This window comes from Paenibacillus sp. 2TAB23, assembly GCF_052115165.1.
Taxonomy (GTDB): Bacteria; Bacillota; Bacilli; order Paenibacillales; family Paenibacillaceae; genus Pristimantibacillus.
Map to the genome: position 1 here is coordinate 230685 of NZ_JBFRGD010000006.1, position 57671 is coordinate 288355.

A 57671-nucleotide genomic window follows, 5' to 3' on the forward strand; every position below is an offset into this window, starting at 1 on the left:
TTCACGGAACGGAATACATCACCTACCTGGCCGGTGATGATGACGCGGACATCCAGCGGGTCGAGCTTTAGTTGATTGACAATCATATTACGATTGATAAAAAAATCCCGTTCCTCCGCTTGCAGAAGTTTCAACGTCTTATGGTCCAACCCTGCCGATTCATTCGTCAGCAGATTGCCTTGTCCGGAAAGCAGCGTGGCTTTCCAATTCCCCTCCACGCCTGCGGCAGCATAGAAGTTGCGTATTAAGCTGTTGCTAACCCGGATTTCAAGGAGACCGATCCGTTCCGTAATTTGCGTATTGTAAATGTACTGGTAGTAAATCAGATCCGGATCCGAATCGTTTGGATTGGCTCGCAGCCATATCCCCTGCCCGGCTTTCAAAGACGTAACGGTAGCTTCTGTATGCGGATCCATCATAGACCAATCCCGAAACAGATTGGTAATGGGCAGCACCTGATCCTTCATCTTATAGATGACGATAGACTCGATCTCGGGATTGGCGAACATAGATTGGGTGTACAAAGGGAGAATATATCGAGTCAGCGCGTAGACGCTGTCCGCGTCGGAATCATATACGCCATCCAGATAATCGGTCAGGTAAGGATTATATTGCAGCACCCGGTGAACCGATTGAATCCGGGCGAAGTCCGTTTTCATATTGGCGTACGCCTGCTCTAGTATCTTCTGCCTGCTCTCTACAAATTGTTGGGTCAAGTTGCCATAGATTTGCGTGTAATAGTGATAACCAAAAGCGATAACTGGGATAAAGATCATAATTACGTAACCAAGCACGATCTTGCGCATGATGCTCACGGCAGCATTTCCCTCCAATAAGGAATCCATATATCGTAAACTTATCACGTACAAAAGAATTCCGCTAGAGTCGCATTGCCTCCAGAACGATCGATCGCAAATGGATGGTTAGCTTCCTCCATAGGCCGCTCTTCCGTCCGCGGCGAAGGAAAAGTCGCGGTCAGGCCCCCTATAATCGGACCAATTGATATACACAGAATAGGACTCCTCCTCGACACTAAATAACGGGATGAATCTAGCCAGAATCCCCTCTTCGTCTTCGAGTAAAACCTCCAGCTTCTCCTCATGTGTAATTTCAACGATTCTCTCTTCCAGATTCCACTCTGTTATCCCTTTCAAAGGCTTGTCGTCTCCAATTCTAGCGAGCAGCACGTTGCCGTACATGACAGCGGCTAATGCTTCCGAGCCCGGCAATGGAACCAACCTCAAGGAAGCCTCAATTTCAATGTCTATCCGGTCCCCTTTGCGGAATAGGCGTTCAACCCCGACGTAGCCGTCTTCCTTTTGGAGTTGGATAGACTCATGATTGAATTTAACGTTCTTGACGGATTTTTCCCGGAACAAAATCCGAAGCTCAACTGGCTCTTCGACTTCGAAATACAAGCTGGACATCAGACTGTCAGGATAACACGTCTGCTGATCAATGACGATCCCCCCATCCTTCCATGCTGCCGTCGAGGAAATAAAGGCGTTAAGAAGCACGGTATTCCCGTTCCTGAACCAGATGTTTTTTTGCAGCTCGCTCATCGCTTCGACCCCCGACGCGGTACAGCACCAGAAGGAATCATAGGGTTCGCTGAATTTTTTCGCCGCTTGCCTTCCAAGAGGCTGATGATACTGGGAAAGACCAGTTCTAGCGCTGGCGCTGTTCAATATCGCGTTGTACTTGAGGGATTCCAGATGGTCCAAATACTCGGCTTCTGAAGACCATTCCAGCAAGCACTCTACAATCCTTTCCGTATTATGCGCGCAGCAGCTTTCGCTTTCGCCGCCGGTCAGCGCATCGGATAATTGGCCGTATCCGCCCCAATGCTCCGCCTTTTCCGATACTCCGCCCCGGATGAAGGCCGTCGCCTTGGAGCTGTTGTTTCCATTGGCGAGTGTTCTCCCTTTCAAGAAATCGTAGAAATGGAGAGCTGCCTTTTTATAGGATTCCTCTCGTCCTATCTTGTAGCGATGCATGGCTGCGATAATCATCGGAAGATGCGTGTTGGCATGCAGGTCTTCCAATACATCTAACCCGCTCGCAAGCGCCCCAATCCAGTAATCCCTGTCGAATTTGCGGGCCAACTCTAGAATGGGGACTTCGCCGGTTAACTCGTATAATGTGTAAAGCGCGTCTCCCAAGCCGCCAAACTCGTTTACAGGATTTACTTTCGTGCAGCGAAGAATCCCATCGATTTTCCAATAGGAGAGATTGTCGAATCTTCCTCGAATGTAATGAGCCAGATTTACGGCAAGGTCCAGTGCTTTGGCATTATGCAAATACGTATAACAATCGATTAAGCCCTGCATGATTTTGTGCAAGGTATAGTAGGGAGCCCACACGTTGCGGTTCTCCTCGAACTCCAAAACGCCGAGCTTTTCCTCTTCAAAGGCGCTCAAGAAACCGTTTGGCTGCGCGCATGCCTGCATGACATCAACCATTTCGTTGGCCTTAGTCTTCAACGATTCGTCGCCATCGCCATATGCGAATTTGGCGCATGCGGACAGAAAATGCCCGACGAAATGTCCTCTCAAGCCGCAATCGGGGGCCTCCCAGCCGCTCAGGGGCTCCGCGTCGGACGGAATCCCCGCATTAATCTTGAACGTGTGCATCAGTCGCTGAAGATCAAAATCGCGAATGTATGTTTTGACCCGTTCCCTGCGAGAGGCAAAGACGTCGTCGGTTAACCTGACTTCATCCAGTTGAAACGAGGTAAACATAAAAGGCATCCTCCATTCGGACAAGCAAAATTTGGCGACATCGAGAAACATGAGTTACCGCGGGAGCGGATCGTACTGAAACGCTTCACGAGCCCCTCGTCCTCCGCGGTATAGCGTACAAAGTCCGGCGGGAACGATCAGCGCTCCTGCCGGACTTTGTCTTATTTTTTAAACAAATCCTTCTTCTTCTGATACGTTTGGTTTGCCCAATCCACCAAGCGATCCAAACCGATCTTCTCCGCATTCTTCACCATGGTCTCATAGTTAGCCACGGTCTCTTCTTCCGATTTCGCCAAGTAAATTTTGACCTTCTCGTTTTTGATCATCTCGTCGATCTTCGTTTTGATCGTTTTCTCTTCCGAATCCGGCTGCAATTGAATCAAACCGAGCTCCGGTTTGTATACCGTAAACGCTTTTTTCTCCATCAAGGCTTTCGTCTTCTGAGCCCCCGGCACGTAGCTCAGCATTCCTTCCGTAACGCCGTCGTTGTACAGGTACCACCATTTGATTCCGTTGGTGTTGACGAAGTCAGCATCGGACGGATCATATTTCAAATTCGGATAACCTTCGTCGTTCCAAGTCCAATGCTCGCCTTCGACGCCAAACATTGTTAATTTCTTTCCTTCGTCGCTCTCGAGATACTGAAGGAATTTGATCGAAGCCTCGGGATCCTTGTTATTCTTCGTGATGAACGTACCTGCGAAGCCCAGTCCCGAGCTGACCGCTTTCGTATTTTTCGAAATTGCGCTAGGCAGCATCTGGAAAGTATACGAACCGCCCGCGTTTTTAACCTTGATATTGTCCATGTCCGCTATGCTTACCGTATGGCTATGCGCAAACGCCTTTCCGCTGGTCGCATACTGGTCGTCGATCTGATCGTTCGTATAGGCAAAGTTCTCCGCCAGAATGTCCCCTTCGCGGTAAAGACGGTTCATGAATTTAAAAAATTCCAGCATTTCCGGCTGCCTTATCGCATAGTCCACTTTTCCGTCCCGCTCGTACCAGCCGTCCAGAAGACCTTCGACGCCGAACTGCTGCAGGAAGTATTGCTCGATCCAATCCTTATCCATAATCAGCGGAACCATGTCCGGGTATTTTTGTTTGACCATGTCCAAAACCTTTACAAAGTTATCAATGGTGTCAATCGGCGGATTTCCGAGTTCTTTCAGAATATCCTCGCGCACCGCGATGCCCGGGTTGCCGTCGCTTCCGAGCGAATACTTGTTCTGCGCCATTTCCTCCTGGGTCGCGAAGGAGTTGCGCACCGTGTAGAAATTGCCGTCGTCCATCGTGTGTATCGCAATTCTTGTCGGGTCGATCTTAAAGTCCGGCGCGTATTTCTCGATCAATTCATTCCATGGATAAGCAAGCTTCGAATCGGACATCCGGTCGATGTTGGCATTCGTAAAGACAAGATCCGGGAGGTCTCCGGAAGCGATCATCAGCGGAAGCTGCTTATCGTCGGTTGCGACCGTCACGTTCAGCTTGATTCCTGTTTTCTCCGTAATCTTCTCGGCAACCGACCCCTTCCATTCCTTCACCGGATACCAGGAGGCATCGATAAACAAGGATAACTCCTTCACCTCGTTGCTTTTTGTGGGCGAATCAGAGGTTGTCCCGGACGAATTTGTAACGACTGCGTTTTCCTTTTGACCGTCATTGTTATTGCCGCATGCGGACATCAGCGCTATCGTCATAATAAGGACCAACGATAGGAGCAGAGCCTTCTTCCCTTTGTTTCTGTTCAATTTAACCCCTCCAACTAGTGATGTTTATATTAAAGCAAACGCTTTAATATCTTGCCAACAAAATCAGCCTTTCACGGAACCCAGCATAATGCCTTGAATGAAAAATCTCTGGAGGAACGGATAGACACATACGATAGGCGCGATAGAGATGACCATGGCGGCTACCTGAAGCGAATAGCTGGTGACACCCGCTGAGGCGCTGTTCGCAACTGCTATTGCGTCCATCGGCGCGTTGCTCTTGTTGATTACCTCCATCATCCGGAAGGCGAGCGTCCGCAGACCTTCCGACTGTACGAAGTAAGCGGAATCCAGCCAAGAGTTCCATTGACCAACCCCCAAGAATAGCGACATGGTTGCAATCAGCGGCATCGAGACGGGAAGAATGATCCGGTAGAAAATAACGAGCTCGTTAGCCCCATCCATGTACGCCGACTCCTTTAATTCGCTCGGAATGTCTTGAAAGAACGAAATGGCTATCAGCAGAAAAAACGTGCTCAGCATGGAGGGAATTACATAAACCCCGAACGTGTTCAGCAGTCCGACAGAGCGCAGTACGACGTAATACGGTATCAGACCGCCGGAAAAGTACATCGCAAATATAATGACCGTGAAATAACTTTTACGAAACAGCAGATCGCGGTGCGATAATCCGTACGCGACCAAACAGGTAAAAAGGACGCCTAAGACTGTTCCTGCAAGCGTTCTCATAATCGTGACCAAAAAAGCGCGGTACCAGTGGGGATCATCCAAAAACCTCGCGTAGTTCTCAAAGGAGAAAGTCCTTGGCCATAGATAAACGCCTCCGAGAAGCGAATCAGTTCCTTTATTAAAGGAAAGTATCAGCACGTAATAGAACGGATAAAGCATCGATAACGCTAGAATGGCCAGTATCGCATAAATCAAGGAATCCATGATACGGTCTTTATATTTCTGGCTGAGCTGCATGCCCGCTCCCCTTTCCTAAAATAGACTTGACCCCGAAGTGCGTTTGGCGATGAAGTTGCTGGAGAAGATCAGGACGACGGAAATGACGGACTGGATTAAATCAATCGCTGCCGCGTAGGAAAATCTTCCATCTCTTAATCCAACCTTAAACGCGTAGGTTTGTACGATTTCCGAAGTAGGATTGTTGATGCTGTTACCGAACAGGAATGCCTGCTCGAAGTTGGAGCCGACCAGCCCTCCACCCAGAATGCTTCCGATTGTCAGAATGAGTACGACGACGATCGTGCCTTTCATTCCGGGAAACGTAATATGCCGAATTCGAGCCAAGCGGCCCGCTCCGTCGATCTGCGCGGCTTCGTACTGCGACGGGTTAATGCCCGCGATCGCGGCCAGAAAGATAATCGTCCACCAGCCCATTTCCTTCCAAACAGCACTGCCCGTCGCTAGTCCCCAGAAATAGTTGGGGTTCGTGAGCAAATCAAGCGGTTTGTCGATCAAGCCTAGCGCTAGAAGCGCCTTATTGACCATTCCGACATCGGTCGACAGGAAGGCGAAAGCGATACCTGCGACAACGACCCATGAGATGAAATGAGGCAAATAGCTGATCGTTTGGACAAAACGCTTAAATCGCAAATGTTTTACTTCGCTTAATAGAATAGCCAGCAATATGGGAGCTGGGAATGCAAAAAAAACCTTTAGAAGACTTAAAACCAGCGTATTGCGAACGATCGTTCCGAACTGGTAGTCGCTAACGAACTCCTTGAAATGCTTCAACCCCACCCAATCGCTCGTAAAAATCCCCTTGATCCCGGTAGAGATGGAATACTGCTTGAAAGCCATTAGAATGCCAAACATCGGCGTATAGGCAAAGATCAACAAAAAAATCATGCCGAGCCCGACAAACAGGTGCAGCGTTTTTTGTTTTTTGAACCGCTTCCAAAACTGCGCTCGCTGTTCTGTTTTCTCATTAAATCTGTTTACCCGAGTATCTACCTCCATAGCTGCTCCTCCTTTGTTTCCAGTGTACCCTCTTAGACAAAGCCGTCGAAAGCCAACATTCTTAAGAAAGCGTTGTCAATTTTGAAGATCGCTCATAAAAAGCCGAACTGGTAACCATCCTGAACGGAAAAATATAGTCAATAAAAGCTATAGTCCGACTCCAGGCCACCCATTTTCTGCTCTTCTCACACAATAAAAAGGAAGCACGTTTATGAAAACATGCCTCCGATTATTGATTGAAACTTTTTTATTTCCTAAGTAATAATGCCCATAACAAATGATTACTGGATATCAAGTATTACTTTTTTGCATCAATCAAACGAAGCAGCATAATTGTCGCTTCAGCCCGAGTGGCAGGATCCGTTGGAGCGAAACGATTACCGTTTTTGCCCTTAATGATACCCAAATCAGCGGCGGCCGCGATGGACGGAAGCGCCCATGGCTTAATATGTTGTTTATCGGCAAATGAGACCTTTGCATTCGGATTAAGCTCGCCGTCGTAAAGCCTCATGATCAGGACAGCCATTTCAGACCTGCTAATCAAGTGGTTCGGACGGAAGCTACCATCCGCGTAACCTTTAATAAGGTCAGCTTGCTCCGCTTCCGCGATATAAGACCTTGCCCAAACAGGAATTTTATCTACATCACTGAAGTTTAGCGACATACCGCCTTTCATTTCGAAATCAAACGCCCTCGCGGTCATAACAACGAACTCCGCGCGCGTAATCTTCAAATCCGGACGGAAAGTTCCATCACCGTATCCGCTTATAAATCCCATATTGACAGCGCGTTCTATCCCTTCTTTGGCCCAATGACCGGCAATATCCTTGAATGTTCCGGAATTTCCCGCTGCTTGCACTGCGATGTCTACTTTCGTTCTCGGCTCGACAACAGTATCAGTAAGGTCGCTTTTCACCAGCTTCACGCGCGTTAATTCTACTGTCGACTTTTCCGTATTATTGCTAATTACTTCGAACGTGATTGCTGCGAGCTCGACTTTTCCCGATAGGCCGACGACCTTGCCAACCTTCGTATGCGCGAACACGACAAGACCATCCTCAGGGGCAACCGGAACGGAGAATCCTTGAAGCAGGCTTGCACTTTTTTTGTACAATAGTTTGTTTTTATCGTATTTCAAATTGATTTCGAAGCCATATACATCGGTAAGATCCGATCCCGTCACCGTCACCACAACTTGATTTCCCTTCACGGACGCATGAGTGGAGACTAATAAGCTAAAGGAGGCGTCCTTAGCCATTGCGTACGCCGGCAGCACGTGAAGTGCTAGCCAAGCAGCTAGAAGCAACATTCCGATTCGATATCTCAAACGAATTCCCTTCCTTTCGCGATTTAAGATTTGATCAAGCTAATATTTGCGATTCGAAACGTCTCTCTCTCTCTCTCTCTCTTGCAGTAACCTCCGATTAGATTCGGATTCATTCAGGCGTAATGATAACGCCCCTATGACGGTCCCTGCAAGGTAGAACCTACCTCCATTAAGCGAGTTGCCGCCAAATCCTTCAATTAGAGGGCCAGTTGTATGTGCCATATCGTACATTTCCTTGTCAAATATGAAGCCCAAAACAAAGAAATGGCGGCTCAGAGTTAACTTCAGCTAAGGCCACCATTTCTTTATTTTTACATGTAATTAATTCAAAATTTTACGAGCCAGAATCGAGATATCAACGATGTCAATCATACCGTCACCATTCAAATCCAATCCTCTGTACGCATTCCAATTTGAATCTTGATCATTTTTACCATAAGCTGAAGCAACAATCGCAAGGTCACCAACACTTACTCTATTGTCGTTATTGTAATCTCCTTCGATTGCTTTAATCCTTGAATCATTAAAGCTTTGCAGAGCCGCGTGCAGATGCATGATCGCCTCTTCAATTTCAGCCTGACTTACTCCCTGAGTCGATGCCACCACTTGAGCGGTATCGATCGCTGCTTGCAGGACTGCTTTCGAGCCTGTTGGATACTGGCCAGGATATACGCCTTCGATTGCTGCATCATGCGCGCTTTGCGCTTCCGAAATCAGAAGCAGCAAGTCCGACTTATCCAGCTTATTAATTTGGACTGCGTGAGTTGCACCAGCCCAATCTGACTCTTGGCCCGCGCCATTTGCAACCGTTAACTGAGTGACGCGAATGGAAGCGATCTGCGAATGATCCGTTGCAACAGCTTTAAACTTAAGCTTAATCAATCCATTCGACATATTCGTATTTCCAATATTAGTCGCGATCGTTCTAAGCTTGCCGTCCGTATTTACTTCGCCAACTAGTTTGAAATCTTGCTGGAGCGATTCCATTGCTACAAATTCCAGCTTATCCGCATCATAATTAATCGTCATATCTAACGCTTTGACATCTGTTCCAGAATGCGCCAAGCTGAATTCAACATCAAAGTTTTTGCCGCCTTCAATTGTCCCCGGCCCGGTCAGCAACGCTCCTTCTTGACCGCTGATTGAGATCAGCGCGCTGCCGCTCAAACTGGAGCCGCTGGCTTTCGCCGTTACTTTCACGACGCCGTTCTTTTTGGCCGACAGCAATCCCGTCTCACTGATGACCGCCACATTTGTCTCCGAACCGTCTTCTGCGGTTACCGACCATATGACAGGCACTCCAGCTAACATTTGCAGCGTACCGTCTTTCGTCTTAATGGAGGTCGCTCCGGCCTCGCCGGAGACCATCAGCTTCGTCTCGTTAACAAGTGTAACTACGCCCCATTGCGAACCGTTAGCATAGGACTGTCCGGTCACATCGTGCCACATGATAATGTCCTGACGGCCACCAGCAGCTTTCGCGTCATTGATCTGCAAATCAAATCCGATTACATGATTATCCGCAGGAACACCAGCTTTAAAGGGGATCTTCGTTTCAATGTAATAACCGCCATCCACGACTTTGGCAAAAGACTCAAAACCCGCACTGACACTGCCTGGATTAAAGCTTTTCTCATTAAGATAGTTAGTACGGTATTGTCCCATACCTGTGCCGTAGGAGGCTTGTTTACTGTTGGTCTCATCCACAAAGATCTCGACCGAGTCCTTCTCATGAGCGTCGCTGCTGCTGCTGTTCAGCACAGGGTCTTTTACACGCACAAGAACATACAGGTTAGTATCGTCCCATAGCACTTTAGCGGAACCGTCCGTCGGACCGTTCACCATTGTCAGGTGCTTAAGGATCGGCAGCGTGGCGGTCGTATTCCAAAGTGGGTCGAGCTCGGAGCCGCCGAGAACAGGCGTACCGTATGCGGCGGTCCCAACTCCGCTAGGTAACAGTTGAAGTGCTTTGATCGCGTTACGCAGCGCGTAATAGGAATGATCCGCTGCTGCCTGCCCGATCTCATCATTTGAGGCGGCAGTATTGGCATCACTTAATGCGCTTGCAAAAGCGTTCCATGAATCGTTTGTATATATCGTATTGTCCTTGTTATTGGCAGCCTCAATTAAGGCGGTCAGCAGCGTTTTGTCGACCGCTTGGACAATTGGGTTCGCGGATCCACCGCGGCCGGCTTTGACTTCGTTAAAATAAGTTTCTACTTTCGTAATTTCGTCAGCTGTCAGCACCCTGTCATAGATGAGAATCTGCAAGACTCTACCCATGAAGCGGTGAGGGGTATTAGCCGCCATCGTGTAACCTACGCCAAGATCCGATCTGTTTCCGAAAAGGGGCTTAGCGTTGGTTCCAGGGGTGCCTATAACGTTGTTATTAACAGAAATTTCTCTGTTGGTTCCGTTTAGCTGCGCCCGAACACTGACCAGATCGTCAGTGGCTGTTCTAGTAATTTGTTGCCCGCCGCCCGAAACGCCGCCATCCGCATTCCCAAAGCGGACGTTGACTCTATTTGTACCTACACCGAGACTAATACCGCTCCAACCGTCGTTGGCGGCCCATGTTTGGTAAGCCTCGTTTAATCCGAAATAAACTAGACCATTTTGGTCGCTGGAATTGTTGGCTGTTGTTGTTGGTTTAACCAGCGTGTATATCGTCATCTGTGTACTGCCGTTATAATCTTTAAAGCCTGCAGCTTTTAGCGGCCTTGAATTCGCGGCGAATTCTACATAGTCGTATACATCTTTCTTGAGCGTAGGATTCCCGTTTGGTGTTCCAAGATTATCGCCGCCGCTACCGGGGACGTTCGCCGGGACAAGCTTCGCAGGGATGCTACCCATATTTGTCCATCCAGTCACGTTGCCGCTGCTATCTATTTCCACGCCCTCATCGCCCTTGAGCCATAAGTCAAGACCATTTCTAGGAATATCAGCAGGCTTTATATCTCTCACCACAACTCGAGCGTGCGACTGGCTTAGTACTTCGCCGTCTTTCGCCAATACAAAAATAATGTATGGACCGGGCAACATAGGCGCGGTCATCCCGAGCGCGTCGCCGGAGGCTACTGTTTCATCGTCACCTCCATCAAAATGTCCGCCGCTCGACGAGGAAATCCATATCTTTTTGGTCGCGTCGTCCAAATCGTACGCAAACCTGACTGTCCCGCCGGGGGCTACTGACACATCAGCCGGGAGCAGCTTATTTGCCACCGATACTGTGGTGGTAAAGTTAAAGGTTATTTGACGCGTCGAAGCGCTGCCTGCCAAGGTCCAGCTTCCTGCGGTGCGGATTTCGTACCCATCCGTCACAGGCGTGCCGTTAAGCGTAAAGGTGTATTCATCACTCAAAGTCAGTTTAAGAGGCTGTACCTCTGAAACTTCGTAGCTTTTCCCATCTTCCACATTGGTTGCTGGCTTGCTCGCGTCGACGTATACCGTATACTTGGAAGTGGCCGTTTCTCTGCCGTCTCCATATACGATATATAGTTTGTATTCTCCTGCGGCAGATGGAGTGTTGATTGTTATTACGTTGCCGGCAGCTTTTGTCATCGTAATGCCTTCTTTAAAAACAGTTGTGTTCGCGGGCGCGAGCCAAACCGTGTCTTCCGCTTTAAGCAGACCCCTGCGGCTCAGCTTTTCATCGTCTACACCCATGATGACGTTGGAAGCAAGCTCGAACTCGGTATCGGCTATGAGGCTTTTTGGGATCATATGTGTGTATTCGTTGGTAAGACCCGAATTCAAAACGATTTCGTTGCCCTTAACCGGCCAAATGCGTGCTTCACTTTTGTAATTGTCGTAAGTAATCCTTGGTCCGCCATTCTGGTTGTTATTCCCGTCCACGTAACCTTCGACGGCAATCATATCGCTTTTGCGCTTCCAGTTGTTAAACTCAAAAAGACGGCTTTGTCCGACAGCATGGGAGAGCTTCGACTGCACGACGTTGCCAATCATCTTAATGAACGTGCTGCCTTCGTCGGGATGGAACCCGTTCGTCCAGTTGTTGGAGGTCGTGGGTTTGCCAGTTGGATTCGGGTCAAGGAAGTTGTAGTTCATCTCGGTGAAATTCGTCCAGTTGTCTGAATGCCAGTTACTATTCTTGTCGGTGACGGGGCTGTTTGTTAAATCGCTAATGGTGTCCCATGTCCCTCCGCCCGGCAAATTACCCGGATCACCCTGCCGTCCCAATGAGTAAATGGCTCCGGAGTCATTAACTACCGTGCAAATTTCCTCTACCCGGTTATAGTTTATTTTGTTATTTCTGGAGGTCGTAGAGAGTACAGGAGACCTTGCTAGGCTCGTTTCATGCGTACCATGGTAAGGGCCGCCGGTCTTGTTGGTACCTTGGGCGGTGAAGCCGAACCCATCGTACTCGTCCCAGCCCCAGCCGATGCTCATGGCGCCGTAAGTGGAGTCATAAAGGTAGTTATGCAGTACCTGCATGTTCGTTGTGTAGAAAGAGGTTAGTGAGTTGGCGCCCGGGAACCCGTAGCAATTCCTATACAAAAAGTTATTTGTAATATAAATATTCTCCGGCACTGCTTCCGTACCCGCCGTAAATTTTTCCTTGTTAACGCCGGCCCAGTTCCTTATTGGCGTGCCAGAGACCGAAACACTAGATTCATGCTTAATTGGCTCATCGTTTTCATAGATATGCTGCGGATGTCCGATTACAACGCCGGAAGCAAGCGTATCTACGATATAGTTGCCCGTGACTTCGATATCCTTGACATCGTTTTCCACATGGATGCCATTAAATCCGGTAAGCCCGATCTCGCCGTTCAGCACTTTGATGTTCCTTGCCGCGTTGATCATGACCGCTGCCGGCGGTATGTCATACCCTCGGTAGAAAGTCTCATGCCAGTTTATGCTGCTGGGGAAGTAAACGGTGTTCACGATAGAGCCCTGAACGGACGCGTATCCGCGGGAACTGGTCGTTACCGGACCGGATCCGTCGCTAAGTGTATATGTGCCCGTCAGTTCATACAGTTTGTAGTCGGTATGGGCAAACTTTAGCCCGTTGAAGGTTATGTTTTTGACACGTCCATCATCCGAGCCCTGGGCAGGGTTCAACCGATCTCCTACTGGGTTCCCTCTTATATCAAGGACCGTCTCAAGCCTTGGAATGACCACGTCGGCGGTATTGATATCCTCGCCCACAAGCGGGATGTAATAAAGCGTGCTTTCCGCTTGGTCGAAATAGAAATCTCCACGTTTGTTGAAAAACTCGAAAGCATTGCGAATGACTTGATTGTTACCTGGATTGTATTGCGTGTTATTACTCAAAGACTGTGAAATCGCCCCATACGGCATCTGGAACCGGAGCATGACACCGCCTGGCTTGTTGCTGGCTGCCGGCGCCTGTTCGATCGACGCGAAGGTGACAAAAGGCCTCGACCATCTGGCGGTAGAACCGCCCATGCTTTCGGCTTCGATGTTTTGGGGATTTTTCGTTGCCGTCGTCAGACCTACGCTTGCATCGAATACGATAGCCGCCCGGATGTTGCTGCCGTTCTGCCACGCCCAAGGGTTATTGGCAGCGGTAAAGCTGGCTGTGGGGGTGCCAGTTACGGTTCTATTGGCCGAAACGATTTGCGAGCTCAGCGTCATGTTGGCGCTCTTATCGTTTACATAGATCGAGCGCAGCTTATCGCTTCTGCTAAGGGTCGTTTTATATGCCGTTAAGCCGCCAGTCTGGGTAAGCCCAACAGCTTCTGTCCATACGCCCTTATCCAACATTTCACCCGCACTGATTACCGGCTTCGCGCCCGGCGCCGCCTCATAGCGAATCATGCTGCTTGCACTTCCGGAATCATCCTTGTTAAAAACCAGAGTTTCATCCAGCGAATAATATCCATCCGCAATTTGAACGACGATATCACCGCCGGTCTTAGGCAGAGTCCTTACTTCTGCTTTTGCCTTGGCAAGCGTTTTATACGGCTTTTCTTGTGTTCCGTCACCTGTGTTATCATTGCCATTTGTAGCAACATAGATAGTCGCACTTGGCGTACTGTCGGCAGCGGCTACACTGGGCGCACTGTCAGCTGCGACTACCGCCCCTGAAAATGGCAGCATGGGAAATACCATTACCAAAGTCATCATCCAAATGAATGCTCTTTTTCTCACTTTCATAAAACCTCCTTGGATATGAGTAAATTCATGTGTGGTTCCGAACTTTATTTCATCCCCCCTGCATGACCGTCCTTGTTCCTGGAGCAGGATTCTGGCTGCTAACCTTTACTTTGCCTATGACTGAGCAGTTCTATTTCCAATTTTGGAAGCGCTGTCAATCAATGCTTTTATAATAGCAGTCTGTACGAATATTCCCAGAGACTATTATTGGACCGTAAGGAAAATTCTCGGGACAATAGGGAAAGGTAAAGCGCTGCGCCAGCCGGAAGATACAAAGAAAAGACACCTTATCAGGTGTCCGTCCCTTTCCCGCTTTATATTCGTCACTTCAGAATTGCACCTGCAGTCAATGCATTTTCGATCTTTTCGTTGCCTATTAAATATACGATGATCATAGGCAAGCTGGACAGCAGCATACTCGCGCCGATGAGCCCCCAATCCGTAACTCCCACATTGATAAAGAATCCAAGCAACCCTACTGTAAGCGGCCGGAATTGATCCTTGGAAGCAATAATAAAAGCAAGCGGAAATTCATTCCAGATTCGAATAAATATAAGAACGCATTGCGTCACGAGCGCTGGCATTACGATTGGAAATATGATTTTAATATACGTTTGATAGACATTTGCTCCATCTATGCATGCCGCTTCTTCCAGCTCCTTAGGCAAAGAACGGAGAAAGGCATACAGCATCAGTACGCAGGAAGCGATGGCGAAGCCGGAATACGGCAAGATAAGACCCAAATAACTATTTTTGATATGCATCCATTTAACCAGCTGGAATAAAGGAATAACGACTACTTCGATTGGGACAATTAAACCCATAGATACATAAAACAGCATTAGCGAATTGAATTTCCATTGCATGCGGCTGAGGCAATAAGCTAGCATGCTGCCCGTTGTCAACGTAATGGCGATTGTGCCCGCGGTATAAATTACGCTGTTCTCGAAATACGTATAAAAATGATATTTGGACAGCGCTTCGCTGAAGTTCAGCCAGTCCAATGAAGACGGTAATCCAAAAGGATTGTCGTAAGCTTCGCTTTTGGACTTCAACGACATCGTTACCATCCAGTACAAGGGAAACAGAAACGTACATCCCACGACTACCCAAAATACTCGACTTAATAGTTTCAGAAAGCTCCCCTCCAGCTAAAACTCCAGTTTTTCTCTGGCAACGTACCTTTGAATGACAAAGGAGATCAAAAGGCATTCCAGAATAAAAATAACGGCGATCGCAGTGCCTTTGCCAAATTCGGAAGTATCAAATGCCGTATAATACATCTGGTAGATGACTGTCCTGGATAGATCTCCCGGGCCTCCTGCCGTCATGACTCGTACATGCGAATAAAATGCCATTGAGCCTAATGTTGACAGAATAAGTACGTATTTGATTACATTCTGCAGCAAGGGGATCGTAATTCGTAAGCAAACTTGAAAATAATTAGCGCCGTCGATCAATGCCGCTTCATAGTAACTCTTGGGTATGGTCTTGATTCCTGTATAGAACAGCAACGCGTTCAGTCCTATATATTGCCATAGGAATGTCATTCCGATGCTGGGCATTACCGTTTTCTTTTCCGTCAACCACGAATGCGTCCAAGAGCTCAAGCCTAACGAATGGAGTATCTCGTTAAATAAACCCCAATTTGGTTCGTAAAACGCCAGCCAAATCTGGGCAACAACCGTGACCGACAAGATAGCGGGGAACATCGCCACCGTCTTGAAGAATCGACGAAACTTCGGTGTTTGAGCATCCATGAAAAGCGAAAGCATCATGGATAGGGGAAGCCCCAGCAATAATGAGATGGCTACAATGAGATACGTATTCTTATGAGCGGTCCAAAAGGATGGGGAAGCCAACACTTCTTTGTAATTATTTAAACCAACAAAACCCAAATTTTTAAACCCGTCATGCTTATGCAAGCTCATCCAAATCTCCGGCAGCAAAGGGTAAACGCAGAATAAGGTAAACAGCAGCAATGCCGGGAAAGCAAACACGAATATAGACACTTTGGTGCTAAAGTACTTGTTCATCGCTCTCTCCACCATTTAATTTGTGTCTAAATCCCCTTGGACAAATCCCAAGGGGATTTAGCTGTTATTGCGTCTCTTATTTGTCAAACCACGTATTTTCGCTCCAGATCTTGTTCATCGCCTCATTAAAGTCATCGGCCGCGTACTCGCCCGTTAATAAATTCGCTCCTTGCGTAGATATTTCGGCAGACGTCCTCGCGTCTAGCGAATTCAGAGCAAAAGACGCGATTTTATTAGGAATCGGATTGTACCAGTCAACAAACTTCTGCATAAGCGGGCTCCTATCCATTGCTTGGTTACCTGTCTGCAAAGATATAGGAGCACCGGTAGATTCGAAGTATAACGCATCCGCCATCGCTAGAAATTCGGCAAGCTTGACGGCCTCTTCCGGGTTCTCGGTTTTGCCGTTTACCGCATAACCGTTAATCGGAGAACCCCAGAACTGTACGTTTTCTGTAGGGCTATACTTATCGCTGGCACTTGGGAATGGGAAGAAATCAACCGTTTCGTCTTTGGCGAGATTTGGCAGCTCCCAAGTAAACATCCATAACATAGCCGCCTTTTTGGACGTAAACATTTCCATCGCCGGACCATAATCTATATTGGCAATGCCGTCTGGGAACACGCCTTCCTTAACCAGCGTTTCGATCCGAGCCGCTCCCTCCTTGACCGATGGATTGTTGAAGTCCGTTTTGTTGCTGACAAGGTCTGCCATCGCCTGCGGGTCTCCGATTTGAATCATTTGCTGAAGCATAAAGAGTTTTGGTCCCCACCCGTCCTTGCCTGGAGTCACCGCCGGTATCATGCCTTTGCTCTTGAGCGTCTTCGAGATTTGAATCAGCTCATCGAATGTGGTCGGCACTTGAACCCCGGCTTCCTCGAACATATCTTTATGATAGAAGATGACAGGGGTGAAATACGTGTCCGCTCCGGAAGATAAGCTGTAGATCCCGTTATCGACATGCTTTAACGCATCCGGTACCGCGTATTTGTCCAAGAAACCGTCTTTGGAAATGTAAGGTGTCAGATCCAGAATGCTGCCTGTGCTCTTCAACGGCGTAAAGTAGCCCGCATCATTCCAGAATACGTCCGGCATATCACCAGATGCATTCAACGTCTTCAATTTGTTTGCCATATCCTCGCCGCCGCCGCCGGGCTCAAACTCGACTTCAAGATTAGGAAGCGCTGCAGCAATATTCGGTTTGATGAATTTTTCCATAATGTTATTGCGATTCTCGTCCGTCGTAAGCGTTATGACTCTCATCTTGATTTTTTTGCTGTCCGTCTTCGTCGTATTCTTGTTATCCTCATTGCTTGTTGCCGAGGGCGACGGATTGTCGGACGGCTCGTTGGACTTTGTTTCATTCCCACTGCTGCATGCTGATGAAACCAGCAGTGTACTTGCCATAAGGAACATAGCTGCTGCCTTTGACTTCGTTTTCATTGTTTACCTCCCCTATTTGTCAAAGCGGATATCAGATTGATTTCAGATGTTGAAAGCGGTATCAACCTTGAGTTAATTTTACGAATCTTCCCAAATTTAGTACAGAGACTATTCTCGGACCAGCAGTAAAATTAACGGCAAAAAAATAGACGATAGAGGAAAAGTTTTCACTTTTCCCTAACGTCTGCATGGAAGTGTAGGCTATCGGATTTGATTCACATATTTGCTAGGCGTGATTCCCATATGTTTTTTGAAGCATTTGCTAAAGTAGTTAGCGTCCGCATATCCCGCCCGGCTCGCTACGTTTTGGATAACCATCTCTCCCTGATCGAAAAGCTCTTTTGCTTTAATCATCCGTATTTCAGTCAGGTAGTCATTGATCGTAAAGGTCGTTTCTTTCTTGAACACGAAGCAAAGATGATTGTAATTCATATGAACGCTCTTTGCGATATCTTCGATTCGCAGTTCTTCGTTGCCGTAATGCTTCAAAATATACGATTTGACCTCCTCGATAACTTTGACGGCTCTATTGGTTTTGCGACTATGCACATAATCCATGGCCTTTAGAATTAAAGCACGTATCCAGTCCTCCAACTCGTTGAAGGTTTTCAACCGCTGAACATGTTGTATCATATCGGGTTGTGTCGTATTTCGGAAGACATCTTCAAAGCTTTGCGACGCTTCGGCCAAAAACTCCAGGCATGTGGATACGATTTCGATTCCGGCGAGAAGCAGCATTTCCATTGAAGCTTTTTGGACACGAGTATCATGAAAAAAACGCGAGAGCCATTCTTCCGTCTCGGTCATGTTCCCGATTCGCATGTACATCAGCAAGCCGCTTCTTTTTTCCACCGAGAACAATCCGACCTTTATCCCGGTTTCCGCAATCAAGGAATGTGCGAACACCTTGTTGCCACCCCATACAAACCGTTGCTTCAAGGCGATTAACGCTTCCTTATATGAAACCGAAATCGACTCAAACGTTTCGCAGCCTTTCCCTAAGCCGATCGTTACCGTACAGGCCAAATCGTTCTCTACGTTCAATCGAATCCGTTCGCAAATTGTTTCCAGCTTGTTAAAGGAGCCGTCAGGCGATCCTATGATTAGAACCAGACGAGCATCATGATCATGACAGCCGACACACTGAAAGGCGCTTTGCATATCATTTTGAGCGATTTCTTGTACTTTGGCTTTGCGAATCAGCATACTCTCCTCAAGATTCCTCTCATCGCTTGAATCTAGGTCGATGACAATCGCACGATAATGTAACCCTTCCAATTTTATTCCCAAATCAGTTAATCGATCCCGTTCTGAACTGGGTCTAGAGATAACGTTGCCCTGCAGCCAACCGTTCAGTACTTGCTCCTTCATGACAGACAATCCTTCGCTCGCCTGCTTTCTCAAATCGTCCAACTCAAGCTTGCCCAGACGCTCCGTTCGTATCAGTTCCTTTATATCTAGTAAGGAGCTTTGGAGTTCTTCTTCGTTAATGGGTTTCAGCACGTAATTAAAAACGCCTAATTGCACGGCCTGTCTGGCATACACGAATTCACTGTGACCTGACAACACCATAAATTTTGTTTTCCTGCCGCGCTCCTTGGCTTTATGTATAAACTCCAATCCATCCATAATCGGCATATTCATATCGACCAAAACGACATCAGGCTCTACCTCGGTCATCAGCTCCAGCGCTTCCGCCCCGTTTTTTGCTTCCCCCGCGATTTGAAAGCCCAGTTCACTCCATGGCAGCGAAATCTTCAAGGCTTGCCTGAAGTAATATTCATCATCGACGATAAGCACTTTGTACATGGTCTTTCCTCCTATTCTATTCAGTCCTTATCTTGCGGATAATAGAAATGYCAGCCTCATGGATGCGAGTAGGAGCTAATGATGACGAAGAGGCAGTACAATTATAATTTTCGTATAAACGCCGTATTCGCTTTCAACTTGCAGTCCGTATCTGTCCCCGTACAGCATTCGGATTCGATTGGATACGCTTCTAATCCCAAATCCGCCAGCTTCATCAAAAGCGCCGGAACCTGCCATTATTACCTTGGTTTGATTCTTGTGCATACCAGCCCCGTTATCGTAAATTTCAATTTCAACATTGTTGCCGCAACGCCTTCCTATAATGCGTATGATTCCTTTTTCCTTTTTGAGCTTCAACCCATGATAGATCGCATTCTCCACGATTGGCTGCAAGGTCAACTTCGGTATTGAATAGGTCATAATTTCATCGTCAATTTCCATCGTATACTCCATATATTCCACATAACGCAGCTGCTGTATTTCCAAATAGCTTTCCGTTAAACGCATCTCTTCACCTATCGATATGATATCGTTGCCATCACTTAACGAGATCTTATAGAAATTCGCCATGTATTGGGCTGCCTGTATGGCCTGTTTCCCTAAGCCCAGCTTAATGAGCGAAATAATGGTTTCAACCGTATTGTACAAAAAATGAGGCTTCACTTGCGATTGCAGCAATTTAAATTCGATCTCGGCCTTCGTCCTTTGTTTCTCGACGTTTTCGGCCATAAGCGCCTCAATCCGATCCATTAGGTTATTGAAGCCCTCGCTTAAATATCCGATCTCATCTTTGGATTGGTAGGAGCTTCTGACTTGCATCTTTCCCGTCCGGATTTCTCTCATTGTCTTGGCAAGCTGGAAGATGGGTCGCGTGATCGACCGGGACAATAGGAAGGAAACAATTAATGCTAGCAGCAAGCATGCTGCACCGATCCCAAGAATCAATTGATTGATTTCTTTCCGGTCCGAAGAAAGATTATCCATCGGGATAGCGCTTACAATTGTCCATTTCAACGGTTCGAAGCGTTGGGTGAATAGCAACATTTCTTGACTTCCGCTGCTCTGGGTAAAACTTGCGTCTTTACTGTTGTCAGGAATGCTTATGGACACGGCCTCCTTGAAATCCCGGTATAGCAAGGCTTTATTCTGTGAGGAAATAATTCGGCCGGCGGAATCGACGATATAAAATTCTCCACCCTTATTTTCCCCTTCCTCGTAAATCGAGGCAATCGTCGTTTCTTTCACGTACAAAAAAATGCTGCCAATCCTTTTACCGGTATCTTTGTGAATGACCGTTTTGGAAACTGCAAATACACTGTCTTCACCTTCATACAAGAATCCGAATTTGATCAAGCCTGTCCAAATGGGTAAATAAGACTGATCATCCGCTCCATAACTGTCACCGAATATGCGGGAAGCATATGCGTTATCGGCAAACCCGACGTCCACCCAGTGCTGATTCGAGGTGAGGATGCTTACTGCTTTGATTTTTGTGTTAGGCTCCACAATATTGCTGATCGTCTCTGAAAGGGTTTTTTTCATAGAAAGGTTATTTAAACCTTCAACCCGCTTGCTCGCATTGAACTCATTATTTAATAAAAAATCGTTATAAAGCACGTTCTGCAAGCGATAATCGCTGGCCAGAATTTTTGAATAATCTTCAATTGTAGATACCAAGGTTTGAAGGTTGTTTTTGATGAGCACAAGCTCCCTTGATGAGTTATTGATTTCTTTCTCAATAATAGCCTTCTGTGAAATCGTGTTGGCAAAGTACGACTGAGTGGAAATAAATACGACAATAATTAAAATGTTCGCTATGAATATTTTGTTTTTAATGGAAATCCCGCCTATATACTTCGAGAAACTTTTCATAAAGCGATTACTTCCTTTCTCTTCAATAGGACAAGAACGATTATGGAAACAACAATTATGTAAGAAGGTTGACCTGAAGTGCGTGGTGAGAGCGTCTTTACATTTAAGATCTCTTGTGAGGGGGGAATTACTTTTAAGAATAGCACAGGTTTAATAAGTGTCAAATTGAATTGTACTGAAGCGGTTGAACCATTTCCGTTCTACTCTCTCACTCATGAGTGATATTGTTGATCCCGATGGGATTGAAATTGTAATCGAGCATGCCAGTTAATGCGCTGTCATGACACACTTTGGTCAGGAGGATATTTCGCTGGAAGAAAGCTATCGGAGAGTGGAGAAATGGAGTAAGAATACCTTAAATAAGTAAACAAAAGGTAATTGAAGTAAAGATATGCACATTGTGATAAAAGACGCTACCCTCTACAATGAAAGCGCAAACATAAATCGTTTGCATGTCAAGTGTCCGAATACGATGCGGGTAAGCCGGAGGCGCACCTGATCGAAAATTAAGGAGGATTATCATTATATGTCAAAACGATTTAGCAGAATGCTCGCGTTCCTCTGTTGCTTGGTAATAGTGGCGTCGCTAATGCCTGTAAGCCTTGCCGCCGCTACTGACAACATCGAGAACGCAGAGGCAAATGAAACGCCGACCGCCATGTTCGGAACTCCCGAACTCGGGTCAGACGATCCACTGTGGGCTCTGACAATGGAGCATCTCATCAACAAAAGTACTGTACCCGGCGACTCTAAACCCCATGCCACTGGCACAGCCAGGATCCTTTGGGACTCCGACTACCTGTATGCCCGCGTGGTTGTGCAGGACAGCAATCTATACCAGGGAGCCGGCGGAGATCACCAGTACGATAGCCTGGAGTTTTATGTAGGCACAGGAACCGGAGGCGCAAACCAATGGCGTGTCAGCGCGACGGGCGTGTTTTCAGGGCAGTCCGCTCCGGGCAGAGCTGCTTGGACTCAGATCACGGAAACAGGATATATCGTGGAGATGAGAATTCCGAAAAGAACCTTGACCTTGAAGGAAGGCGATTTTACCTTTGATGTTTATATCAATAACTCGACGCAAACGGGCGGCGACCGCTATGAAGTCGTTTCCAGTTTCGGAGATCCGGACAAGGCTTATAGCAGCGCTGCTTCATATACAGACAGCCTGAAGCTCATTTTAGCCAATGAAGTGGACACCAGATTCTCAATCACCGCCACGGCGGGATCGGGCGGCCGAATAACGCCGAACGCAACAGGCGATGTTCTGAGAATAGCTAGCAACTCAAACAAAGAATTTACGATTACCCCCGACTACGGCAAAATTGTGGATACCGTAACGGTAGACGGCGAGGCCGCGACTCTATTCGATGGCACTTATACCTTTTTAAATGTTAACGCTGACCATACCATTCACGTGACATTCAAAAATGATTCGGCCGCGGTGCTGCTTCCCTTTACCGTATGGAATGACAACTTCGCCAGTGGCGAGTACACGACGGCTGTCATCATTGACCTGGGAGAGGGAAAGTCGGCGGTAGGCTCCGAGCTTAATCCGGGCTTGTTTACCGTGACGGCTAGGAACACGACCCTGAACGGCGCCTCGGTGACCTTTGCAGGGACGCGCAAGATCACAAGGGTATACGCCAATGACGAACCGAACGTGCGCGGCTATCAGGGGACGGTAAGCAATTCACCGGATTATCAAGCCGGACTGGAAAGCGGCCGTTACATCGTAGTTGAGTCTGAGTTTTATTCAGCTGGCGGCGGCACGATAACGCTGGATGGCAGCATGAACTCGACAAAGCAGGTTTACAGCATCGTTCAAAACGGCGCGGTCGTACTGACAGAAGGGAGTCCGCTTAGCTACGTGGTTTTTGAACAGGAAAAAGTTGTGAATCCGATCCTTGACAAGTTTACAACACCCACGGGCAATTCGGTCAATCGCGCGCTCTACCTTCATAAGGATGACAACGGTGAAGTATTGCAAGGATTGCCGCTGTATGTCTATACCCACGGCATGGGACGCGGCGGCACAAGCGCTACGACAGACCAAAAAGCGGCCATGAAATCCGCCAACGGCGCAGTCGCTCTGATGAAGAAAATGGAAGAAGATCCCGGCAAATACGCCAGCCATATACTGAATATTTCCTATAATGGCACGTCTACTCCCTCCACAGCCAATGTTAAGATGGTTATAGACGACTTGGTTGCCAGCGGTGCAGTAGACCCTAACCGTATTTACGCGGCGGGCTTCTCATGGGGCGGCCAGTATACGAACAGCTTAGTTAATGCCTATCCCGGCTTTTTCGCGGCCGCCGCACCTATGTCTCCGGTAAGCGGCTCACCGAGCGCGAACGCCAACAACGTTCACAACGAACTGGCCTATTGGATGTTTATAAATGAACATAACGTTGGAGGATACCAGACTAACCTCACTACCTTCATAAACACCAATATGCCGAAAATGATCAACGCGAGGGCTTCGCGTTTTGAGAGCAATGAGCCTCTTACGTGGCCTTACAATCAATTCGATCAGCCGAATTGGAGGCCGAATCCGGCCAACACACCTGTCCTGGGTGATCAAGTAGCACATGAAGTTGAAGCGGCGGTGCTTTACAACCAGATAACGATGGGGACTTGGAGCATAGCTCCAACGGCGCAGTCCTCTAACTTGTCGGCTTGGGACAATGATTACACAGACGTCTTTGATTGGATGTTCGTGCAGAGAAAAATGAACGTTCCCGGTGCTCCTGGCGACTTCAGGGCAACGGCGGGCGATGGACAGGTCACATTGAGTTGGACTTCTCCTGACGATCCTGACGACGGTCGCAGCGCGATATTGGACTACAAGGTCTGGTATAACGACGTGACGCCGGTCACACTGGATGCAGCGACGACCGAATATACCTTCACGGGCCTGACAAACGGCCAAGACTACACCTTTAAGGTCATCGCGGTAAGCGCGAAGGGCGACAGCGCGGAGATAAGTGCGAAGGCGACGCCGACGACGACTCCCATCGTACCCGGTCCTTCTGACGGCAATACGGGCAATACGGGCAACACCGGCAATACGGGCACCGGGACAGACGCTGGATCGTCGAAGCCGACCTACACAGTGAACACACCGAAGGATAAGCCCGCGGTCACGGACAAAAACGGCAATACCACCCTGCCCGGTGGCGGCGAGATTGCGACCAAGGGCGGGACGAAGATTGAGGTACCCGAAGGCACAACTATAGACTCAAACGGTAAAGTGACCATTCCGGCGAACAAGAGCGCCGAAGTGGCACTACCCGGCGGCAACAGCAAAGTGACCATTCCGGGCGGCTCGACGATAGCGGGCGACGGTACGGTCACAGTAGGCGGCGGAGACGCGCATGTGAACCTGCCGAACGGCAACCAGGTGGATATCCACAGCGGCTCGAAAATACAGAGCGGCGGCGCGGTTGTGGTAGGACCGGGCGGCGCGAGTGTCGGCTTAGACAACGGCATGTCGCTGAACATCCATGAGGGTACGGAGCTTGTGTTCGATGACGACACCCCGCTGGGCTTTCTCGTGATGTCGGGCAATCCTTTCAGGGATGTCAACATGGACAACTGGTTCTACAGCTACGTAAACTTAGCCTACACGCACGGTCTTTTCAACGGCACGACGTCCACGACGTTCTCACCGGGCACCTCAATGACGCGTGCGATGTTTGTGCAGGTACTGGCCAATCTTGAGAACGTAAACCGTTCCGGCTACACGAGTTCCCGCTTTAGCGATGTGACGGACGGACAGTGGTACACGGCGGCAGTCGAGTGGGCGGCCGAAAGCGGCATAGTCAACGGTATAAACGCTGACCTGTTTGATCCGAATTCACCGATGACGCGCGAGCAGATGCTGATGATACTGTACAACTATATGAAGTACAAGGGCTATGAGATACCTGAAAGCCAATCTAAGTCCTTCATGGACGAGAGTGAGATCAGCTCATGGGCGTTGGAGGCCGTTCAGGCGCTGCGGGGAATCGGCATTGTATTAGGCAAGCCGGACAACCTCTTTGACCCCCAAGCCACCGGCACCCGCGCCGAAGTAGCTACTATCTTTACAAGGTTCGTCGAATATCTGGCTAAGTAAAAGCGTAAACAGAAAAATGCGGACCCTTCCGGCTGGACAATATCCAACCGGAAGGGTTTCCTTCTATTTTACAATGAAAATCTCCAGTCTGATGCTGCTAAACACACAACAGTAGCGTAGTTCTTTGGTCTATGCCTGTTTCATTATCACTTGGGTGTCGCAGTCGATACAAATTTAACGAAGGCAGCCAAAGCCAACTCCTATTTTTTGGATACGACTTCAATTCATTCATAAAACCCTTTGTATCCCATAGTCAATCGTGTGGAGTCTAGCTTTCTTTAATAGTAAGGACTCCAAAGTTGTACAAGAAGTCCGAACCCTGTTGCCCAAGCCAACACACAGCACTCCACATGGGCGGGTTTCGCAATTTATTTATTTTGCCATTTGATAGATAAAATCAACTCATACTGCCGCTCACTGTATTTTTTCATTGTCAGTAATATAGAAGTGCTGTTCGATCATGTGTTCAGTTAAAATCAAGGCCGTATTGCCCTGTATATCAAGAATGCGCCAATGATACCCGCCCAATGGCAGGATAAGCCGATATTAAAATTCCTCATTCTCTTTCTTCTCGTCCCCTTACTTTTTATTCGAACCAGGACGCTGCGGATTGATCGTGCCAAAGATATGATACGGTGTTATCCCATTTGCAAATAGGCTATCTATCAACTTGACCAATTCTTCCGACGATAGATCTTTGCCGTTGCGTATCCAAAGGCGAAACATAGATATTAATGTTGATATGTAAAACTCAATTATGTATGGTGCTAAGTCATCATTTGTTGGAAAGTCCACAATCAATCTCTCAAAGGGAATCTCTCTTTTCAGGCGTTCAACAAAATGAACAGAACCATAGTCGCCCAAGAGGGCTTTAAGAACTGAAATTTCCTCTGCATTTTCCAAGCATTGAAGTGCATCTTGGAAAGTATGTGTAGAAAACTCTCTGCCTGCCATCTCCTCGTTAATGGATTTCAAGACACGCTCTTCAACGCAGTCCAACAACTCATAGATATCCGTAAAGTATTGATAAAAAGTACTGCGATTATATCCTGATTGGTTAGCAATCTCTTGAATGGATATTTTTTCAATTGGTTTTTGGCTATATAAATCACAGAATACATTTATAAATGTTTGCCTTGTTTTGTCCGTAATTTCAGGTTGCTTATTCATTATTTGCCTCCATTATTCAATCGATTATACGACAGATATTAAAAATCTGATGGTTGATGACCGTATAGTGAATCTATACAATAACATTATACAACACGTTGTTTGATCATTAACAAGGATTATTATATATTTTTAGGAGGCAATATGAGAATTTTATTCTTCGGTAGAGGTGTAATATCGACCCAATATGCTTGGGCTTTTGAAAAGGCAGGGCATACAGTTGAGTTTTACGTTAGAAAAGGGAGAAAAGAAACCTTCGGAAGCAATATAGAACTTGAAATGTGGGACGCACGAAGAGGGAAACAGCTAATAAAAGAAAGCTGGAACGTCAAACTGCATGAGGAGATGAGCCCAAATTATGATCTCATTATTGTGAGTGTCAACACGGAACAACTTCCAAAAGCAGCTCAATTACTATCGACTGCTGCTGGAAACACCCCTGTCCTAATATTCAATAACGTCTGGCAAGATTTGAAATCATCGATCTCACCATTGTCTATGAACAATGTTGTCTTTGGGTTCCCAGGAGGAGGCGGCGGCATCGCGGACAATAGGCTTAGAGGTGGCTTTTTGAAAATGCTGTTTCTGGAAAAACCACGGGAAGGCACTGAACATATTAACAACAAGGTCAAAGAACTATTTGAAAGTGCCCATTTTAAAATTAGTTGGATAAAGGATATGCAAAACTGGCTATGGAATCACTTTGCAATGAATGCGGCTATTGAGACCGAGGTGTTAAAACGGGGAAGTTTTCCAGCACTCTTGAATCATAGTGACTCATTCGCAAATCTTGGTAAGAATATGAGGGAAATTACCCCTGTACTTAAAGCAAGAGGTGCAAAGATTGATACGATTTCTCTACTGTTAACTAAGATTCCACCAGCACTTCTCGGTACGCTTTTTAACAAGTTTATTTTTGCAAAGGGCAGCTTACCACGACTTTTCATCGAATACAACAAAAGTAAAGCAGGTTTTGCGGTACTTGAAGTTGTGAGAGAAGCAAAAAAGTTAGGTATACCTTTACCACGTCTTTCTTTGGCAATTGAAAACAATGAACAACACAAAGCTATTGAAAATTCCATATCATAAACAGAAGATTTCTTAGGCCTGACTTTGCCGTTTCTATTCCTACACTATTTATTCCCGATCATCGAGTATATCCAAATTCTTATATATCTTGCTCTTCTCAATCTTCTGCTGCACCTTATCCACGATATCATCAGCCTCCGTGCCGAGGATATCGATCAACGTAATCTCATTGCCTTTCTTATCCGTACCAATTGGATCATGCAAAGAAACGTCCTTTCGAGTTTTCTTCCATGAGCGCAGATGCATAAGTATTTCGTTCTCAATACAGCGAGCCGCGAATGTCGCGAGCTTCGTGCCTTTTCTCGTTTGAAAGCTCTCGATCACCATAATCAATCCAATCGTCCCGATCGAGATCAAATCCTCGAGATCCTCCCCGGTATTGTCGAATTTTTTGACTATGTGAACATAACCTGATGTCATTTAGAAGGGGATCGACTAATTCAGCTCATAACTTAAGGCCGCTCCTACTAAGGAACGGCCTTAATGCATATATTCATTTTAAAAATAGTTCAAATCCCAGCGATCCGCCCACTTAATTTCTATCCCATCGTCCACAAAGGTGATAGGAAGCCATACATATCTGGAACGAGCAAGCTCCTCCGGCAGCCATCGGTCAGCCATAAATATAAAGCTGTTCTCTAAACCTTGGACAGGAAACACATACGTACTCTGCGCATAAAACGATTTCCGAGCATTACGTCCGCTTAACGGATTATCCTTGAGCTCCCACCGCCCCATCATCCGATTCGACTCCGCAACGAGAGTCGCATTGGGATACCACCCCGTGCAACCCGAGGAAAGCAAGTAATATCTCCCCGCATGTTTAAACACCGCCGGCGCTTCCCGGGACTGATCAATGAACGCTTTCGTAAACTCGCCATTCAAATCGGTATAATCATCCGTTAACCTCGATATGACCAGGGTTTTGTTCCAGTCAGACGAATGAATTAAATACGCCGTTCCATCGTCGTCTTTAAATAATGTCATATCCCGACAATCGACGTCGTTAGGACGCTTGCTTCCCAAATATGCAAAGGGTCCTGCCGGATGGTCGCTTATGGCCACACCGGTTTTAGCCAGCGTATAGTCCTCGCTATCCATATGAAGCCACATGACGTATTGGCCAGTCCGATCGTTTTTCAGTACCTTCGGGCGTTCCGCTACTTTGGACGGATGAAGGTCATGTCTCGGATCATCGGAAACCGCAGGCAGCACAATGCCTTCGAAGGTCCAGTTATATAAATCGCTTGAAGAGTAGCAGGATATGCCAATGACGTCCACGCGCTGAATACCGATTTGACTTATCCTGTTTGGGCCGTCTTTATTTTCTCCATACCAGTAATACATCCCGTTATCGAATAATATGCTGCCGCCATGCGCCTGAATAGGCTTTCCTTTCGTATCCAACCACAATTCGCCTGGCTGAAAATCCTCATACTTTGTCATTTCAACCACCTCAATTCTTCGCTTTGAAATAGGCAACCTACGCCCTATTAAAGAGACCTTGCTGATAAACTTGGCTCCAGCAAGGTCTCTTCCTACCCTAAACGAGCTTTCTCGCGGATTTAGCGACCTTCCGCTTGCGCTTGCTTATTCGTTACTTCAATCACTTTCGTACCGCCTTTAGACAGCCACTCTTCCTTGAAGGAAGAGAAATCCGCAGAAACGTCCTTGGATTCCACAATGATTTTTACGAATTTTTCATTTACCAAATCATTCAGCTGGCTTGGAATACTCGGATCGAGTTCCTCTGGACTAATGTTTAAATAGGCTAACGGATTCGGAACGGCGAAATCGCCTGTCGATTTTGCCATTGCGACAATGTCCTCTTTATTAGGCGTACTGTCGGCGAGGAAGTCCGAATTCCATGAAACCAATGCTTTTAAGGAAAAGGCTTTGTCTTTGCCCTTTTCTTCATCCGTCATGAGGGGGGTGATTTTATCTCCGTCTTTGCTGTAGTGGACCCCTTCAATGCCGTTCATCATCAGCTGCTGCCCTTCACTTGAGAGCAGGTAGTCCAACAGCTCCAATGATTTTTTCTTTTTCTCATCCGAGATGCTGGCATTAACAGACGTTTCTGCCCAGAAGTTATTGAAGCCGTCCATCCGTTGAGCCCCCGTTTTCCCTACCAAGGTGCCTACCCATGTGAAAATCGACTTCGGATCGGCATCGGGATATGCCTGCTCGAACTTGTCATAAAAATCATTATAGAAGGTAGCATTTGCGTTATGAATCATGATACCGACTTTACCTGTGATAAATTTCTCGATTTTCTGATCGTCCGTATTCAACATAAATTCAGGATCAAGTATTTTTTCCTTGTACAGCTGATTTAGARGAACAAGCCCGTCTCTCGTTTCATCGGAAATAACCTCCGGTACCCATTGCCCATCTTTCTTCTCCCACCTATCGGTGCTCGTGTCGAAAGCGTTGAATAACGGATACTGCCACCAAATCCCTCCGGCACTGGAGGAATAACCGTACGTATCCTTCTTGTTATTGCCGTCAGGGTCACCTTCGGTAAAGGCCTTGGCAACCGCATAGAACTCATCGATCGTCTTTGGCATTTGTAGGTTTAGCTTATCCAGCCAATCCTTGCGAATCAGAATATTGTGCCCGCTGACCGCCATCTTTCCGCTGCCGGATTCATTGAATATAGGAAGCGCATAATGCTTGTTGTCGGTCGTTTTAGCTAAATGCTCAAAGTTCGCTAGTGACGCTTTCATATTCGGATACTGCTCTGAGTAATCCGAAAGCGGAAGGAGCATGCCCTCTTTAATCCACTGACGGTATTGAACCGGTCGGTCAATGCCATAGGAGACAAATACATCGGGCATCTCTCCGGAAGCAATCATCACGTTCAGCTTCTCTTCCCAGTCATTCCATGAAGCCGTAATTACCTTTAAACGGATATTGAGCTTTTCCTGCAAATGCTTATAGATTTGAGAGTCCTGCGAATCAGCCCCCTCGAACATCCAACTAAACACGGATAATTCAACAGGTTTTGCATTTTCAACAACGGGTTCGGAATCAGGATTTTCTTCGCTTGTAGACGGAGAAGACTCACCCGCTTCGCTTTTCTCATTATTATTTCCGCATCCTGCAATCACCCCAACGAATAACAACACCATTGCAAGACATAACATGAGGCCTTTCTTTCCATTCAACATGTTGTTCACTGCTCCCCTTTAATGAAAAATGAATGTATGCTAGTGATCTGACTGTCAACTCTTGATTGATCCAATCATCACCCCTTTCACAAAGTGCTTCTGAATGAAAGGATAAACAATGATGATAGGAATAACGGAAACCATCACAATGGCATTCTTAATGGTGTCCCCCAGCATAAAATCTTTGCTTACGAAGCTGCCGCTGCGGGTCAATTCCATATTGTTATTAATCAGTACGTCCCTTAACACCATCGCTAACGGCCATAGTTCCTTGTCGTTAAGAAACAGCATCGGAACGTACCAATTGTTCCATTGCCCCACGGCGATAAATAATGCGATTGTTGCCAGCGCCGGGAACGATAAGGGGATGATGATCTGGAAGAACACTCTCATATAACCAGCCCCGTCGATCTTAGCCGATTCCTCCAGATCAATGGGGATATTTTGAAAAAATGTTTTGAGCACGATCAAGTTATACGTGCTTAACGCTGCCGGAATGATCATAACGGCCAAACTATTTACCATCCCAAGACTCTTAATTAGCAAGTAGTAAGGAATGAGCCCCCCGCCAAAAAACATCGTGAATATGATAAAGAGAAAGATAGCCGTTCTGCCCGGAAGATCTTGTTTCGTCAACGGATATGCCGCAATCGACGTAATCAGTAGCTGGTATAGCGTACCAATCACCGTAACGAATACGGAAACTACAACCGACATCAGAATCGTATTTTTCGAGAAAACGTATTCATAAGCTTCAAAGGAAATGCTTCGCGGAAGGATATTGAAGCTCGTCTTCACGGCTTCCTCATACGGCAGTACGGATCCCACAAGTACATGCCAGAACGGGTAAAGCATAATGCAAGCCATGAAAACTAAGAAACCGATGTTAAGTATATCAAATATTTTGCCAGAAACGCTCGTAGATCGCACCATTATTCAATCACCTCAGTAAATGCCATGTCCGTTCATTTTTTTAGCCGCGCTGTTTACAGCGATAAGAAGTACAAAATTGATGACGTTTAGGAATAACCCGATTGCGGTTGCCATGCTATACTGCCCTTGCGTCAGCCCGATCCGGTAAACGTAGGTATCGATAACGTCGCCGCTTTCATATACCATGGGGTTGTACATATTAAACACTTGGTCGAAACCACCGCTCATCATGCTGCCAAAATTCAATATTAACAAAATGGATATGATCGGCAGCAAGCTTGGCAGCGTAATGTGAACGATCTGCTTCCAGCGGTTGGCGCCATCGATCACGGATGCCTCGTACAAATCCGGATTGACACCGGACAATGCCGCCAGGAAAATGATCGTTCCCCATCCGACTTCCTTCCAAATGCCAGAAATGACCAATAGCGGTCGAAACATGCTGTTGCTTGTCAAGAAATTAACCGGATCTCCGCCAAACAGAACAACAATGCTATTGACCAGGCCCTCATTCGACAATAGCGCGAACAAGATGCCCGAGATCGTTACCCACGAGATGAAGTGGGGCAAATAAATAATCGTTTGAATCGACCGTTTGAAGATCCTGTGCCTGACTTCATTTAAAAGAATAGCCAGAATAATCGGAGCAGGAAATCCAAACAAGAGCCGCATGATATTGATTTCAATCGTGTTGGTAAAAACCTGCCAAAACTTATCGGTCGCGAAGATTTGTTCGAAGTGCTTGAACCCTACCCATGGACTGCCTAAAATGCCTTTCGTAATCCAAAATTCTTTAAATGCGATCGATGCACCGTACATGGGGATGTAACTAAATATAATTAAAAACGCAACGGCGGGAAGCAGCATGAGATACAGCATTTTATATTTGACTATTCTTCTGCGCACATCCTTACCCGTTCCGGCACTTGCCCCAATTGTCGCCATATTATCGCTCACCCGTTTTCTTCTGCAGCCTCAACCGGCTGTCGTCTTGATGGAATCCGATGTTATGAAGCACATTCACATTCGTGCTAGTTGCATCATCAATATAAATACGATMCTCTGTTGTAGCAACCGTGCACAATCTTCTATTGTTCTCAATCCAAACCTCGTTACAATGGCTTGCCATTAAACTTCCCTGATAATATTCAGGGTGGAGCACGCCATTCTCGTCTCCATCGGCAGCCGCTTTGAGCCTCCCCGCATTCGAATTCAAAATGGCATTATGGCGGATATATACCCTGCTGCAGGATGAAGCATAAACCGCTTGCTGCGGGCAATTGATAATGGTATTATTCTCGATCCACACCCGGTCAAAGATCGGATATTGCGTTCTCCCGCTGGCAAGATATACCCCCATGTAAATAACGGCCATGTTCCAGTGATTCACATCGCAGCTGTCAATGAGATTATTGCGGATACGCAGATTGCTTACTCCAAATCCTTCCGACCAGCGAGACTCGGAACCGCACTCGATCTGGATCGCTGGCCCTTGATTCATGAAGAAATGGTTGTTCTCCACCAAGCCGTTGCCGGAATGCAGCAATATCCCTCTTGCGCGGTTATGATGGAAGAAATTATGGCGAACGATATAGTTGCCGGAATCATATCTCCGGTTAAAAAGGATTGCGCTTTCCGAAACCTCCGCAGGGATCGGTTGTTCAAAGGCAAGCGTGCAGGCGTTATGCTCTTTATTCCATTCCACGCCAGCAATGCGCTTCATGATCCGGGTAGGAGACAAATCTTCGTTGCGAAACTCGATATCGTCCCCTATCGCAAAGGAATTACGCCATGCTAGCACACGATTTAGGCTTACGGTCCGATCATCGATTCGCTTGAAGCCCTGGACTGAATTATCGTGAATGTTCAGGCAATCGTCGCCGTTGTAGCTGAAATCACAGTTCTCAATCCTAAAGTAACCTAGAGAATTACTGATATGGCAGCCATCTGCCGTGACGGAAATACAACGCGTCGTGCCTGGCCGTTTTACAATTCTGCAATGCCGCAGCGCCCAATGCCGTTGATCCCCTGACGCCACGAAAGCATGCCCTGGCGCGGAATAGACCGTTACATGCTCGATTTGCAGATGCTGATTGCTTTTAAGTTCGAAAGCGTTCGCGTCATAAACGTAATGACGAACGATGTAAGTTTGCCCTGGATTCAGAAAGCGAAAGTCCTCGGGATTCGATAATGCGATTCGGAACGTATTAAGATCCTGGCGACTTATGTTCCGGAAATGGTTTTCGTGGAATTCGCGACCTAACTCGCAGCCTGCCGATAAGATCAGCGGGTTCATCGCGTTTAAGGTCCGTATGTTCAGATCGTCCGGCGCTTGCGCATACTCTGGAAAATGGAGATCGAAATACGTACGGTTTGCGGCCACTTCCCGCACTTGTCCGATGCTTGCCAATTGCCCGCTTTCCCAGTCCCAATCGACAGTGAAATTTTTGAATTGGGTCCGAACGCAATTGGTTATCGTAAAAAAGGCTTCCACCGTAGAAAAGATGAATTCAGAGCCCCCACCATCGAACTGAAAATCGTGCATCCCTTCAAATACGGGATGATTGCCATTATAAAATCGATATATTCCCGAAGGAACGACAAGCTCGGACGATCGTTCCCGTTTGCAATACTCAATGGCATTCTGAAAGGCGTTTCCGTTACAATACCCTTCCTCGGATCTAGCACCGAAATCAGCGACGCTAACTCTCGTATATCCACTCCATTCCGGAGCACGGATTGAGATTTCAGGCATGCTCACGGCTGTATCGTCATTTTTTACGCGCTCCACTCACCTGCCTCCTCTCTCTATCTACGTCTGTTATAACCCTCTTGCTATATTGATTGTGCCATAGACGGCCTTCCCTTCATATGTGCTGAGTATTGAACATTGGTTGTAGTTTGTTACGATGTTTTAAGAACGTTTATACAAAAAAATGCCCCGATCGGTGATCGAGGCGTCCTGCATCCCTATTGCTCCATGAGTATAACGTTATCGTATAGCACAGTCGCATTATACGTTTCTAACCCCACCTTCCCCTTGCTGAATGTATAAGCAGGATCTGTTGCGCTTAATTGCAGAACGCCGTCCACATACATGTCCATTCGATTGCCGATAGCTTCAACCGATACGCGATAAGTCGTCCCGACATTAATCGTATAGCCTTTCGACGCCAGCACCGTCTGGGTTCCCGCTATCGTTTTCTTGATCGCAATCCCATGCATATTGCTGATATAAACAAAATATTTATGATTTGCATCCGTTAGACGAAATACCAGATTCGCAAAACCGCCGCTTCCCGCGGTATTGCTTATTTGAATATCGCTAGCTAACGTGTAGTTGCTCCACGAGTCGATCCCTGCCGTTGCAAGGCTGCCTGAATAGTCCGTCTGCCTGTATTTCTTGCTGCCGCTATCCGTCACAACCGACCAGTTGCCCGATTGCACGGTCCATCTTCCTGCTGTGCTCTCGAAATTTTCGAATAATAAGTAAATGGAACAATAGCTTACGATAGGATTCCAATAGACCGTATCGTACAAATTGTTCGCGTTCTGATTCACAATAAAACGTATCGCATCGCCCTTGATCACATCAAGCGTTATTGTGGGGGCAGATGCTGCCGTTCCGTAGATGACCTGCTGCCAGCCGCTCGCCGGCCAAATTTGCGCGTTGTTTTTCAAAATTTTAACGTTTACGCCATCTGCTCCCGCTCCCGTGTTCAACAGGTAAATGGCTTCGTTTGACGAGAGCGTAATTTCACCATCCTCTGGCGCTAACCATGTTCTGACAGAATCGCTGCCATCTGGCGATTGCAGATTTTCCCCTGCGCTTAAGAAAGATGCCCCGTCCCGCCACATTCTCCATGGCGCGTAGTAATTGGCCAATGGCGTATATGTCGTGCCATTCCATTTGTGATAGTACCAAACCGGCCCCTGCGAGATCGCCCCGACGTCCTTAACCGCTTCATACTTTCTTGCGGATGCTGGAATGGTTCCGCTGGTCGCGCCTGCCGACGTTGTGCCTGAGCTAACATTTCCATTGTTGTCTTCGGCCTCAATCAAATAATAATAGGCTGTGCCGCTTTGAAGCTCTTGCCGGTCGGTAAAGCTTGCGGTCGTTGATTCTCCAACCATATTGCTGTAGGCAGGCGTAAAGCTTGGAGTCGTTGAACGGTAAATATTGTAGTGATGAACTCCTGAACCCGTATCAGTAGCTGCCGTCCAAGATAACAATATGCCTAAGCTTCCGCTATTCCAGGTTGCTGATCCCCCGGACGGATTGCTCGGTGCCACAGCATCCAATGCGGAGATGGTGCTGCCTAGATCGAATCCGGAGGCGCTTCTCCATGCCGCTATGGAGCTGTAGCTGACTCCAAACCTTTCAGCTTGAAATGCTGTCCCGCTTGCCTGATAGAATCGATTGTCATTGACAAGATCAAGCGGTGCGCTTAACCCGATTTTATAAACTGAAGTTCCCGAAATTCCGTTCGCCATGACGATCCGATTATTCTGGAACGAATCTCCCGACCAAGCGTCCCCGGGTGACACATCTTTGCTGCTTAACGCACTCGTATTCGCTTGATCCACTACAATTAAATTATTGGCGACAACGAGATTTTTTAAGCCGGAATATCTGCCCGTATCCGCCGTAAAGTCGCTTAATGCGATTTGGCCGGTTCCGATCGAGGTTTCTCCGCGGTTGCCCTCCACTTTATTGTCAGTGATTCTCGAATTAATGTTCGCCATCGTCGTCACGCCGTTGCCTTTATTAGCATGAGCGTAATTATATTGAACGTTGACATATTCATTAGACCAATCAATGTTTAATCCGGAAGCATCATGCCCCGTGTTGCTGTCGGACATATTGTAGACCTCGTTAAACATGACATCAACGTACGAGCTTGCGACTGGCCAAATACCTCCCGGTCCCCAGGTGACCCCTGTTCCGGCATATTGTCCGGCATCATGTACGAGGTTCCATTTTATCGTGCTATGATTCGAATTCCCGATGACGATTCCTTGGTTTCCAAGCTGGTATGCTACATTGCTGTGAACCTTCACATTGCGGAATAACGCGGAGCTTTTAAGATTGTCCGACAACGTGCTATCCCATCCGGCAACTCCGATCGCTCTCCAACCGAGCATATAGATTTCATTATGGCTAATAACGATATTTCGCGCGACTTCGCTATGCTTGTTTGTCGGATAAATCGCCGTAATCAGAATGCCCTCCGAATTGCTGTTGATTCCAGAGCCACGAACCCGGTTCCCCTCTATTGTGATATTGGACCAGGTCCCTTCCGCATTATAAGTAATGACGATCGCTCTGTTCGTTGTAGTTGGGCTAGTTAGCGCATTCGTCGTTGTACACTCGATATCTAATCCCGCTATGGTCCATCCGCTCACATTCGTTAGGCTCACCACAGCGGGGGCCGAAGATCGAATGATGGGTTTTCTCCCGCTGCCATAGGCAGTCATTTGGATCGGAAGCAGAGCCGTTCCCGAACCATTCAAGGAAACGCTTTCGTTCCAAGTATCGCCTGATTTTAATAATATTTTATCGCCAGGATTAAACGTGAGGTTGGAAATTTTAGCCAAAGTTTTCCAAGGAGTGCCTGCGCTCGTCCCGTTATTATGATCATTGCCCGTTGAACTGCTTACATAATAGGTCGTACCCGCTGCGTAAGCCCTGTCATTATAAACGAAGACAATCATGGCTATAACGAATATCCATGCAACAAAGACACACTTTTTGGCCATTGGCTACTCCTCCTCAATGTGCAGTTCATACAGGCGAGCCGTAAATTCTGATGGAAGTGTAACAACTAATGCATTTTCAAGCTGATTCCAGCTGCAACTAACGGTCTCATTATGGGGAAACCCACATCGAACCGTTACTTTCTTGCCGTCACAATCCGGAATCGGAAATCTCGCTTCACTCGCTCCGCCTTCCAATCTCCATACCGCCACATAAGCCTTCTCACCGCATCTAAGTCCAAGGCTAAGCCAATGATCGCCGTGCTTAGGCAAGCCAATCGGCCAAAACGGAAGAGCCTTCGGAATGAATGCCCGGATACTCTTGTAATAAGCAATCCCCTCGCGAATCAATTCAAAACGATCCGAAGAAATTTCCGACAAGTGCCCGCTCTGATGAATTCGCATTAACATGCCGTTCACCATGTTAAAGATGACCTCTTCCCGGTCTCCGTCTTTCAGCGGATATGACCAAGCAGCGGATTGCTCTGGAGTAAGCGCCGTAGGAGCAGCAGCTGATATCGCCGCAAACTTGCGGTAATCCGTTTGATCGCTAATCGACTGCACGCTGTGCCTGGCGAGCAAAGCATAATCCATACGCAAACCGCCGCTCCCGCAATTCTCGATGACCAAATCCGGATAACGGGCAAATACGCTATCAAGCCAGCGCAGGTAGGCACGGTTATGCTGAAGCAAGCCTTCGCCGAAGCTGTCGGCGTTAACCTCCGTACCGATGCCTGCATTAATGTTATAGTCCATTTTGATATAACCGACCTTGTACTCTGTCACTAGACGGTCAATCACTTCATCTGCATATTGAATGACCTCGGGATGTCGATAATCCAATTGATACCTGCCGTGATCAATCACCCGCTTGCCATGTCGCATGAAAAACCATTCATCCGGCACTTGCTGTGCCAAGGGGCAATGGATGCCCATAACTTCAAGTTCCAGCCAAAGTCCCGGGATTAAGCCTTTCGCCCGAATGTAGCCCAGCACCTCCTGCAATCCGCCTGGGAAACGCCTTTGTGACGGTTGCCAAAGCCCTACATTGCTCCACCATTCGCCATCCGCATACCAGCCAGCATCGATGCAATAATATTCGCAACCCGCCAAAGCAGCCGCATCGACTAAGGGTAAAATCTTCTCCGTCGTTGGATCAGCGAATAAACAATTCATGTAATCGTTGAAAATAACGGGAAGCCCTTCATTGTCTTCGTTCCAACGACGGATTTCTCGCCGATAACGCGTCAATTCCACAATTCCCTGTTCGAACCCTCCTTTGACAATCGCAATCGCCGCTGGAACGGAGACAAAGGTTTCACCAGGCGCGACATTTTTCCACCAATGGCTTTCGTTCTCTGTAGGGCCGCTTAATTGCAAATAGAGCTGACCACTGGCCTTATCGCTCATCTCCCATTGCCAAGAACCGTTATGCTCGATTTGCCAGCACATGGCCATTCCCGCCTCCATATTTTCATATCCACCCATTGGATGAAGATCGGCGGAAGACCAGGTACCCGAATTGCTGAATGAAAGTCTTTTGATCGAAAAATCATTTACTTTCGTTAAACCTAACTCGGGTAGCCTATAACCTCTCCACTGCAGCTCTCCGTGCCAAGCATTATGAGCAACATGAAGCCGACTTTTAGCTTCCCAGGATCTGCTGCCTCCGCCGGAGATACCGGTAAGCGTAAACGAAGAAACGTATTCCATCGAAATGGCATTCAAACTCTGATTAACGACCTCCGTCCAAGCTCGGATGACAGGGATATCATTGTAAAATTGATAGTGTACCGTTACCCACATACCCCTATCTTCCATAACCACTTCAAGCTTTCTTCCGCTTTCGTTATAGAAATCTCTATGGCTATCGTACTTCAGTCTCCCTCCCGGCATGGTCCCCGTATATTTGGAGGCATGATGATCGTTCCGATCCTCGCCCGTCACTTGCAGTTCGACGATTCGGCGCGGTCCCCGTTCCTCCTCTGTTCCTCGTACCTCTTCATTCGCTGGGAAGGGAGATAAATGAACCAGCCGGACAGCTCCGCATTCGGCAATCTGAATCTCTAAATAAATTCCATTTTCGCATAAGCTAATCCAATTCAGCACTTCCGTCGTATCCTTCTCGACACCATAGGCCCTTGTCACTTTTCATTCACCCTCTATTCTTGATTGATGGTTCTCATTGTGACACGGGCTCGATGGCATTTCTATGTGTTAATCAAAGAGATTGGGTTGTGGTTTCTTGTGTACGATGTTTTTATTGTCGAAGCGCTGTTTGTATTCTAGCGGCGATTGTCCCAGATGTTTTTTGAATAGCTTGCTGAAATGGGCATAATCTTCGTACCCAACCAATTTTCCGACATCATATAGAGATATGTCCTCTTTCAATAACTCAATAGCCGCATCCAGCCTTTTCTGAATGAGGAAATGGATAAAGCTTTGGCCCTTCTCCTGTTTAAAGAGATGACTGAGGTAGTTGGGGCTAATAAAGTACTGCTGGGCAAATTCTTTGAGAGATATTTTGTGTGCATACCGTCGTTCGATATCCTTGATAATCTCGTCAACGATTGGAAAGGTCGTTAACTCCGACGGTTTCTTCTTATGCTCGTCAATTAACAGCCTCATCTGTACAAGCAAATCATGGGGATTGCCGTAGTGTAGGACCAGATCCTGGACGGTAATGGAGTCTTCAGCGAATGATTGGGTCGAGGAAGAGAAGTTCTTGATCACCACGACAAAAAAATTATAAATTTCAGCAAGCCCATTTAAATGAATGCGATCTTTGGCCATTCCTTTATGCACGTCAAATAACACCGCTTCCAGATGCTCAAGCTTCGTTGCTTTGCCTATCCGCTCCATAATAGACGGCAATGCCGCGTTTACTCTTGGCCTATAGCGGTAAACGCCTATCCTGCGGTTTAAAGTTGAGGTGTCAGCCATCATAGTCGCCTGGTTGTAATATTTCGCGATTTGACTGTCGAAGTCGTTCGACAGACTTACTCCTACATCCCATTGAAGCTCTGCGGCCATGATTAGTACGCGTTTATAGAAGGCCTTAAGCGAATTCGTATCCAACTCGGAATGGCTTAATAAATAGGTCCATTTGAGCGGACTTGCCATGGCACGAAAAAAAGTTACGCCATGTTCATGCAGCAAACGATCCGAATTCAGCAAATCTTGCTCCGATATGGCTGTTTTGCCTTTCACGATTGCAAAGGCATATCCCATACCGCTGCCCATTTCAATATTCAAACCTTTTAACTGATAGACTTGCTGTTCGGTTAATCCATTCTCGATCGTTTCCAGAAACAGCATGGAATTGTGATAAGTTTGTAGTACGCGCTGGTCCCGATCCCGTTCTGCTAACCGCTTGCTGCAATTCGATAACGTATCCCGCAATTCCTGCTCGTTGACCGGTTTGAGCAGATAGGCAAAGCAGCCAAGCTCCAGCGCTTTTTTCGCATAGCTAAATTCACTGTATGCGCTCATGAACACCACCAGCGTATGGGGAGACACGCGGTTTACGAAAGACAATAAATCCAAGCCGCTTTTCCCTGGCATGCGAATATCGCTGATCACGACATCGATCGATTTGCGCTTCAATAGGCTTTCAGCCATTTGTACGTCGTTTACTTTCGCTACAATTTGGAAGCCGAGCGCTTCCCAGTCCACAATTTGTTCCATATCCTTTAATATCCACGGCTCGTCATCAACAAGGATCAGCTTATGCAAAGTTCACTCACCCTTTCGCTTTAAGTGGTACGCTGACCGTCACAACCGTCCCCCTATTTCTCCAGCTCTTGATGGATAGTCCATAGGGCTTCCCGTAATAGATTTGAATTCTTTTATGAATATTGACGAGCCCGATTCCTTGTCCCAATCCTGCGGTTTCGGTTGAGCTCTTATTCATATTGTCAAAGTCTAGCTGCATGCGCATCAAACGCTCCTCGCTCATGCCGATTCCGTTATCCATCACCTTGATCAGCAATTGATTCTCCTCATCAACAGTAGCATGGATATGAATGATCCATCGTCCTGTCTTTCCTTCGAGACCATGAAATAAAGCGTTTTCAACCAGCGGCTGGAGAATGAGCTTCACAATCGATCGGGCTCCGAGCCCCTGATCCATCATTACTTTAAACTGCAGCCGCTCTCCAAATCTTATTTTTTGAATATCAATGTAGCGCTCCAGATGCTCAAGCTCTTTGTGCAGAAGAACAAATTCATCCGTACGCGTAATATAGCGGAAATAAGAGACGAGATTATCAATGGCGACAGCAACCTCCCTCCGTGCGTTGGATAAGGCCATGCCTCTGATCGAGTGAAGTACGTTATACAGAAAATGAGAATTAATCTGGCTTTGGAGACCATTTAACTGAAACATTCGTTTCTCCATTTCCGTTTCATAGAGCTGCTGCTGGGAATGCAGCAGATTGTCCGTAAGCTTCTTAATTTCATTCATCATATTGTTATAGTGGTCCTGAATGATCGTAATTTCATTCTTATAGCCGAATCTCAACCTGGCATCCAAATCTCCGCTCGCTGCGCTATCGAAAATATCGGCCATCTTAGTGATGGGATGGGTCAAGCGAATATTAAAGGAGGCCGCGGCCCAGATGACGATTAAGACCATGATCGCTATAGCCGAAATCACGATATACTGAATGATAGATGCCTTTCCTACCAGCTTATCTTCATTAATTAATGCCACGAACTTCCAGCCCAAGCTCTCAATCGGGAGGGATTGGTACAAGTAATTAATGCCGTTCATTTGAAAATCGACGACTTGGTAATCCTCATTCATTTTAGCCTGGGCATAACGTTGTTCAAAATTGGGATTATGAGTCGAAGAGCCTATGAGATCGCCGTTCTCGTTCATAATATAAAGCTCTGCTTTATCCGACAAATCCGCTGAGCGTAATATTTGCTGTATCCATTCCGTATCCAATAACAAAACGCCTATGTAAATTTCCTGCAGGTATTGGTATGGAAGAACGGATTTAACCTTTCGGAAAGCCAGTATGCCTTGGTCTTTTAAGAATGGTGGGGAGATTTGCAGCTTATTGCTTAGCATGTTCGTATTTTGCATCTCCTCCAAATAAGCCACCATCGGTTGCATAAGCAGTTCCCCGGTGGATACTAAACGGAAGTCTTTCAAACTAATCATGCCAATAGAGTTCAGGGCAGGTTCAAGTGACAAATACGAGTTTAAATTTCTTAGCAGAATATCGGATTCCTGCCATGATTTATTTTCGAGCATGATGGCCTGAACATTCTTGTTAAAGAAAATCGACTTTGAAAGCTGATCCATTCGGTAAAAATATTCGTCGAAACGATTGTTCGTTTGTGTTACGAAAATATTAATATTATCGAGCGCGTTCTTTTTGAGAATATTAATATAAGAAAAATAGCCCACTGTCCCTAGAAGGAGAATGGGCAAAACGGCAATGCAAATATTCGTGAGGATCATGCGAAATCTTAATCTATACTTTCTAGTATAGGATACCAGTTCTTTTAGCATGAGATCCTCCGAGACCTATGATGGTAACAACAATTTCCCAGCTGTTTGGACAAGCGCTAACGACTCTATATTGTCACAATACCATCTTTTTGTCTATGTGTTTTGAGGTGAATCCAGATGTGTTTTTATGCGTTTTCATTATGCGAACCCGCATGCCTTCAACCAGTTAACCGCCATAAATAAATTCCCTGTCGAATTCATGTGAACTTGATCCACGGTTAGCGTTTTCCCGCGTTGCTCCCTTAAGTATGCCATAAAAGACTGATACTGAGGCACGAGAATGGCTTCGAATTCCGCAGCGACCTCTCTTATGATTTGATTATAGGGAAGAAGGCGCTCATTTTTCCCATCGTTCGAATCTTCGGATAGGATTGTCGTTTCCATTACGATCAAGGAGGACCCCGTCTTGCTTTTCGTTTCAGTCAATAATTCCCGGTAGGTATCCCTGAAATCATCGCAGCTGACGTTTTTCCATTCATCATTTATGCCAATTGATATGGTCAGCCAGTCGGGCTTTAACTCGATGACGTCTTCCTTCCACCTTGCCTTTAGATCCAATATCGTCTCGCCGCTTATCCCTTGGTTCACTACCTGCAAAGAGATTTCCGGACGTACAATCGATAAGTAGTCCCGAACGATGCGTACATATCCGCCTCCAATATGTTCAAGATCATCCATTCTGCCGCAATCCGTAATGCTGTCGCCAATAAAAATCATTTTCTGTCCTTCTTGCAGCAACATCTGCCATCTCCCCTTTATTTAATCAGTAGATTGTATACGAGTTGGGCAGCCTCCGCCCGCGTCGCCTTGCTCTGAGGCGCAAACAGGTTGCTTCCTCTTCCACGGACCAAGTTCGCTTCCACGGCAGCGGCAATGTAGGGTAGAGCCCATCTCGGAATATCATGCGCATCGGCGTAGCCGACTGTCGCCTCCGGCTTCGGTTGAATGGCGGCCGAACGCACGATCATCACAACCATTTCCGCACGGCTGATGAATTGGTCTGGGGCAAACTGATCTGCGCTTACCCCTGTAACGATTCCGGCTTGAATGGCTGCGGCTACGCTATCCGCGTACCATGCATCCGCTTTGACGTCGTTAAACGTATGCTTTGCAATGCCTGTCTCCAAATTTAAAGCATTAGCAAGTAAAGTTACGAATTCTGCTCTGGTTGTTGTTCCTTCGGGGTTAAATCGCGATTCATCCACACCATTGACCATATGCTTTGCTGACAGTATTTGAAGCACCCGCTTCGCCCAGTGACCTTCTTTCACGTCGCTGAAAGCTTTGTTGTATTCCATGACCGAATACACGCCAAGATGCTGCAGCGTCACCTTAACTTGATTCATCGCCTCATCGATTTCGCCGCCGACATATCTCCATTGCAGCTTCGCCTTATCGTAATCGTAAATACCGAGAAGCTCCTGATCGACTTGATTAGGATCGTAAGGCAGAGATAGCGTCATGCCGCCTGAGACTATGCCGGTTGCGATTTCGCGATAATCGGAAGACTTGAGTTTGACCTCGAAAACATAAGCTTCACCTGCGATTTTCATCATCGCTTTGCTGCCGCTGGGCGGTGCATTTACGATAGCCGTATCGTTGGCAGGGCTGATGGTTATTTCAATATAAGAACCCGCGGAAATGCCCGATTGTTCTCTGAGACTATCCAGCTGCTCTTGGCTTATGGTCATCGACACTTTACCACGGTGCACTTGAAGCGGATAAATCCCAACTTCCGATAAGAGGACGACAGCTCTCGATTGGCCTTCCTCAAGATTCACTTGAGCCGCCCCGTCCTTAATCTCTACCTTGGAGCGGACGATGCCGACTTGGCCTCCAGAACTTCCATTGCCTTCCCCATCCGCTTTCTCGCCCAATGCGGTGATCGCTGCTTCGTTGGAATGACCGCTTTCGCCATATGAATCGTAGGCTTCGGCAATAAAGTAATAGGCCGTTCCCTTGGTAAGCCCCGATACCGTATGATGGGTCGCGCTTCCCGCATCAATCTTGCTCGAATATACTCCGCTGGCTGTCCCGTATTTAATATAATAGCCTGTCGCTCCGGCAATCGCGTTCCAACTCAATTGCGCCTCTCCGTTTCCGGCTATCGCGCTAATCGTTGGAGCTTCGAATTTCTGTTTGCCAAGAATCAAATACCCATATTGAATCGGGGCTTTTCCCGCTCCGATCCCGCTGTTGTATTCAATCCAACCGTTTCGGGCATCTCCATTACCCGCGTTGATGAAGCTTCCGTCGCTATAATTGGCAAGGACAGAAATTCCCAAAGCTGAGCCGTCGCTAACTGAAATTCCTCCCGGGAGTATTTCGCCCCAAGGGATACTCAGTTCGTAACTCGTAGACTTCGTTGTCTCGTCTCTGGAAATCGCCATCTCCCCTGCTGTAAACTCGCCTGTTGTTTTGCCGGCAATGGCATTGTAACGATACCCTACAGCCTGGCCGTCATCGGTTAATCCGAAGGTGAATTCTGAATATCCCTTGCTTCCCGGAACAGGTCCTCTTTCGGGATCGATAGCGATTTGAATGCTGGAGCCTTTCCACAAATCCGCTGCATTCAAGATCGGCAAACGGTGTACGTCTTCCGTAACCTTGATTGCGATATACAAATTGTCTTCATCCCACCTGGTATGACCTAAAGCATTTAACCTTTGTAGAGACCATTGATCAGTGAAGGTGTTTTCGATACTCCTCACCTGGTCTCTCTGATTCATAACAAACTCGGGTGAACCCCATTCATGAATGGAGCCGTCAATCGTCGGGCTAGATGGCGTGAATAAGCTGCGCAAGGCGCTTACTTGTTTGTTTACTTTAATCTTTCTCGACTCGGTGACTGTCCCCGTCGTATCGTAAACCTTGTATTGCAGAGAATGCTCTCCGTTGCTTAAGCCCTTTACGGTATAGGCATATGGCGATGCCGTCATTTCCTGCATTAATTTATCATCCACGTACAGCTCAACTTTTTGTATGGGTTGTATTCCCGCGATATAAGGCATGGTCTGTAAATCGGCCACATTTAATTGGTGACCATCGCGAAAGGTTGCGAAATCAACCATTTTCGGTTGCTCGGTTTCCGGGACAGTCGGTCCGGTAGTTAGATGGACAGCCTCTGAAGCAGCCCCTACATTTCCGCTCCGATTCTCTGCTTCTACCTTGTAATAATACGTCGTGTTTGGCTGTGCTTCTTCCCTGTCAATAAAATTTGTCGTAGCGGATTCTCCCACCATATTGGAATAAGCCGGCAAAAACGCCGCGTCTTCGCTTCGATAGACGTTATAGTGCAGAATCCCGTTCCCTTGATCTTCTCCCGCCGTCCAGGCTAGCTCCGGATAATCGCTAAGCGTCGCGGTAACTTGATTTACCGTCGAAGGAATCGATTCATCAAGCGGCAGCACTCTTGTCTTGCCGTCAAACCCTGTACCCTGTTGCCATGATCCAAGACTCGTATAGGTTGTTCCATGATAAATCGAGCTAAAGGCTAGCGCTTCGTTAGCAACATTATTATGATCAATAACATCGAAGTTCGTATTTGAAGCAATATCGAAAATAGTAAAGTTCGTTATTCCTTTAGCGATCGCAATATGGTTATCATAAATCTTATTTCCCGTCCACGTTCCATGGGGATTAGAAGCGCTGTTGATCCCAGCCGTATTCTCTATGTCAACGATAATCATATTATTGGCGACATCCAGATCATGCTCGCCTGATGAGAGATCGGGCCTGCCCGTGAAATTCCCAAGCGCGATTTGGCCATTCCCGTTCGATTGCTGCCCTTGATTGCCTCTGACTTTGTTATTCCATATTTTTGTTCCGTAGTTACTCATTGTCGTTATGCCATTGCCTTTGTTATCGTGCGCGTAATTATACTGAACGGTAATATTGTCACAGTACCAATCCACGTTAACCCCTGATCCGTCATAACCCGATCCGGCGTCCTTCATGTTATAAACCTCGTTGAATTTAATGACCGAATCCCGGGAGGCGATGATCCACAAGCCGCCTGGTCCCCAAGTGTCCACGCCGAGCCCTCCGTCATGAACTACATTTCTTTCGATAACGGAATGATGGGCATTTTGCAGGACAATTCCTTGGCTGGCTGTATGATGGACGTAATTCCCGCGGATGTTAAAGTTTCCAAACAGCATCTGGGACCGCAAATCCTCGTTTTTCGCGGTATCCCATCCGGCTGTGGTTATTCCATACCACCCCACATTGTGGACCTCATTGTTAATGATCGAAACATCCGTTACAACCTCTTTGATGTCGGATCCCGGAATCAATGCTGTAATCATAATGCCATTGCTATTACTATTGTAATTAGCGCTGTATACGGTATTCTCTTCAATTCGAAGATTTTCGTAACGCTGGGCATGATCATAAATAACGTTAATTCCTGCAGTAATATTGCTCCACRATAACGTTGAGGAGGTTAGGATATTAACGGCCAATCCCTTAATCGTCCAGTGGCTTAGATTATGCCCAGTGACCACACTTCCGCCGTATGGAGCATTCCACGAGATGACAGGCTTAGCGCCTGAGCCGTAAGAAGATACCGTAATCGGGTGCTCCTTCGAGCCGGAGCCGCTCAGAACTAGCGGTTCATTCCATGCGTCGCCGGATTTCAAGAGAATGGAATCTCCTGCACTGAAAGCCGAAATATTGATTTTATTAAGCGTCTTCCATGCGCGTTCAGCGCTTAAGCCATCGTTCGCATCATCGCCAGTGCTGGAACTGACATAATAAGCGGTGTGGCCATCCGAATGAATAGGCGCTAATACCTTTTGTACCTCTATATTATCAAAGTCGGCAGTTGCTCCTGACATCTTCAAAGCAATCTTTCCGGCTGCAAAAGAGGTGTCTTCCGCGGACAGCAGTTTGTCGCCGTTAATATAAAAGTCGATCGATTTCCCTCCTGCTACACCTTTAAATGTGTAGGCCTTGCCCTCTTCCATCCTGAAAGCCATTTCTGTAAGCGTTGTCAAAACTCCGTCCAATACTTTGACAATCTGGATTTTCCCAGCTTCGGTATACTGCAAATCATATCTGTTCAGACTATCCTGATATCTCAGGCTTAAGCCAACCGTTCCATCCTCGCTTATGGCTGTCGGCATCACTTGGGCTTGTACGGAATAATTAGCCCAAGCGCTATGGCCTGTATGGGAAATACCGCCGCTGCTCTCCGTTTGCGAATAAACTTGATTAGCAGACAGATCTGTCACGGCAACATGATCGAATTGCGCCGTAGAGGCCCATGTGGCAAGCGCTACCTTCCCCGATGGAATATAACCGTTCTCATCCGCAGTCTCGATAACCAAATCACCGTCTTTATACACACGGATTTGATTCCCTATCACATCGATTTTCAGATGCACGAACCTCGAGACATCAAGAGAAGGACCATCGTAGGCCTGTAACCAATCCTGAGCGCTGCCGTTTTGTTTCATTAACCTGATGTACGATTCACTCATATACAAATAATAAAAATTCTGGTTATCCTGATGCCGAAACTCCAGCATCGCTCCAGCGCCGCTGATCAGCTTCACATCCGCTTCAAAGGAGTAATCTGTCCAAGCATTGCTCCCTGCAATTAGCTCTGCTCCCCCGTTGCTGGAACTCTGTTGATAGACGTTAGAAGAGTCTCCTTGTTCGCTAGACCACTCGCCCCCATTAGAAGTCCACCCTTTGGCGCCTTCATTCTCGAATTCATCAGAGAATAAAGTTACTCCCGTACGATTAACGGTAGCCCAGGAGCCGCTCTCGGGAGTCCAGGCCGTAGCTTCTTCATCTTCAAAATTATCAAAGAAAATTGTGCTTTCATCTGCTTGAGCATACGAAATATTCGTTCCCGAAGGCCAGCCCATCGTCAACAGCATCGCTACCATCACAACTAAGAAAACTCGTTTCCAGATCATTTTTCTCAAATTAATAACCCCCTGTGATTGAATCCCCCTCGTAACATCATTATCCTATCATTCCGTCCAGCTCCATTAACATGTGCTTATCTTTGAAACTGCTATGTGTTTTAATGGTATTTTGGCTTAAGTCCACAATAATTTCATGTACTTACTTATTCTGTGACGCACAAAAAAACAGCATCCGCTTTTTCGCTGATAGCTGTTTTTCTTTCTCTGTATACTGATAGAAAGCCCCCTATATCAGTTGTAATTAGCTATTACTATGCTAAAAAAATGCTTGTCTCAGCCGTTTGGCAAATCGAAACCATTTCTTGATTCGGACTTTCGTCCGTAATGATTGCTGTTACTACTTTCAAATCCGCAAAAGAAACCAGCATGGTCGTACCGAATTTAGAGTGATCCATTACAATATACGATTCTTTCGCTTTTTGAATGGCAACACGCTTAATTTCTGCTTCATGCATATTGGAGTTGCTGAATCCGTGTTGGGGATGAAGACCGGTTGCTCCCAAGAACACCTTGTCAAATGCCATGCGAGAAATCGTCTCCAGCGTTACAGGCCCTACCATTGACTTGGTCGTATCCATTAATATTCCGCCAAGAACTATCGTCGGAATCCTTTTTTCTGACAGCTCGGCTGCTACGTTAATAGCATTCGTAACAATTGTAATATTGGCTTCTTCCGGGAGATGCCGCGCAATCTGAAGCGTGGTAGAACCTCCATCAATAAAGATCGACTCGCCAGGTTGAACTAAGCTGGCTGCTAGTCGCCCAATTCGCTCTTTCTCTGCTCCTCGTACAATAGAACGCTCTCTCAGCGCAACGTCTTTCGATGCAAGAATAGCGCCACCGAACGTTCTTTTAAGCAGGCCGCTGCGTTCCATTTTCTCTAGATCTCTTCGCACGGTCATATCCGTTACGTCGAAAAATTCCTTCAATTCCGCTATTTTGACCTCGCCTTTGGTCTGTAACTGTTGAATAATTTGTTTTTGTCTGTCATTCAAATCGTCCTTCATGGCACACCCTCATATCTCCAGCAGATGGTTTTAAGCAAAAAGCAATAAACGATTCCATTTCCGAAAGGTTGTACCTTAATTGTATGGAATGAAATTATGGAAATCAACAAAAAATGTTTCATTTCGTAATATTTTCGTCTATTTTAAACATTCTGCTGCTTGTAACTACTTCATTGCTTATCAACGTTTCAGTCGATCATATAAAAAATCAACGATATGGACAGCTTTCATTCGTTCAGGCGAGCCATGTTTTTCGATCCCATGCTTCATTTGCAGCAAGCAGCCAGGATTGCTGGTCACTACATATTCCGCTTGCGTATTGTTCGCGTGCACCATCTTATGCTCCAGAATTTGTCCTGCCATTTCCGGTTGCGTCACATTGTAAATACCTGCAGAGCCGCAGCAGCGATCCGCTTCTTTCATTTCAACGTAAGTTACGCCGTCAAGCTCGCCCATAAGCTTTCTTGGTGCATCCGATGCACGCATGACATTACGGAGATGACAAGAATCTTGATAGGTTATACGGAGCGACTCCTCCTCTTTGCTTTCGCCTCGTTCCGAGAACGGCAGCTTGCGGCCCATCCGAACCAGAAGATCGGATATGTCAATAACCCGCTCGGCAAACCATTTGGCATCCGCTTTCCAATTGGCATCATCTTGGAGTAAATGATCATACTCGACCAATATTGCGCCACAGCCTCCCGCGTTGGTTACGATATAATCGACGTTCGCATCCTTAAACGCTCTAATATTCCCCCGCGCCAGGGATTTGGCTTCTTCGGACTCCCCGCTATGGGCGTGCAAAGCGCCGCAGCAATTTTGAGTTACTGGTATGATCACGTCAAATCCCGACTCCGTTAACAATGTAACGGTATGGATGTTGGTTTGCGTAAACATCATATCCATGAGGCAGCCTCGAAAAAGCGCGACGGTAGCAATTCTTTCCCCTTTTGACATGTGTCTGGTCCCGATTTTCTCGGCCACTCCTTTGTATGATGTGTCAGGCAATATGCTCTCCATCTCGCGCAAATGAGCAGGGAACAGCTTCATTATTCCGCTGGCGTGTGCGACTTTGCGAAGCCCTGTTTTCTGGTACGCTTTAAGTGCGCCACCTAACAGCCGCATCCTTTTTTGATGCGGGAACATCTCCTTTAATACCGTACGGCGAAGCCCTTTTACCCACCAACGATGCCGATCGGTATGCTCTTCAATCGCATCCCGCGTTTGCTCGATAAGCTGCCCGTATTTCACGTCGGCGGGACAAGCCGGCTCGCACGCTCGGCATCCAAGGCAATGATCCATTTGCTCTTCAAATTGCCGGTCGGGCTCCATTATGCCATCAACAACCGCTTTCATTAATGCTATTCGCCCTCTTGGTGACTCAGCCTCAATACCGGTTTCCCTGAAAGTCGGGCAAGCAGGGAGGCAAAATCCGCAGCGCATGCAATTCGTTAGCTGTTCATAGTCCAGTTTGGCTGCCAGCTTGGAAGCCATCGCATTTCTCGTTTCGCCGATGCTTTTCTCACCCATGTCCGATTATCACCCTTTTCCTCGTTTCCTTCGCGAACATTTTTCCGGGATTCAGGATGTTCAGCGGATCGAACGCCAGCTTGATCGCCTTCATCACTTCGATACCCGCCGTACCCACTTTCCATTCTAGGAAAGGAGCCTTCACGATACCAACTCCATGCTCCCCCGTAATCGTACCTCCCAAACGGATGGCTGCTTCGAATATTTCCTCGAACGCGGCCTCCACGCGTTGCACCTCATCATGATTACGAGCGTCCGTAGTCGCCGTAGGATGCAGATTACCATCGCCTGCATGACCGAAGGTGCAAATTTGAACATTATGCTTCTTGGCTATCCGGTTAATTTCCAGTACCATGTCAGCAATCTTCGAACGCGGGACAGTCGCATCCTCAAGTATCGTCGTAGGTCTCAGCCTCGCTAGCGCCGTGAACGCACTACGGCGCGCCGTCATTAATTTCAGTGCCTCCTCCGCGGTTTCCGCAACATCGATGCGATCCGCCTGCTCACTCATGCATATTTCTTCAATAATGGCTATGTCTCGCTCTACTGTCTCCGCTTCGCCATCCTGCTCGATAAGCAAAATCGCTTCCATGTCCCTCGGCAATCCGAGCTTCGCATAATCATCGACGACCTGAATGGTTGGACGGTCCATAAACTCCAGCGTTGCGGGAATAATCCGGTTTTCGATGATTTTGGATACCGTTCTCGCAGCTCCATTAATATCCCTGTACATCGCCAGCATCGTTTTTTTGGTTTTGGGAGGCGGAATAAGCTTAAGCGTAGCCTCCGTAATAACGGCAAGCGTCCCCTCTGAACCGACAAGCAGCTTCGTTAAATCGTAACCAGCGACATCCTTCATCAACTTTCCGCCCGTACGCAAAATATCGCCATTAGCCAAAACGGCTTCGAGTCCGATAACATAATCTTTGGTCGTTCCGTATTTGAGGCCGCGGAGACCGCCGGAGCATTCTGCAATGTTTCCACCGATTGTGGAAATCGACATACTGCTCGGGTCTGGCGGGTAAAAAAGCCCTAGATTTTCTACCTCAGTGATAAACTGCTTCGTGTTCACGCCGGGCTGTACAACTGCCGTCAAATTTTCAAGATCAATCTCCAGTATCCGATTCATTCTGTGCAACACCATAACAACGCCGCCAGTAACAGGAACGGTTCCTCCGCATAAGTTCGTTCCCGAGCCGCGGGCAATCAAGGGAATATGATGACGATGGAGGACCTTCATAATTGCAGCTATCTGCTCGGTCGTTTCCGGATAAATAACGCCGTCAGGCAGTGCTTGCTGCATCGGCGTGCCGTCATAGGAATGGGTAATCAGCGACTGGGGATCGTCTTTAAAATAGGAATCGCCTACTATCGTTTTTAATTCGCCTTTAACTTCGATGCTCAACATTGCAAGTCCCCCCGGAATGAAAATGGACGAGAAACACAAACGGCTCTTTAAAACATATTACAGACAGGAGCGTTGGTTTCTCGTCATAAAAACGACTATTATTTATGGTTCAAACGGTAATATAAATCATTCCAGCGAATCTCGTTCTCCAGGCTCGCCATCGTAGACGCCTGATTAATAATGATGCATTCGATACCGGCCATCTTTGCCCAGTCCGCCAGCTGCTCGCTTGTCACATGGAAAGAGAAACCGAAGTGGTGCGCGCCGCCAGCCAAAATCCACGCTTCGGCCGCATCCGATAACGACGGCTCAGGCTTCCACAGAACCCGCGCTACCGGCAGGTTCGGCATTTCCTTCTCGTTCTTCACAGCCGTTACTTCGTTTACGATCAGACGAAATCTGTCTCCAAGATCAACGACGGTAGCATTGATTGCTTTGCCGCTATTCCCATTAAAAGTGAGACGGGCAGGATCGGCTTTACCGCCTACGAACAACGGATGAACCTCAATTTTCGGCTTGCTGACGGCAACAGTCGGACATATCTCTAACATATGGGCGCCGAGGACAAGCTGATTGCCCTCCTGCATGTGATACGTATAATCTTCCATAAAGGACGTGCCTTTGTTTTCGGCCATTATTTTCATAATGCGAACAAGAGCCGCCGTTTTCCAATCACCCTCTGCCCCAAAGCCGTATCCGGCAGCCATAAGTCGCTGCGCAGCTAGGCCAGGCAGCTGTTTCAAGCCGTGTAAATCTTGAAAGCTTGTCACGAATGCGCTGTAACCGCCTTCTTGAAGAAACGCTTTCAATGCAAGCTCCATACGTGCTTGTTCCCGAATCGCATCACGCTCGGAACCTTCACGTTGACCGTTCTCCGTGAAGTCATACCGCTCTGTGTACTCATCCATCAATTCCTTGACTTGTCCATCCGTGACATCCTGCACACGTTCCGCTAGATCGCCCGCAGGATAACCGTTAACCGACCACCCGAATCGGATTTGTCCTTCGACTTTATCGCCTTCCGTGACGGCGACATAACGCATGTTATCGCCGAAACGAGCGATCTTCATCGTTTGGCTTTCCGTGAAGCCCGTAGCCGTTCTCATCCAAGAACCGATTCTGCCGCGTACTCGCGCGTCTTTCCAGTGCCCTGCAATGATTTTGCGGGCTATGCCGAGTCGGGCACCGATAAATCCGAATTCCCGGTCGCCATGCGCCGCTTGATTCAAATTCATGAAGTCCATGTCGATGCTGTCCCAAGGAATATCTAAATTAAACTGCGTATGAAAGTGCAGCAACGGCTTACGCAGTTGGGTAAGGCCTGAGATCCACATTTTTGCTGGCGAGAAAGTATGCATCCAAGTGATGATTCCAGCACAATGATCGTCTGAATTCGCTTCCAAGCAGACACGACGAATAGCTTCCGGCGTTGTTACGACTGCTTTAAATACGATGTGATAAGGAAGAGCATCGTCTTGATCCAGCCCGGCGACCATTTCCTTCGCATTGTCCTCCACTTTTGACAAAACATCTTCTCCATACAGTCCCTGACTTCCCGTTACGAACCAAAATACATAAGGCTTAGTCTGCAGCATAGCTGTATCCTCCTTAGAATGTGTTTAAATAAATCGCAATTCTAATCGATAATCGACGGTTTCACTCGGCTCTAATATACGGAGCGACTCTCTCTCCCTTTCGTACGCCCTGCCCCTCGTCCAGCAATTAGAAGGCTCAAGCCCAAGTACATGCTCACCCGATCCTGGCATGTGCCATTGAACAAATTTCGGAAGCGTGACAGGATCCCATTCCAGTTCGACCGATAGCCCTTGTGAATTGGTGTATGCAGGACAAGCCGGGAATGAGGGACTATGAATACGTGCGCAGACCGCATTCCTGCCTTCGTCAGGCTTATGATAATACACTTGTTCCTTGAAGGAAGGATCAGGCGCTTGCCATCCCCCCATCCTTCTCGTATCCATATCGCTGTCGCGAGTTGAAGTTTTTCCTTTGGGAAGCTCCACTGTCGTGTCCTCGGCAAGCAGCGGGAATCCGAAGTTGAAATGATAAAGCATCATATGAGGCGCAGGACGAAATCCAACGTTCTGAACGGAATCCAGGATGGCTATGCGATTTTCCCCTAAATAGCTAGTTAATGTCCTAGTCAAGCGTAAATGCTCGCCAAAAATCGAGGTCTCCTCTGCGACTCCACGGAATCGCAGCACATAATCGTCGCCTTCCCATTCTGACCAAGAAGAAATTTGGCGTGCTGGCGTATGATGAATTCGGCCATGAAGACCATAAGCACCGTCGCTGTCTTTACCCGGTGATCCAACCTGTGTTAATCCGCATGTCATAAGCAAGCCACCGGATGCCGTTCGCAGCCATTCCGCTTCTCGCTGATCGTAATAAGAAGGGTGAGGCTCTCCGTTGCCCGCAGACCAACTAACGGGTACGCCATGCATTTCGGCAAGTGAGATATCCATCCCCTTGCTTGGCGTGATCCAGTAAGATAACCCCCCTCCGGTTCGCACTCGGAACGTGTCTACTCCCGCTTCAGGTCCTTCGCTTCTGGTGTAACGTTCAATGCCGCCAATTTGCTCGATACGGCCAACTCTCGCTTCCAATTCGCGGCGTTTCCAGTCTCTTCCGTAAAGTTTCACGCTTTCCGCCCCCTTCAGCAGTGCTATTCCCAGTTCAGCGACACCGTATGATCCGTTTTCTCCGACTCCAAAGCCGCCGTGAAAAGGTGATGGCTCATCGCCGCTTCTTCCGGTTTCGCGCATTGGAAGGAAGATTGGTTGTCTTTGCCGTTTGCGATCTCATCGCAGAAAGCCGCCCACATCTGTAAGATCGAGTCCGAGAAACCGAATTCGAAGATACCTCCAGTAATCGTTCCATAGGCTGATTTATACGGAACGTCTGTAATATGCCATGCCTGCTCGCCGCTTGGCTCGTAGGGAAGGAATGCGACCTGCTTCGGGTTCTTGGTCGTGAACTCCGCTGACCCTTTTGTGCCGTTAATGCGGATAAACCAAGTGTTGGCGTGACCTGGAGCAATCCGTTTCATGGAAAGCACCATCGGGAAATCATACTTATCTGTTTTGACCTCACATGCCAGAATCGCATTGTCCCATGTTTCACAAGCGGCCATGCCGCCTTTTCCATCTGGGCGCTCCTCCACGATTTTACTAAGCAGCGACCTTACGTTCGCTGGCTTCCAACCGAAGCGGAAAGGAAGATGCGCGACGTGCATGCCCAAATCGCCCATGCAGCCGTATTCGCCATTGGTTCCGATACGGCGTTTCCAATTGATCGTTTTGTTCGGATCGAGGTCACTGCTATGCCAGAAGCCGGCTTCAACCTCGATGATTTGTCCGAATTTTTCTTGATTAACCCATTCTACAATCCGCTGGGCTCCCGGGAAGAACGGAAATTCAGAGGAGCAGCGAACGGTCACGTCCGGATTCTCCGCGATTGCTTTCATGATTGAACGATTGGCTTCTGCATCGATCCCAAATGGCTTTTCGCCAAGCAAATGTTTTCCGGCTTTAATGATATCTATATATAATTGCTCATGCAGGTTATGCGGCACTGCGCAGTAGACAGCATCCACGTCCGGATCCGCGATGAGCTCTCGGTAATCGGAAGTGGCTTTCTTCACGCTAGGCAAATTATTTGTGAACCATTCTGTCGCAGGCAGGTGCGCATCGCATACATGTGTAATTTCAGGAATAAAATCCACATTGGTCAAGTGGCACCAACGCGCCGCGGCGCTTGCAAATTCTTTTCCCATTAATCCGCAGCCGATGACACCGAAGCGAATGACTTTTTTCGGCATGCCGATTACGCCCCTTTCAAAATAGCGATTGCTTGCTCAGGCGTCGCGCCTTGGTGAACGACAGCCATAAACGCGCGAGTCATCGCCTCTGGATTATCATGCTGGATGACATTTCGTCCGTATACAATTCCTGAAGCTCCTTGCTCCATAAGAGCATAGGTTCTCGACAAAATTTCTTCGTCCGAAGCCCGTCCGCCGCCGCGTGGCAATACCGGCTTGCCTGATGCGGCTTCTACGACCTTATGATAATCCTCTACGTTATCGCATGGATCGGCTTTGATAATATCCGCGCCAAGCTCCGTACCTTGACGAACAAGCGGAACGATCTTCGTAATGTCGCCATCGACCATATAGCCTCCTTTTTGCTCATTCGGAAGCATAACGAGCGGCTCTACCATAAGCGGCATGCCATAACGTTCGCAATCCGTTTTCAGCTTCGAGATATTTTGTACGCATTGGCGATGAAGCTCCGGTTGTCCCGGCAGAAGCAGCAAATTTACAACGACACAAGCTGCGTCCAGGCGAACTGCTTGTTCAACCGGATTATGAATGAGCTCACTGAATAAGTGTGAGGGAAGCTTCGTACCGTACACGTTAGCAACATCCGTACGCAGCACGAGTGAAGGTTTTTCTTTGCCTCGAATAGCTTGAAGATGCTCTGCTTGGCCAACGCTAAGCTGTATCGCGTCGGGATTGGCACGTACAATCGTCTCGATTGCCGCTTTCATGTTCTCGATGCCTGCCAAGAATGAATATTCATTGAAAAAGCCATGATCGATCGCAACGTCAAAGCACTTGCCTTGTTCACTAAATAAACGATTTAAACGAGCGGTAACGGACATTTTTGACACACCCCATATACTTGTTTTAATGGTAATTACGCTTTGTTGCTGCTGCGGAACGTACGCATAATTTGCTGCGCGTCTTCTTTAAAGTCCTGAATGACATTCATCATGAATTCGTGATAGAACGTCTTCTCTTCCGACTGGTTAAAACGTTCTTTGGCCCGGTCAACAACCTTAAGCGCCATTCCTGTGTAATAATTGATTTTAGACGCACCGTGATCGATTGACTTATGGAAGTCTTCCTCCGACAACCCAGACCCACCGTGCATCACG

The 57671-nt window shown here is 47.3% G+C and carries 34 protein-coding genes and 1 pseudogene (2 of these 35 cut by a window edge); 2 read left to right on the top strand and 33 right to left on the bottom strand.

Going from position 1 to position 57671, the window contains the following annotated elements; all coding sequences use genetic code 11:
- From AB4Z29_RS11785 to AB4Z29_RS11840, 12 genes are all read right to left on the bottom strand, one after another.
- Positions 1-806: the start of a sensor histidine kinase gene (locus AB4Z29_RS11785; RefSeq protein ID WP_441943301.1), read on the bottom strand. 967 nt of this gene lie to the left of the window's left edge; the window shows 806 of its 1773 coding nt (coding positions 1-806); it begins with the start codon at positions 804-806; its stop codon lies beyond the left edge, outside the window.
- A 117-nt stretch (positions 807-923) separates the two neighbouring features.
- Positions 924-2741, bottom strand: a complete 1818-nt coding sequence (locus tag AB4Z29_RS11790; protein WP_441943241.1) for a beta-L-arabinofuranosidase domain-containing protein — start codon at positions 2739-2741, stop codon at positions 924-926.
- Between the two features lie 161 nt (positions 2742-2902).
- On the bottom strand, positions 2903-4489 hold the full coding sequence (locus tag AB4Z29_RS11795) for an extracellular solute-binding protein (protein ID WP_441943242.1): 1587 nt from the start codon (positions 4487-4489) through the stop codon (positions 2903-2905).
- 63 nt (positions 4490-4552) lie between these two features.
- The gene (locus AB4Z29_RS11800) at positions 4553-5434 is read right to left on the bottom strand and encodes a carbohydrate ABC transporter permease (protein ID WP_441943243.1); all 882 of its coding nucleotides are present in this window, start codon (positions 5432-5434) and stop codon (positions 4553-4555) included.
- A gap of 15 nt (positions 5435-5449) precedes the next feature.
- Positions 5450-6433, bottom strand: a complete 984-nt coding sequence (locus tag AB4Z29_RS11805; RefSeq protein WP_441943244.1) for an ABC transporter permease — start codon at positions 6431-6433, stop codon at positions 5450-5452.
- A 298-nt stretch (positions 6434-6731) separates the two neighbouring features.
- Positions 6732-7760 (bottom strand): S-layer homology domain-containing protein, encoded by a 1029-nt coding sequence (locus tag AB4Z29_RS11810; protein ID WP_441943245.1) that lies wholly within the window; start codon positions 7758-7760, stop codon positions 6732-6734.
- A gap of 321 nt (positions 7761-8081) precedes the next feature.
- Positions 8082-13904, bottom strand: a complete 5823-nt coding sequence (locus AB4Z29_RS11815; protein WP_441943246.1) for a sugar-binding protein — start codon at positions 13902-13904, stop codon at positions 8082-8084.
- 323 nt (positions 13905-14227) lie between these two features.
- Positions 14228-14965 carry a carbohydrate ABC transporter permease gene (locus AB4Z29_RS11820; protein ID WP_441943247.1) on the bottom strand — a complete coding sequence of 246 codons (738 nt, stop codon included), beginning with the start codon at positions 14963-14965 and terminating at the stop codon, positions 14228-14230.
- Positions 14966-15055: 90 nt separating this feature from the next.
- Positions 15056-15940: a carbohydrate ABC transporter permease gene (locus AB4Z29_RS11825; protein ID WP_441943248.1), complete on the bottom strand. Its 885-nt coding sequence runs from the start codon at positions 15938-15940 to the stop codon at positions 15056-15058.
- A gap of 76 nt (positions 15941-16016) precedes the next feature.
- Complete coding sequence (locus tag AB4Z29_RS11830) at positions 16017-17384, bottom strand: ABC transporter substrate-binding protein (protein ID WP_441943249.1); 1368 nt, start codon at positions 17382-17384, stop codon at positions 16017-16019.
- A 201-nt stretch (positions 17385-17585) separates the two neighbouring features.
- Positions 17586-19193 carry a response regulator gene (locus tag AB4Z29_RS11835; RefSeq protein ID WP_441943250.1) on the bottom strand — a complete coding sequence of 536 codons (1608 nt, stop codon included), beginning with the start codon at positions 19191-19193 and terminating at the stop codon, positions 17586-17588.
- Positions 19194-19268: 75 nt separating this feature from the next.
- Positions 19269-21065 (bottom strand): cache domain-containing sensor histidine kinase, encoded by a 1797-nt coding sequence (locus AB4Z29_RS11840; RefSeq protein ID WP_441943251.1) that lies wholly within the window; start codon positions 21063-21065, stop codon positions 19269-19271.
- Positions 21066-21612: 547 nt separating this feature from the next.
- Here AB4Z29_RS11840 and AB4Z29_RS11845 point away from each other — a divergent pair.
- Complete coding sequence (locus AB4Z29_RS11845; RefSeq protein ID WP_441943302.1) at positions 21613-25188, top strand: S-layer homology domain-containing protein; 3576 nt, start codon at positions 21613-21615, stop codon at positions 25186-25188.
- A gap of 579 nt (positions 25189-25767) precedes the next feature.
- Here the strand turns inward: AB4Z29_RS11845 and AB4Z29_RS11850 are convergent.
- Positions 25768-26358, bottom strand: a complete 591-nt coding sequence (locus AB4Z29_RS11850; protein WP_441943252.1) for a TetR/AcrR family transcriptional regulator — start codon at positions 26356-26358, stop codon at positions 25768-25770.
- A 144-nt stretch (positions 26359-26502) separates the two neighbouring features.
- Here AB4Z29_RS11850 and AB4Z29_RS11855 point away from each other — a divergent pair, with 144 nt between their 5' ends.
- On the top strand, positions 26503-27447 hold the full coding sequence (locus tag AB4Z29_RS11855) for a ketopantoate reductase family protein (protein ID WP_441943253.1): 945 nt from the start codon (positions 26503-26505) through the stop codon (positions 27445-27447).
- A gap of 51 nt (positions 27448-27498) precedes the next feature.
- Here AB4Z29_RS11855 and AB4Z29_RS11860 read toward each other — a convergent pair.
- From AB4Z29_RS11860 to AB4Z29_RS11955, 20 genes and pseudogenes are all read right to left on the bottom strand, one after another.
- Positions 27499-27867, bottom strand: a pseudogene (locus AB4Z29_RS11860) (sigma factor); the annotation flags it as partial.
- Between the two features lie 78 nt (positions 27868-27945).
- Positions 27946-28893, bottom strand: a complete 948-nt coding sequence (locus AB4Z29_RS11865) for a glycoside hydrolase family 43 protein (protein WP_441943254.1) — start codon at positions 28891-28893, stop codon at positions 27946-27948.
- 119 nt (positions 28894-29012) lie between these two features.
- A complete protein-coding gene (locus AB4Z29_RS11870; protein WP_441943255.1) occupies positions 29013-30617 on the bottom strand; it encodes an extracellular solute-binding protein in 1605 nt (534 codons plus the stop codon).
- A gap of 54 nt (positions 30618-30671) precedes the next feature.
- Positions 30672-31550, bottom strand: coding sequence for a carbohydrate ABC transporter permease (locus AB4Z29_RS11875; RefSeq protein ID WP_441943256.1), 879 nt, complete (start codon positions 31548-31550; stop codon positions 30672-30674).
- Positions 31551-31562: 12 nt separating this feature from the next.
- Entirely contained in the window at positions 31563-32507 is a 945-nt protein-coding gene (locus tag AB4Z29_RS11880; RefSeq protein WP_441943257.1) for an ABC transporter permease, read from the bottom strand.
- Entirely contained in the window at positions 32497-34341 is a 1845-nt protein-coding gene (locus AB4Z29_RS11885) for a right-handed parallel beta-helix repeat-containing protein (RefSeq protein WP_441943258.1), read from the bottom strand. Before AB4Z29_RS11885 ends, AB4Z29_RS11880 begins: the two co-directional genes overlap by 11 nt.
- 179 nt (positions 34342-34520) lie before the next feature.
- Entirely contained in the window at positions 34521-37310 is a 2790-nt protein-coding gene (locus AB4Z29_RS11890; protein ID WP_441943259.1) for a hypothetical protein, read from the bottom strand.
- Positions 37311-37313: 3 nt separating this feature from the next.
- On the bottom strand, positions 37314-39455 hold the full coding sequence (locus AB4Z29_RS11895) for a glycoside hydrolase family 36 protein (RefSeq protein ID WP_441943260.1): 2142 nt from the start codon (positions 39453-39455) through the stop codon (positions 37314-37316).
- Between the two features lie 69 nt (positions 39456-39524).
- Positions 39525-41042 (bottom strand): response regulator transcription factor, encoded by a 1518-nt coding sequence (locus AB4Z29_RS11900; RefSeq protein WP_441943261.1) that lies wholly within the window; start codon positions 41040-41042, stop codon positions 39525-39527.
- Between the two features lie 7 nt (positions 41043-41049).
- The gene (locus AB4Z29_RS11905) at positions 41050-42831 is read right to left on the bottom strand and encodes a sensor histidine kinase (RefSeq protein ID WP_441943262.1); all 1782 of its coding nucleotides are present in this window, start codon (positions 42829-42831) and stop codon (positions 41050-41052) included.
- 138 nt (positions 42832-42969) lie between these two features.
- The gene (locus AB4Z29_RS11910) at positions 42970-43572 is read right to left on the bottom strand and encodes an SGNH/GDSL hydrolase family protein (protein ID WP_441943263.1); all 603 of its coding nucleotides are present in this window, start codon (positions 43570-43572) and stop codon (positions 42970-42972) included.
- Between the two features lie 14 nt (positions 43573-43586).
- Positions 43587-48758 carry an S-layer homology domain-containing protein gene (locus tag AB4Z29_RS11915; protein ID WP_441943303.1) on the bottom strand — a complete coding sequence of 1724 codons (5172 nt, stop codon included), beginning with the start codon at positions 48756-48758 and terminating at the stop codon, positions 43587-43589.
- A 263-nt stretch (positions 48759-49021) separates the two neighbouring features.
- Positions 49022-49777 carry a DeoR/GlpR family DNA-binding transcription regulator gene (locus AB4Z29_RS11920; protein ID WP_441943264.1) on the bottom strand — a complete coding sequence of 252 codons (756 nt, stop codon included), beginning with the start codon at positions 49775-49777 and terminating at the stop codon, positions 49022-49024.
- A gap of 180 nt (positions 49778-49957) precedes the next feature.
- Complete coding sequence (locus AB4Z29_RS11925; RefSeq protein WP_441943265.1) at positions 49958-51307, bottom strand: (Fe-S)-binding protein; 1350 nt, start codon at positions 51305-51307, stop codon at positions 49958-49960.
- On the bottom strand, positions 51300-52715 hold the full coding sequence (locus tag AB4Z29_RS11930) for an FAD-linked oxidase C-terminal domain-containing protein (protein WP_441943266.1): 1416 nt from the start codon (positions 52713-52715) through the stop codon (positions 51300-51302). The genes AB4Z29_RS11925 and AB4Z29_RS11930 overlap by 8 nt, the downstream gene beginning before the upstream one ends.
- Before the next feature lie 98 nt (positions 52716-52813).
- Entirely contained in the window at positions 52814-54310 is a 1497-nt protein-coding gene (gene araA, locus AB4Z29_RS11935; RefSeq protein WP_441943267.1) for an L-arabinose isomerase, read from the bottom strand.
- A 24-nt stretch (positions 54311-54334) separates the two neighbouring features.
- The gene (locus tag AB4Z29_RS11940; protein WP_441943268.1) at positions 54335-55375 is read right to left on the bottom strand and encodes a DUF4432 family protein; all 1041 of its coding nucleotides are present in this window, start codon (positions 55373-55375) and stop codon (positions 54335-54337) included.
- Between the two features lie 23 nt (positions 55376-55398).
- On the bottom strand, positions 55399-56553 hold the full coding sequence (locus AB4Z29_RS11945) for a Gfo/Idh/MocA family protein (protein ID WP_441943269.1): 1155 nt from the start codon (positions 56551-56553) through the stop codon (positions 55399-55401).
- 5 nt (positions 56554-56558) lie between these two features.
- Entirely contained in the window at positions 56559-57395 is an 837-nt protein-coding gene (locus tag AB4Z29_RS11950; protein WP_441943270.1) for a class I fructose-bisphosphate aldolase, read from the bottom strand.
- Between the two features lie 35 nt (positions 57396-57430).
- Positions 57431-57671: the 3' portion of a class II fructose-bisphosphate aldolase gene (locus AB4Z29_RS11955; RefSeq protein ID WP_441943271.1), read on the bottom strand. The gene runs 635 nt beyond the window's last position; only the last 241 of its 876 coding nucleotides appear in the window; the start codon falls outside the window, past its right edge; its stop codon occupies positions 57431-57433.

Bases quoted from the DNA above. Each gene is read 5' to 3' on its own strand.
- AB4Z29_RS11920 (WP_441943264.1), bottom strand. From the start codon at position 49,777: ATGAAGGACGATTTGAATGACAGACAAAAACAAATTATTCAACAGTTA.
- AB4Z29_RS11950 (WP_441943270.1), bottom strand. From the start codon at position 57,395: ATGTCCGTTACCGCTCGTTTAAATCGTTTATTTAGTGAACAAGGCAAG.
- AB4Z29_RS11875 (WP_441943256.1), bottom strand. From the start codon at position 31,550: ATGGTGCGATCTACGAGCGTTTCTGGCAAAATATTTGATATACTTAAC.
- AB4Z29_RS11910 (WP_441943263.1), bottom strand. From the start codon at position 43,572: ATGTTGCTGCAAGAAGGACAGAAAATGATTTTTATTGGCGACAGCATT.
- AB4Z29_RS11925 (WP_441943265.1), bottom strand. From the start codon at position 51,307: ATGGGTGAGAAAAGCATCGGCGAAACGAGAAATGCGATGGCTTCCAAG.
- AB4Z29_RS11905 (WP_441943262.1), bottom strand. From the start codon at position 42,831: ATGCTAAAAGAACTGGTATCCTATACTAGAAAGTATAGATTAAGATTT.
- AB4Z29_RS11850 (WP_441943252.1), bottom strand. From the start codon at position 26,358: ATGAATAAGCAACCTGAAATTACGGACAAAACAAGGCAAACATTTATA.
- AB4Z29_RS11825 (WP_441943248.1), bottom strand. From the start codon at position 15,940: ATGAACAAGTACTTTAGCACCAAAGTGTCTATATTCGTGTTTGCTTTC.
- AB4Z29_RS11845 (WP_441943302.1), top strand. From the start codon at position 21,613: ATGCTCGCGTTCCTCTGTTGCTTGGTAATAGTGGCGTCGCTAATGCCT.
- AB4Z29_RS11835 (WP_441943250.1), bottom strand. From the start codon at position 19,193: ATGTACAAAGTGCTTATCGTCGATGATGAATATTACTTCAGGCAAGCC.
- AB4Z29_RS11890 (WP_441943259.1), bottom strand. From the start codon at position 37,310: ATGGCCAAAAAGTGTGTCTTTGTTGCATGGATATTCGTTATAGCCATG.
- AB4Z29_RS11945 (WP_441943269.1), bottom strand. From the start codon at position 56,553: ATGCCGAAAAAAGTCATTCGCTTCGGTGTCATCGGCTGCGGATTAATG.
- araA (WP_441943267.1), bottom strand. From the start codon at position 54,310: ATGCTGCAGACTAAGCCTTATGTATTTTGGTTCGTAACGGGAAGTCAG.
- AB4Z29_RS11855 (WP_441943253.1), top strand. From the start codon at position 26,503: ATGAGAATTTTATTCTTCGGTAGAGGTGTAATATCGACCCAATATGCT.
- AB4Z29_RS11805 (WP_441943244.1), bottom strand. From the start codon at position 6,433: ATGGAGGTAGATACTCGGGTAAACAGATTTAATGAGAAAACAGAACAG.
- AB4Z29_RS11830 (WP_441943249.1), bottom strand. From the start codon at position 17,384: ATGAAAACGAAGTCAAAGGCAGCAGCTATGTTCCTTATGGCAAGTACA.
- AB4Z29_RS11800 (WP_441943243.1), bottom strand. From the start codon at position 5,434: ATGCAGCTCAGCCAGAAATATAAAGACCGTATCATGGATTCCTTGATT.
- AB4Z29_RS11930 (WP_441943266.1), bottom strand. From the start codon at position 52,715: ATGTTGAGCATCGAAGTTAAAGGCGAATTAAAAACGATAGTAGGCGAT.
- AB4Z29_RS11790 (WP_441943241.1), bottom strand. From the start codon at position 2,741: ATGTTTACCTCGTTTCAACTGGATGAAGTCAGGTTAACCGACGACGTC.
- AB4Z29_RS11865 (WP_441943254.1), bottom strand. From the start codon at position 28,893: ATGACAAAGTATGAGGATTTTCAGCCAGGCGAATTGTGGTTGGATACG.
- AB4Z29_RS11820 (WP_441943247.1), bottom strand. From the start codon at position 14,965: ATGTCGTTGAAGTCCAAAAGCGAAGCTTACGACAATCCTTTTGGATTA.
- AB4Z29_RS11815 (WP_441943246.1), bottom strand. From the start codon at position 13,904: ATGAAAGTGAGAAAAAGAGCATTCATTTGGATGATGACTTTGGTAATG.
- AB4Z29_RS11840 (WP_441943251.1), bottom strand. From the start codon at position 21,065: ATGAAAAGTTTCTCGAAGTATATAGGCGGGATTTCCATTAAAAACAAA.